Source organism: Belliella aquatica (assembly GCF_014637795.1).
GTDB lineage: Bacteria > Bacteroidota > Bacteroidia > Cytophagales > Cyclobacteriaceae > Belliella > Belliella aquatica.
Genome location: NZ_BMFD01000005.1, coordinates 1 through 57,671, shown reverse-complemented (window position 1 = coordinate 57,671; position 57,671 = coordinate 1). Strand labels below are relative to the sequence as shown.

Genomic DNA, 57,671 nt, shown 5'->3' with positions numbered 1-57,671 from the left:
TAAAAAACTTTACTTTTCAAGATACAGGTGGACAAAAATTCATTGTTGACGGGTCAATATTAACAGAAAGCTACATCAATCCGAGTTTTGACTTGACGCTAAAAGCAAACAGTTTTAGAGCTGTAAACTCCACTCGTGACGATAATGAATTATTCTTTGGAAGTGCAATTTTAGATGCAGATGTGACAGTCAAGGGTGACCTGAACTTGCCGAGAATTAATGCACAGGTTACTGTAAAAGAGGGAACAGATTTTACTGTTATTATTCCAGAAACGGAATTGGATATAGTAGAAAGGGAAGGTGTGGTTGTTTTTGTAAATAGACAAGATCCTTATGATATTTTGACCAGACAAGGGGAGGAAACTTCAAGTGCATTTTCAGGATATGATATTCGCTCTATTCTTAAGATTGATCCCGCAGCGGTATTCAAAGTTATTGTGGATGAAAGATCGGGAGATAATCTTCAAGTATCAGGAGATGCTGATTTGAATATGGAGATCAATCCAAATGGTAGAATTACTTTAAGTGGAAACTACGAAATCAACAAAGGACATTATGAAATGTCACTTTACAATTTGGTCAGCAGAAGGTTTGAAATTGCGTCAGGAAGTAGGATAACTTGGAACGGTGATCCTATGGATGCGGACTTGAATATTTCTGCAATTTATACAGTTAGGACAGCATCATCGGAATTGATGGCTTCGCAGCTTTCAAGTTCTAATACTGAAAACAGGACCCAATACTTACAGGAGTTGCCGTTTTCAGTGTATTTGAATGTTGATGGAGAATTACTAAAACCAGCAATTTCCTTTAGATTAGATATGCCAGAAGAGCAAAGAGGAGCTTTGGGGGGAAATGTTTACAGCAGAGTTTTGCAAGTCAATGAACAGGAAGATGAACTCAACAAACAGGTGTTTTCACTTTTGGTTCTGAATAGATTTTTCCCATCAACTGGTAGTGATGTTTCTGGTGGTGGTACTTCTGCAATCGCAAGAAACAGTGTTAGTCAAGTGCTTTCTGGTCAGCTCAATGCGCTTTCTAGCAGTGTGTTTGGGAATTCCGGTCTTGAGTTAGATTTTGATCTGGATAGTTTTACGGACTATCAAGGAGGAAGTGCACAAGACCGAACGCAACTCAATGTAAGTGCAAGGAAGCGTTTGTTGGATGATAGATTAATTGTCCAAGTAGGAAGTCAGGTAGATATTGAGGGGAGTTCTCAGAATCCTGAACAAACAAATGCCATTTTGGGGAATGTAAGTTTGGAATATATGCTCACTGAAAATGGTCGCTATAGGTTGAGGGCTTTTAGAAAAAATCAATTTGAAAGCATCATTGATGGTCAATTGATCATCACTGGAATAGGTTTGATATTCAATAGAGAATTCAATCAGTTCACTGAGCTTTGGAAAGGAGTAGATTTGAACAAAAAAGAGGAAAATCCCATAGATAAGCTACAACAAAAGAGTAGTGAAAAGGAAACTGAAAAAGAAAAAAAGTCTTCTGAAGGAAAGTCAGAAGGAGTAAAAGAGGAGGAAAATGAAGACTAAATCCTTATATATATTGTGTTTTGGTTTTTTACTTGCTTTTAGTGAAGCCTGTAGTGTGAAGAAATTCATCCCCGAGGGAGAACGGCTTTACACGGGTGCTAACCTCAGTTTGGAATCAGAGGAGTCTTTGAAAGACTTTAAAGAAGTCAAATCTGAGTTGGAGGGATTGGTTAGACCTGAAGCAAACACCAAGATTTTAGGAATGTATTTTGGGCTTTGGGCGCATTACAAGGGGAGTAAAGAAAAACCAGGATTTATCAATAGATTTTTGAAGAAGAAATTAGGCGAAGAGCCTGTTTACTTTAGTAAAGTTGATCCCAATAAGACAGAGCAATTAATTATCAATAGACTAGAGAATAAAGGTTTTTTCTATTCTAATGCAACATCAGAAGTGAATCGAACTGAAAAGTTTGCCTCTGTCGATTACCAAGTAAGTGTAACCAAGGCTTATAAACTTAGAAACTTCAAGATTGATCGGGATTCATTAGAAATAGATAGGGAGATAAAGGTTTTAATGGAAGAAACTGAGCTTAAAAAAGGAGCACGCTTTGATCTTTCTTTACTTAAAAGCGAAAGAGAAAGACTCGATGAAGCTTTAAAAAATCTCGGTTACTACAATTTTAATTCCAATTACCTCATTTTTGAAGCAGATACAAATGTGAGTGATCAGAGAGAATTTGATTTGTTTTTAAGATTAAAATCAAATACACCAAGCAATGGCTTGATACCTTACGTGGTGAATAATATTAGGATTTTTCCTAATTATTCCGTCAAGGAAGAAGAAGAAAAGATCGATACGGTTTCTATTGATGGAAAAGACTTTATTCAAGGAGTGGAAGTTTTCAAACCCGAGCTATTGGAACAATATGTTTTATTGGAAAAAGGAGCTCTTTATTCTCCACAAAAATCAAGGTTGACAAGTAATAGACTAAGTTCTATTGGTACTTATCGGTTTGTAAACTTACGATATGATGAATTGGAGGATAGCCTTACCAAAGGGAATTTGGATGCCAATATCTATCTATCACCACTGAACAAACGATCAATTAGAGTTGAGTTACAAGGTGTGTCAAAATCAAATAATTTTGCTGGACCTGCATTAAATGTGATTTACAGAAATAGAAATTTGTTTCATGGAGGTGAGACACTCAATCTTACAGCTAAATTTGCTTATGAAAATCAACTTTCTGGCGGGCAGCTTTCTGGTTTGAACTCAATCGAGTTAGGTTTGAAAGCCGATTTGATTTTTCCTAGAGTAGTATTTTTTATCCCAATAAAAGAACGATTCAGCTATTCAGTTCCGAAAACAAAAATGAGTTTGGGAACGGAATATCAGAGTAGGGGTGGGCTGTATAGATTGAATACCTTCTCAGCTAATTATGGTTACTATTGGAATGCTAACAGATTTGTCTATCACGAAATCAATCCGATTAGCCTGAACTTAGTCAATCTTACTAGAACCTCACCTGAATTTGAGCAGATTTTGGATAATAATCCTTTTCTAAGAAGAAGTTTCGAGCAGCAGTTTATTGCAGGGATCAATTATACATTCAATTATAACAAGTTATCCGACAGGTTTCGAACGCATGGTATCTTCTTTGGTGCGGGTCTAGATTTGGCGGGAAATGGATTCAACTTAGCCAATACGGTTTTGGGGACTGAGCAGGGTACTTTCTTGGGATTGAATTATGCACAATATGCTAGAGGTGATCTGGATTTGAGGTATTATTGGAGACCAAATGAAAAGCATACTGTAGCCACTAGACTTTTTGGGGGCTTGGGTTTGCCTTATGGGAATTCAGAATCCTTACCATTTGTGAAGCAGTTTTTTGCAGGAGGGCCGAATAGTATTCGAGCATTTAGAATCCGAGGTTTAGGACCTGGTACTTATAGACCTGAAGAAGCAGGTTTAGGTTCTTTCTTTGATCAGGCAGGTGATGTTCGTATTGAAGGAAATATTGAATACAGATTCCCACTGATATCTGTTTTGAAGGGTGCATTGTTTGTTGATGCTGGAAACGTTTGGTTAGTCAATGAAAACGAAGCGCTACCCGGAGGGAAATTTACCTCAAATTGGTGGAATGAAATGGCTGTTGGTGCTGGATTTGGTGCGAGAATCGATATTGAGTTCTTCGTGATCCGATTTGATCTTGCTACACCATTACGTGTGCCCTACCTTCCAGAAAACGAAAGGTGGGGAAATAACTTTGACTTCAAAAGCAGATCTTGGAGAAGGGATAACCTTATTTTTAATTTTGCCATAGGTTATCCATTCTAAGCAGGCTCTTCAGGTCTAAATCGAATTTCTTTCGGATATGGAAAGGCATGGAGTAGTTCCCCTTTACGAATTCTGTTCTGAATTTCATTCCAATGATCTGGATTAAATAGGTCTTTGTGATAGTCAAAAAAATGTTGCTTTACATCTGCCCTTCCAATCATAAACCTTTTAAAATCCTCAGGAAAGACATCATTTTTAGCGATATCATACCAAGGGGTAGCAGCATATATTTGTTCGTAATTTTCTGCTTTGGGTTTCCATCTGAAATTCATATCAGTCAAAAATTCTATTTCATCATAATCATAAAATATCACTCTTTTCTGACGAGTCACACCAAAGTTTTTGGTCATCATATCTCCGGGAAAAATATTAGCTTGTGCAAGTTGTAAAATACTATTCCCATATTCTTCTACTGCATACTTAGCATCCTCATGGTCACAGTTGTCAAGATATATGTTTAAAGGAATCATTTTCCTTTCAGTATATAAATGTTTGATTATGAGAAATTCATCATTGATGATTAAAAGTGAATTAACGGTGTTTTTGAGTTCTTGCAGCAATTCTGGACTAACTCGATCAATAGGAATAGAAAAATACTCAAACTCGTGGGTATCAGCCATTCTTCCAACCCTGTCATGCTGAGAGACGAGTTTATATTTCTCTTTTACCTCTTGCCTTGTCATGTTTTTAGGAGGCTCAAAGTGATCCTTGATCATTTTGAAAACAATATTGTAACTGGGTAAAGTAAATACCGTCATAACCATTCCTTTAATTCCTTCTGCTAGGACAAATTGATCCTTACTTTGATCTAAATGATTGAGGAAATCTCTGTAAAATTCAGTTTTTCCATGTTTATTAAATCCGATAGCATTATAGAGTTCATGGATCTGTTTGTGGCTGATGACAGCATTGAGAAAGGAAACCATTTGAGAAGGGATTTCAGTCTGAACCATAAAGTAGGACCTACTGAAACTGAACATATGTGCCATAATTTTTGGGTCAAAAATCATGGTATCGACATAGATTCCATTTTCGTTGTGAAGGAAAGGAATAATGAAAGGCATCCATTTGCCACCAATCATAGTTCTACCGATAAGGTAAGCAGCTTTATTTCGGTAGAATACACTTTTTAAAACTTGAGTAATCGTGTCTTTAGTAGGTTCGTATCGAGTCAAAATTACTTCTCGAATGGCTTTGACTAATAATTGTATGTCCTCTTCCTTATTAAAGTATTGCGTACCGAAATCAAAATCCTCTATAATTTTCCTAATGATTTTTTGTAGGCCCCAAGAAGAAGGATAACTGTGGTATAGATTTTCATTGGTGTGGAGATCGCAAGTGTCATATCCTTCGTGGACATACATCAGATTCTCGTCAATCCCAGATTCAGGTGATATTTTTCTGAGTACAGAATTGAAGAATGTCTCGGCTAATTCTTTGTCTTTTCTGTTTGAAATTCGATTTGAATATTGTAGTTTAGTATCGTGCCAAAATTCGTAATCTGTTATTTCTGGACTGAGTTCTTTTTCTAAAGCCATTCTACTTTTCTGAATGGAATCTTTATAAAGGCGCAGCCGATTCCTATGATTCTCCTGCATTGATTTCCAATTTCGTTCAGCAAAATGTACAGAGGCAAATCGGGTAAAATTATTGAACTCATCAATATAATTTTTAAAGCCGATTATGATTGTTTCAACTGTAAAATCAATGGCTTTGGAATGCGTCATATTTTGAAGTGATTTTTTGATTCCTCGAATTAAAATTGAATTTAATTAAACTTATCCAATAGGCTCAATTTAATTATTAATTATAAGCTGCTTCATGAAATTTTCTGAGAGATTTTGAATCTACAATTGCTTCGATGTGAGGGTTAATATCTTTTTTTATTAACCGAATAAAATTTTCGCAATCGATTGTTTGGACAATAAAAAAACATTTTCTACCTTTCCCACGTGTTATTCATACAATGAATATCTACAATAGGTTTAATAGGTTTGAGAGATAGAAAAGGTTCGAGCGATGCTCGAACCTTTTTTTAATTTAAGGGATTTTCTGTTTCTTTAACATTCATTTCAAACCTTCTTGATCACATGGGTTCTAGCGCTATTTACAAATTAATCATTTTTGTTTTTACACTCATATTTATTGGAGCATGTACATCCGAAAAGTTAAGTGAGGAAAATATTGCAGAATCCAACTCTCTCTCAGCTGCTGAAGAGGAAAAGCAACTTTTAGAAATCGGTATACAGCAACTTTCATCATGGTCAACTCATTGGAAAAGCAATGCGCCTGACTTCAATCTGCAAAGTTTCACCTATTCTAGAACAGACTCAATTGAACAAATTGAAAGGCCTGAGGAACTTCATATTGGAAGTGGAAGTCCATTTTTTCCATATTTGAAGAAAAATCCTGATGGAGAAGGGGTGGTTGATATTTATAGTTATAAAGTAGTATTTCCTGAGGAAGGTAATCCTTATTTTAATCCAGATGCAGAAGTGACCTATTTTAGGTCTGATGGCATGCGCGAGCGTTTATTATTTATGGGGCCATCAGGAGTTTTTGAAGACGCAGTTTGGTTGACTTCAGAAGCATTATTGGTAGTTGGCCATTTTGAAGATGAAGCAGGAATCTCGCCAAAAGCATGGATTATTTATCCCGAAACAGCCAAGGTGAGCCAATATGATAATCCACTTCATAGCAAAACATATACTCGCGAGAGTTTTTTGACCAAAAGGTTTAGTAGACTGAAGACACAAGATGGAGTTTGATCAAATTATAAAAAAATTAGAAAAATTACTCAGCTTGCCGCTACCGGGGAAAATGGGACAAATCACAATGGCTCCCAAGCCAATTGATGAAGCACGGTTTGCAGAGTTGAAGCCACACAATCCAAGGAAGGGCGCAGTTTTGATGCTTTTTTATCCTGATGAAAGGGGCACGCTTGTCCCTTTCATAAAAAGACCAGATTATGATGGTACACATGGTGGGCAGGTTGCTTTTCCGGGAGGAAAGTGGGAGGAGTCTGATAAAGATCTGAGCCAAACGGCCTTGCGGGAGACAGAGGAAGAGATAGGTATAGATCAACTTAAAGTCAAACTTCTAGGAAAACTTTCAGATTTATTTATTCCACCAAGTAATTTTTTAGTATCACCCTATATTGGCTTTGTGGAGGAAAAACCAACTTTTATTCCTGATCCTTTTGAAGTTGAAAGAATTATTTCATGTCCTATAGAAATGTTGACCGACAAGGCTATCAGGAAAGAGGGGGAGATATTAATCAGAAAGGAGTACAGACTCCATGCACCATATTTTGATATCGAAGAACAAATGGTGTGGGGAGCTACTGCCATGATGCTAGGGGAGTTTATGTATCTCTGGGAAAATAACTAATGTAGTTTTTTTGTTGATTTCGGGCATTTGGTGTATTTATGTATTTCATTAACCCAAACATAATGGAAGAGCACACTCCCTTACTTACCAATGATGCAGTAGTTTTTGGCATCTTGATGATGATCCTAGCTTTTGTATTTGCAACTTCTAACAGTAAGAATCCTTCTTGGAAAAAGTTTTATCGAGTAGTCCCTTCTATTTTACTTTGTTACTTCATCCCTGCTGTTTTGAATTCATTTGGATTGATTTCCGGCGAATTTTCAAACTTGTATTTTATGGCATCCCGGTATTTGCTACCAGCTTCCTTGGTACTTTTGACATTGAGCATAGATTTCAAAGGAATCGTAAAACTTGGTCCAAAAGCTTTGATTATGTTCTTAGCAGGTTCTTTGGGGATCATCTTGGGTGGCCCAATGGCTTTGTTTGTTATTTCATGGATATACCCAGAGATTCTTGGCGGTGTGGGGCCAGATGAAGTTTGGAGAGGTCTTTCTACGATTGCAGGAAGTTGGATTGGTGGAGGGGCAAATCAGACAGCCATGCTAGAGATTTTTGGAGCAAGCCCGTCTCTTTTTTCTCAGATGATTGCAGTAGATGTGTTGGTAGCCAATGTTTGGATGGCTGTGCTGCTTTATTGGGCTGCCAAACCTGGAGTTATCGATAAATTATTTAAAGCCGATAGCTCGGCTATTCACGAACTTCAAGATAAGGTAGAAAAATATAGAGAAGGGATATTGAAAATTCCGACCATGGCAGATACTATGCAGATTCTCGGAGTAGGATTTGGGGTCACTGCATTGGCCCATTTTATTGCGGATAATGTTGCCCCTTTTATTGGTGAGAATTATCCTCAGTTGAGTCAATACTCCTTGGACTCTACTTTCTTTTGGATTGTTGTAATAGCTACGACGGGAGGTTTGATTCTGTCATTTACTCGTGCAAGAGAAATGGAAGGAGCGGGCGCTTCTCGACTAGGTTCGGTAATGTTATATGTCTTGGTGGCAACTATCGGGATGCAGATGGATTTGATCGCTATTTTTGACAATCCTATTTTGTTCTTAATTGGGATTATCTGGATGTTCTTCCATGTTATAATCATGCTAATTGTAGCATATTTGATAAAAGCCCCATTCTTCTTTGTTGCGGTAGGTTCACAAGCCAATGTCGGTGGTGCAGCCTCAGCACCAATTGTAGCCTCGGCTTTTAATCCAGCTTTGGCACCTGTTGGAGTATTGATGGCAGTATTAGGATATGCAGTTGGTACTTATGGCGCCTTGCTTTGCGGCTATCTACTTCAATGGATTCACAATTTGTAAAATTGTGAATCCATTATTGCCTTTAAGTATTACTTAAGTAGGAAAAAACTAAGCTTCCCTTTTTACTATTTTCACTGCTGTGCCACTGGCTGTCACCATCAGCATTCCTTCGCGGATGGTTTCGTAATCTAGATCAATTCCGACAATAGCATTTCCTCCAAATGCTCTTGCTTGCATTTCCATTTCTGCCATGGCAGTCGTTTTTGCCTCTCTCAATACTCTTTCATAAGCAGATGAACGACCTCCTACGATGTCTGTAATACTTGCGAAGAAGTCTTTAAAAATATTGGCGCCAATTATAGTTTCTCCTGATACTACACCTAGGTAAGCGGTAATTTCATAGCCTTCTAAGGAAGGTGTTGTGGATACAATCATTTTGTTGTGTTGTTTGAGTTGATAAAGTAACTAAAGTACAAATTTGAAATAGTTTTTAGGCATTTTTAATTAAATAATTGATTGAAATTGTTTAATCTATCCATTTTGATCAAGTCAATATTGAGAATAGGAGTGAAGGATTATGTATATTTGATATTGAGCAAAAAAATCAAAGGAATAAGAAAGAAATGAATGTAGATATAAAATTAGCCGTACTTATAGATGCCGATAACGTACCATCGGGTCAAGTCAAAGAGATGATGGAGGAAATAGCCAAATATGGTAATCCGACGATCAAAAGAATCTACGGAGATTGGACAAAGCCACAATTGAGTAAGTGGAAAAATGTTCTGCTGGAAAATGCCATCAATCCCATGCAGCAGTATGGCTATACTACGGGGAAAAACGCAACAGATTCAGCCATGATTATTGACGCGATGGATATACTTTATTCTGAAAAAGTCAATGGATTTTGTTTGGTTTCCAGTGATAGTGATTTCACAAAATTAGCAACAAGGCTCCGAGAAGCTGGAATGACCGTGATTGGATTAGGAGAGAAAAAGACACCTGAACCTTTTATTGTAGCTTGTGATAAATTCATTTATCTGGAGATATTGCGCAAAGAGCCGGGAAATCAGGAAGAGCAAAAAGGAGAAAAGAATGAAAGACCCCAAGTCGATAAAATCAATCCAAAATTAATCAATTTAATTGCTGCTACGATTGGAGATTTGGCAGATGATGAAGGATGGGCATTTATGGGAGATGTTGGGAACTTACTTCAGAAAAAGCAGCCCAATTTTGATTCTCGAAATTATGGATACCAAAAACTAACTCCTTTAATTTCTGCAATAGAAAGATTTGAGGTGGAACAACGCGAAAACCAAAAGGGTAGATTTAAGTTGATATTCGTTAGGGATAAAGTTGGATGAGGATATTCTAGCTCTTATTAACTTTAATAGTAGAAAAAATAGTTAGTGTAAGAAAAAAAAAGAGGCGGTATCGCACCGCTTCGACCACCTACCCTTGCTTCCTTCCGGACCTGGGGGATTCAGCAGGAGCTGGTCGTACCGCCAGAACAAATGTAAGTCAAAAATTCTCCACTGCAAACGCTTCGTGGTGAATTAATCAATGAAAATGCTAATTGGCTAATTGTCAGGTTAAAAAATATTGGCAGTGTATTTGCACTATTTTGTACATTATATAAAAGCAATTTATTATGAAAAAATCACTCGTTTTAATCTTAACAGTTCTGTTATTGGGTTCATGCTCAATTTTTGGTCCAAGAGCAGAATTTTCTAAAGGAATGTCTGAAAGACAATTTCTAAGGCAAAACAAAGATGCTGTAATAAGTAATTTGGAAGGAGATTTCACTACTTATAGAGTCAATAGAGGTGAAACTTTCTTTGTCTTGGCAACTTTTGAAAATGAAAAATTGATCAAATTGGAAGAAAGAGAATTGGTGCCTGCTTGGATGCCTGCTCAACCTACTAATGATGATGGAAATGAAGAATAATTAATTATCCATTCTATTAAAAAAAGGACTGATAGCGTATTGCCGTCAGTCCTTTTTGCATTCTATTTGAACAGGAAAAAATATTTAGGATAGTATTTCAATAATTTACTTCACTCCTTTTAAATAGAGATTAAATTCCATTGCTCCAGCTTCTTCAAATTCGTCTACAGCTAAATCTTCCAATACTTCTTCGTCAAATTCCATTTCGGTTTTTTCGATTTTTCCATCAGGATGAACAATAAGTTCCGTGCCTGTCCAATCAGCAGGATTTACTTTTACAAGGACTTTATAATCTTCAAAAGTCCTTTTGAAATATTTGGATAAGGTAGACATAAGCGTGTTTTAACTTAAAAACTTTAATTTTCACGAAGGTAAATATTATTTTTCAAAATGAATTTTACTGTCTGGAAAAATAGAAATACCAAATAATATAGATTATCTAAACCTTTAAACTCAAAAAATCACCTCTCCTAATAATTTATTTATAATTTTTTCCAATATATGTTTTGTTACAAATTATGCATCTTTATATTTGTCCAAGTAAAATTTATGAAAACGATACAAGCAAAATATTGGTGGTGGCATTTAACTTCTTTTCAAGGGGAAGAACCTAACGCTATTGTCTAAAATGTAACGCTTGTTAAAAGATATTTAGGCTTGCTGGTTTCTCCCAGTAAGCCTTTTTTTGTGCAAAAAAATAACCACGAAAACACTGAAAATGAATAAGATTAAATTGATTACAAAGTATAAAAAGCGACTAGCAGATACGATCACTCCTGTGAGTATATATCTTCAGATTAGAGATCGATTTGCCAATCCAATATTGTTGGAAAGTTCTGATTATCATGGACAGGAAAATAGTTATTCTTACATCTGCTTCAATCCATTGGCTTCTTTTTCTTTCGACGGCAAAGTTGTAAAAGAAGAGCTTCCTTTAGGGAAAAGCAAAAGTTATACTTTAGATCAAGAAAACAAGTTAATTGATGCCTTAAGGTCTTTTTCTGCCCAATTTGAAGAAAAGTCGTTGAATCTAAAGTTTATCACTAATGGGCTGTTTGGCTACATGCAGTATGATACAGTTGCTCGATTTGAAGATATCAAGTTGACAAATACGGAGGAATCCAAAATCCCCATGATGCATTATTCAGTGTATCAAAACGTGATTGTCGTAGATCATTTTAAGAATGAAATGCACTTACTCGAACATCAAGTCGAGGGAGATGAAAAGCCTGAAAATATCTCTCAACTGGAATCTATCCTTAACAATAAAAATATTCCTTCTTATTCGTTCCAACTTGTGGGAGAGGAGGCATCAAACTATACAGATGAAGCTTTTCTTGATATTTTGAAAAAAGGTCAGGAACATTGTTTCCGAGGTGATGTTTTTCAAATTGTTATCTCGAGAAATTTCACCACAAAATTCAAGGGAGATGAATTCAATGTGTATCGCGCTTTGCGTTCTGTAAATCCATCACCTTATTTGTTTTACTTTGATTATGGATCTTATAAAGTCTTTGGTTCATCGCCGGAGGCACAGATTGTAGTCAAAAACAACGTAGCAACTATTTTCCCTATCGCAGGAACTTTCAAGCGAACAGGGAATGATCAAGCTGACGCAGAATTGGCACTCAAACTCTATGATGATCCTAAGGAAAATTCAGAACATGTGATGCTGGTTGATCTAGCACGAAACGATCTCAGCCGATCTTCGGAGAAAGTAAATGTCGATGTATTCAAAGAAATTCAATATTACTCACACGTCATTCACTTGGTTTCGAAAGTGACGGGTCAATTGCCAAAAGATGCAAATCCATTGCAGTTAGTAGCGGATACGTTTCCAGCAGGAACGCTTTCTGGAGCTCCAAAATATAGAGCGATGGAATTGATCGATGAATTGGAAAATACATCAAGAAAATTCTACGGCGGTGCGATTGGTTTCCTAGGATTCAATGGCGATTTTAATCATGCTATTCTTATTCGATCCTTCGTATCAGAAAACAATCAACTCCGATTCCAAGCTGGTGCAGGTGTAGTAGCAAAATCTTCTATAGCATCCGAACTTCAAGAAGTCTCCAACAAACTCGAAGCCCTAAGAGTCGCCCTAAAAGCTGCTGAGGCGATTTAGAGATTAAAAATTATAAGATTATAAGATTGAAGTAGGTTAAAAAGTTAAAATGTTTGAAAGTTGTAAGGTTCTTGAACATCAAAGGCTTTTTATAATAAGCTAAGACTATGTTAAGAATAAGATTTTAAAATGAATTGATATGGCAAAGATTTCGGCATTTGAAGATTTAGAGGTTTGGAAAGAAGCGGTTAGAATTGGAGTGGAAATTTACCGACTTGCAGACTTAAGTCCATTGAAGCATGACTATAAATCAAGAGACCAAATTATAGGTGCTGCAATTTCTATATCAAATAATATTGCTGAAGGCTTTGAATACAACAACAATAAAGTATTTATCAAATATCTGCACTATGCCAAAGGATCGGCTGGTGAAGTTAGAAGCCAATTAGCAATTCTAGTGGCAGCAGGAAGAGTAAATAATGAAGATTACGAAAAACTCAAATCTGATTTATCTGGTCTTTCCAGTAAGATAAAATCATTCATTAATTACCTGAAAGCTTTCAATCAAAAAAAAAAGTAAGTAATTAAAAGACAATACCGATAAGTAACATAAATATTTCGAACTGAAACAAAGAAACTTGAAGCCCAACCTTACAACATTCGAACCTTATAAACTTCCAATATTACAATTCACCCAACCTTATAACATTTGAACCTTATAACTTTCGAACCTTATAATCTTACAATTTTCCAATCCAAACCTCCCAACATTCCAACTATTATACAACCTATGAAAATCCTTGTCCTTGATAATTACGATTCATTTACCTACAATTTGGTGTACATCATCAGACAGTTGGGTTATGAAATGGATATATATCGAAATGATAAAATCAATTTGTCTGATATTGATGTTTATGATAAAATACTGCTATCACCTGGCCCTGGAATTCCATCCGAAGCTGGAGTTATGCCCGAACTACTTAAGGAATATGGAACAACAAAAGACATTCTGGGGATTTGTCTGGGGCACCAAGCCATCGGAGAAGCCTTTGGTGGGGATTTGATAAATTTGTCTGAGGTCGTTCATGGTCTAGCATCAGAAGTAACTGTTGAGGAGGACCTACTATTTCAAGGACTTCCCAAGCAATTTAAAATCGGTAGATATCATTCTTGGGTGATCAATGAACAAACCCTCAGTCCTGATCTGGAAGTGATCGCTCGTACTCCTGATGGTCAGATTATGGGAGTAAGACATAACAAATTGAAAGTTAGAGGCCTTCAATTTCATCCCGAATCAGTCCTCACAGAACACGGTGTTCAGATGATGAAAAACTGGCTAAAGTGATTAACGAGACACTATAGGTAAGATACAAGATTAAAGATTTGGAGTAAAGTGTAAATAATCAAAGTATCTCATATTTAATAAGCAGTCAGTCAACCAACAAGCTGCTAAGACGGACATAATCTTATAATTTTAAAATTTTATAATCTTCCAATTCACATGAAAGAAATACTAAACCACTTGATAGAGCATCGAACTTTGAGTAAGGAGCAAGCCAAAGAAGTTCTTTTGAAAATCACTTCTGGAGAGTATAATCAAAGTCAAATTGCCGCATTTTTGACCGTTTACATGATGCGTTCTGTGACCGTAGACGAACTTGGGGGCTTCAGAGAAGCAATGTTGGATCAGTGTGTACCTGTAGAAATTGAAGAGTATGATGCGATGGATTTATGTGGTACAGGTGGAGATGGAAAAGACACCTTCAATATTTCAACTTTAGCCTCTTTTATCGTAGCTGGAGCGGGTCAAAATGTAGCAAAGCACGGCAATACAGGTGTGTCATCTATCTGTGGTTCATCAAATTTACTCCAGAGCTTTGGATATGAATTCACAAACGACGTGGATAAGATCAAGAAAAATCTTGATGAAGCAGGGATATGTTTTCTTCATGCACCGCTTTTTCACCCCGCGATGAAGCATGTTGGACCGATTAGAAAAGACCTTGGTGTAAAGACTTTCTTCAATATGCTCGGACCAATGGTCAACCCAAGTTTCCCGAAAAAGCAATTGGTTGGCGTATTTAGCCTTGAATTGGCAAGACTTTATGCGTATCTCTATCAAAATCAAGAAGGAAGCTTCAGTATACTTCATGCCTTGGATGGATATGACGAGATATCTCTTACCGGAGATTTTAAGATGATATCGCAGGAAGGAGAAAAACTCTATGGACCTTCGGATATCAATCTCCCTATTCTTGAGGCCACTAGCATTCAAGGAGGAGAAACGATCGCAGATTCGGCTGCCATATTTGATAATATACTTAAGGGAAAAGGAACAGAAGCACAAAATTCGGTCGTAATCGCAAATGCAGCCGCAGCGCTTCATACCGCTGATGGTTCTCTTTCCTTCATAGCAGCTGTAGACAAAGCAAGAGAGTCTCTGCTTTCCGGAGAAGCACTTAAAAAATTCAACGCTTTGGTTAATCCAAAGAAGATCATTTCACTCGCATAAAAGCATAAAATATGAATATTTTAGATAAAATTATAGCATTCAAAAAAACAGAAGTAGCGGAGAAAAGTAGTCTTGTTCCGGTAAAACTACTTGAAAAGAGCATTTACTTCGATTCCGATATTGTATCCATGAAGGATTATATTTCTGATCCAGAGAAAACAGGAATCATTGCCGAATTCAAAAGAAAATCCCCATCAAAAGGGGATATCAATCCAAGTGCGTCTGTGGAAGCGACAAGCATCGGGTACATGCAGGCAGGAGCTTCGGCATTGTCTATTTTGACAGATCAGGAGTTTTTTGGAGGGAAAAATGATGATTTGATTTCTGCTAGGAAATTTAATTTCTGCCCGATTTTAAGAAAAGACTTTATCATCGATGAGTACCAGATCATCGAAGCAAAGTCAATAGGAGCAGATTGCATCCTATTAATAGCCGCAGCTTTGGAGCCAGCGAGATTAAAGGAATTAGCAAAATTCGCCAAATCACTCGGTATGGAGGTATTGATGGAGGTACATGATGAGGAAGAATTAGCCTCTTCAGTCAACGAATTTCTCGATCTTGTAGGTATTAACAACAGAAGTCTCAAAACTTTTGATGTATCTCTACAAACGTCTTATGACTTGGTAGGAAAAATCCCGAATGAATTTGTAAAAATTTCTGAAAGTGGCATATCTAGACCTGATACATTAGTAAGTTTAAAGCAAACAGGATTTGAAGGTTTCTTGATAGGTGAAAATTTCATGAAATCAAGCAGACCACATCAGGCAGCTTACAATTTCATGAATGAATACAGAGACTTGTTGATGGCGGCAGACGGACTAACTCAAGAGAAATGAAACTGAAAGTCTGTGGAATGCGGTCCGAGGAGAATATCAAAGGCTTGATTTCTCAAATCAATCCTCATTGGATGGGTTTGATCTTTTATGCCAAATCTCCAAGGTTCGTTTCAAAAGATTTTGCCGATTCTATAAAAGGTCTAACCATTTCCAAAGTAGGCGTTTTTGTTAATGCCAACCTTGATGAAATTAAGAAGGCTATTTCTTTGTTTGACCTTCATACGATCCAACTCCATGGAGATGAATCGGTGGGTTTTACTAAATCAGTCAAAGAAGAGACAGGATTAGAGATTTTCAAAGTCTTTTCTGTCAAAGAAAATGTGGACTGGAGTGAATTGGAAGGCTACTTACCTTATGTTGATTATTTTCTTTTCGATACTTTTACCAAAGGGTATGGTGGGAGTGGAAAGACCTTTGATTGGCAAATTTTGAGAAGCTATCCTTTTGAGAAGCCTTTTCTACTGAGCGGAGGCTTGAGTTTGGAAAACATAAAGGATATACAAAAGCTTTATTCTGAAATTCCTCAATTGGCAGGTTTGGATATCAATTCAAAGTTTGAAATAGAACCAGGATTCAAAGACATCGATAGGATAGAGGAGTTTTGGGAGAAGGTGAGAGTCTAGAAATGAGAAAGAAGGGCCAAAAAGAATAAAGACAAAGATTAAAATACCGTAGGCATGATCAATGTATTAACGCTGCAATTCATTGCCAGGATATAAGATCAGCCAGGTGGATTCAATCTTAGAAAATTAGAAATAGATCATAAATAACATAGAAATGATTAAAGTTGACGAAAAAGGGTTTTATGGAAAGTTTGGAGGAGCATATATCCCGGAGATGTTGCACCCAAACATTGAGGAGTTGAGAGAAAATTACGAGCAGATTGTGGCTACTGCAGAGTTTCAAGCGGAGTTTCAGTACCTTTTGAGAGATTTTGTCGGCCGTCCTACTCCTTTGTATTTTGCTAAGCGGATGTCAGAGAAGTACGGTGCCAAGATATATTTCAAAAGAGAAGATTTATGTCATACAGGTGCTCACAAAGTCAACAATACTGTTGGACAGATTATACTGGCCAAAAAACTAGGAAAGAAAAGAATTATCGCTGAAACTGGTGCTGGACAACATGGTGTTGCTACGGCCACTGTTTGTGCTTTGATGGGAATGGATTGTACGATCTATATGGGTGCTTTGGATATCCAAAGACAACGACCTAATGTAGAACGAATGAGAATTTTAGGAGCTAAGGTAGTTCCAGCAACATCAGGAAGTCAAACGCTCAAAGATGCCACAAATGAAGCGATGCGTCAATGGATCAATAATCCAGTTGATACGCATTATATCATCGGTTCAGTAGTTGGCCCACATCCTTATCCTGAAATGGTAGCCAGATTTCAATCTGTTATATCTGAAGAAATCAAAAAGCAGCTCTTAGAAAAAGAGGGAACAGAAAATCCAGACATTTTGATCGCTTGTGTAGGTGGTGGAAGTAATGCCGCAGGTACGTTTTATCATTACTACAATGTGCCTCAAGTTAGACTTATCGCAGCTGAAGCGGCAGGTTTGGGGATTAGTTCTGGGAAATCAGCAGCTACAACAGCCTTAGGAACTCCAGGGATTCTTCACGGAAGTAAAACGCTTTTGATGCAAACAGAAGATGGACAAGTTGTAGAGCCGCATTCTATTTCCGCTGGATTGGATTATCCAGGAATTGGGCCTGTGCATGCGCATTTGTTTGATATTGGAAGAGCAGAATTTGTAGCGGTAGAGGATGAAGATGCGATGAAAGCAGGAATTGAGCTAAGTAGGATGGAAGGGATAATTCCAGCTATCGAAACTGCCCATGCTGTCCATGCTTTGAACATGATCGAGTACAAAAAAGATGATGTAATTGTGATCAATCTTTCAGGTAGAGGAGATAAAGATTTGGATACTTATATCAAGTGGGGAGCTTATTAAAGGATGAAGGATGAATTTCGTTCTGGCAGATCAACTGCAGGCCAATTCTTAATTCATAATTCGAAATTTAAAAATGTCGAATATCGAATGTCAAATTTCGAATTATGAAGTGTGAAATTAAAGCCAAGAAGTAAGAACAAATAGGAGATGCGAGATAAAAGACACAGATCTACCAATATTCTAATAACTCAATAATCTTTATTTTGCTTCTGCCAATCTTCCCATTAACTTTCTAACGTCAAAACCTTCCGACATTAGAACAAATCTTACAATTTTCTAATATTAAAATCTTGCAATTCCAATGAACCGAATACATACATTATTTCAAAATAAAAAAGAGCGCGTATTGTCTATCTATTTTACAGCGGGATTTCCAGCTTTAGAGGATACACTACCTACCATGCAAGCCATCGAGGAAGCAGGTGCTGATATCATCGAGATAGGTGTACCTTACTCTGATCCAATTGCTGATGGGCCTACTATCCAAGAAAGTAATCAGACAGCTTTGGAAAATGGGATGAGCTTAAAAAAGCTTTTTGATCAAATCAAAGATATGCGTCAATCGGTCAATATCCCCGTGGTTTTAATGGGCTATTTGAATCCAATTATTCAATTTGGAATGGAAGCATTTTTGCAACAATGCAAAGAAGTAGGAGTAGATGGATTAATTTTACCTGATCTTCCTATGCAGCAATATCAGGACGAATTCAAAAGTTTGTTTGATCAATATGGATTGAGCAATACTTTCTTGATTTCGCCACAAACAAGTGAAGCAAGAATCCGTGAAATCGACGAAAACTCAAATGGATTTATCTACATGGTATCTGCCCATAGCATTACAGGAGCAAAAGCTGGGATTTCAGAAGAGCAAGTAGAATACTTCAAACGTGTTCAAGCGATGAACCTCAAAAACCCAAGATTGATAGGTTTTGGTATTTCTGATTCAGAAACTTTCACAAAAGCTTCTCTTTACGGAAATGGAGCGATTATCGGAAGTGCATTCATTAAAGTAGTAAAAGACAGCAAAAACTTATCTGCTGATATCAAATCATATATTCAGTCAGTAATTCAATAGTTATGATTATACAACTAAAACAAGACATCACCGACGCGCAAAAAGAATCTCTTATTGCAGAAGTCGATCAAATCGGATACAAAATCACGGAAGTAAAAACTCAATTAGGAGATTACTTGGTAGGGATCGGGAAGAAGGATTTTGATATCAGACGAATTGGAAAAAAGGAAGGGATAGAAGATATTCATATTGTATCAGATGAATACAAACTGGTTTCTAAAAAATGGAAAGCAAAGCCTACTTCAATTGATCTGGGCAATGGAATTTTCATCAAAGACGGAGATATGGCCGTTATCGCCGGCCCTTGTTCGATCGAATCAGAAGATCAGATTAGAAAAGTGATTGCGCATTTGAAAGAAAATAACATCAAAATGATGCGTGGCGGTGTTTTCAAACCAAGATCAAGCCCTTATGCATTCAGAGGATTGGGGATCGATGGCTTGAAATTATGGTATGATTTGGCTCAAGAGGCTAATATCAAAATCGTCACCGAAGTAATGCAGGTTTCTCAAATTGAAGAGATGTATCCTTATGTGGATATCTATCAAGTAGGGGCGAGGAATACCCAGAATTTCAACTTGCTTGATGAGCTTGGAAAAGTGGATAAGGCAGTGATGATCAAAAGAGGGATTTCAGGAACCATAGAAGAGTTACTGCAATCAGCAGAGTATGTTTTCTCTGGAGGGAATGAAAAATTGATTCTTTGTGAAAGAGGAATCAGAACATACGAGAAAGCGAGTAGAAACACTTTGGACTTGAATGCCGTACCTATTCTCAAAGCAAAATCACATCTTCCTGTTATCGTAGATCCTTCGCACGGTATTGGAATCAGGGCTTATGTGCCGCAGATGGCTCTATCGGGAGTGATGTCGGGTGCAGATGGGATCATTTATGAAACACATGAAATACCAGAAAAAGCCTATTCAGACGGACAGCAAACATTAGATTTCGCTCAAAGTGCGCTCTTGACAGATCAGATTAGAAAAACGTTCGCATTGAGAAAAACCTTTGCGTTATTATAGTTGTCGGTACGTTATCTGTTTACTGTTGACCGTTGACGAACATTTCTTAGATTTGTATAATTATTGGAGAAATGAAAGCTACTTGTTGTGAGCTTATAAATATCGAAAAAATATAACCCAAATATAATGACTAGTAAACCAAAAGATTGGGTCTTTACAGACCCTAGACTTCAGCAAATGAAACAAGACTACGCGGCTTATACTGCTGAGGATTTCAATGTATGGAAAATCTTGTTTGATAGACAAATTGTCAACCTACCAAAAGCAGCTTCTATCGCATACCTCGAAGGTATCAAAGAGGTGAACTTCACAGCAGATAAGATTGCTGATTTTGAAGATGTGAATAAGAGACTGGCTGAAAGTACAGGTTGGGCGATTCAAGTAGTTCCAGGATTGATCGATGATGATCTCTTCTTTGGACTGATGAACAACAGAAGATTCTGTTCATCTACTTGGCTTCGCAAGATGGAACAGCTAGATTACTTAGAAGAGCCAGATATGTTTCATGATGCATTTGCACACATGCCGATGTTGACGAATCAGCCTTATGTAGATTTCTTGGAAAACTTGAGTGGCTTGGCGCTGAAGCACATTGAAAATAAATGGGCGGTTGAAGTGCTTTCTAGAATCTATTGGTTTACCATAGAATTTGGTTTGATTCGAGAAAATGGAGAACTCAAAATCTATGGAGCAGGTATTCTTAGCTCTGCGGGTGAGACCAAATATAGCCTTTCTGACGAACCTGCACACTATGAGTATGATGTTCGAAAAATCATGAACACACCATACTGGAAAGATAAATTCCAGGACAAATACTTCATCATAGAAAGCTACGAACAACTTTATCAATCACTTCCAGAAATTGAAGCTGTCTTAGAAGAAATGGTTGCAGAAGAAGCGAAGTGAGAATTGTAGAAGTGATGGGCTAGAGAAAAGCCATAAATATAATAGAAATAAATTAGGACCTTTAAGCGCGGGTGATCGTACTTTAAGGTCTTTTTTTGATTAGAAATCAATATCATTATACTTAAATACTTAAAGAGTTTTAAATAGCTTATTTCTCTTTTTTGAAAGTAGAGAGAATATTTCCTATAGTCTTTTATCAACTAGATTATAAGTAAAAATATCAAGCAAGTGTTTACAAATCGAATACGATATACATTTACACGAATTTTTGTGAAAGCTTATTTTATTTCCATATTTGAAATGTGAGAGCAACGCAAATGAATATCCTATTTAAAAACCGAAGTTTAATATTTTTTAATTATGTGATTATTTTTTATTTCATTATGCTTTGGTGGATTAATCTAAAAGAGATTGATATAGTAATAATAGGTGTATTTAGAGAAATCTCGACAATACCTTTTCTAATTGCTCAATTTGTTTTTATCACAATGAGTATTAAGTACATAATGAAAAATCGAAAAGCATATTTTCTACTCATCAGCTTAATCTTTTTATTAATTTGCACTGTTGTTACCATAGGGAGTTTCTTTTAATCAAACCACCCCAAACCATTATACCATGAAAAAAATGAGGATACTTTTCACAGGAGGATCAGGAAAGGCAGGGAAACATGCCATTGCTTACTTGCTAGATCAAGGGCATCGCGTGATGAATGTAGACTTGAAGCCGCTCGATCATCCTGGAGTGGATAATCTCATTGCAGATATCACCGATTCTGGGCAGATGTTCAACGCTATGAGTTCTTATGCAGGTTTAGATGAACTAGAAGAAGGGGAGGGGATTCCAAAATTTGATGCGGTAGTACATTTTGCAGCAGTTCCTCGAATCTTAATCAATCCTGATAATGAGACATTTCGTGTAAATACTGTCGGAACCTACAATGTGATTGAAGCCGCTGTAAAACTTGGGATCAAAAAAATCGTCATCGCTTCGTCTGAAACAACTTATGGGATTTGTTTTTCTGATGGTATGACAGATCCAAAGTCTTTGCCATTGGAAGAAGACTATGATGTAGATCCGATGGATTCTTATGGCCTTTCTAAGGTGGTAAATGAGCATACAGCACGGAGTTTCCAACGCCGATCGGGATATGATATTTATGCGCTGCGAATTGGGAATGTGATAGAGCCTCACGAGTATGCAGAACTTTTCCCTAATTATTTCAAAAATCCAGAAGTGAGACGTAGAAATGCTTTTTGTTATATTGATGCAAGAGACTTAGGGCAAATAGTAGATTTATGTTTACAGAAAGATGGACTTGGTTTCCAGATTTTCAATGCAGGAAATGATCACAATGGTGCAATTATCCCTAGTAAAGAGCTAGCAGAAAGATTTTTTCCTGGTGTTCCTATTACGAGAGAGTTGGGTGATCACGAAGCTCTATTTTCCAATCGTAAAATCCGCGAAGTTCTAGGTTTCAAAGAGGAACATAATTGGAGAAAATATGTAAAAGAGGAAGAGTGAAAATGAATATAATTTACAAACCCCAGCTTCATTAGTGAAGCTGGGGTTTTGCTAAAAAAACTACTCTTTTATGTAAACTTTAAAAGTGGATCCTTTACCGAGAGCACTCTCTACTTCTATTTTTCCGCCACTGTCTTCTACCATTGATTTGACGATAAACAAACCTACTCCCGTACCTTCTACTTCATCGCTTATTCGAGCATAGCGATCAAAGACAGTGTCATGTTTATCTTCAGCAATTCCAATTCCGTTGTCTTGAACTGTCAAAACGATAAACTCGTTTACTTTTTCTGTTTTGATACAAATGGTTGGGATTTCCTCAGAAGTCGCATACTTGATGGCGTTGCTTACTAGGTTGTAGAGTATACTCCTGATTTTTCTCCTAACATACTTAATATCAGGAATATCAAAATCGGTTTTAATCACAGCGTTTGATTTGGAGATTTTGTCCTTCAAAGAGAGTCTTACTTCATGAATGATTTGCTGCAAATGTACTTTACCCAAACCTTTTTCAGGACTTTTACTGTCCATTACATCACTCTTGTCTGTCAAATCTGAAATGGTTTGTTTGAGGTTTGTCACTGACTCTACTAGTGAATCTAAAATTTCCTTAGAATCCTCAGATTTTATGTCATCAACATCCTCCAATAGTTTGATTAAAGATTCGATATTCCCAACAGGCCCTCTCAAGTCGTGAGAAACGGTGTAAAAAATATTCTCAAAATTCCGATTAAGCTTTTCAAAGGCTTTTAAGGTTTCTATGCGATCAGTGATGTCCACAAAAGTTATAATTACCCCGTTCGACCGGCCTTCTTTGCGAACGATATAGGGTAAAATATTCATTTGATACCAATTCATATCGGTAGTTTGAATCTCCTTTTCAAAATCCTCTTGAGATTCAATCACCTCTTTGATATTTTCCATAAAGGTTGGATAGCGAATATTATCCGAAATATCATCAAGATGCTTTCCTAAGTCTCGATTGCTCAAATTAAAAAGTTTCATAGCCGGCGGGGTAAATTTCCGGAGGATAAAATTGGCGTCAATAAATAATTGAGGAATGACTGTATTCCTAAAGTAATTTTCTAATTCTTCATTTAACTCTTTGAGGTCCTTCATTTACTAATCTTTTTTGGGTGGTTTAGTATGTGCAAACGAATTCTGAGATGTTTAGAGTTCATGGTTTCATAGCGTCATAAATGTTGTTTGAATATACTTTTCTAACAAAACACTGTCTAATCGTTGTAATCGACATGAGAGGGTGGGATTTATGTAAAAATCAATTTTATAGGTATAAATAATAAAAACTCTTCGTAGGGAAAAACAAAGAAAATTGAGCCTTTAGTCAATAAAAATTCAATTGAAGTTTAGTCGCTGTCTCTTGAACACAAAATATTTAATTATTCGAAATGATACGATATTGTGGGAATCGTAATTGGGTTTTAATCGAACAGTTATCATTTCATCAATTGATTTAGCCCCCATCATTTTGTTTAGCTAATTGTGTAAAAACAGATATAATTATGGAATAAAGGCTTAATCTATAAGTCAAAAAGCTAGAAAAGCATTTAATGATTGGAATTTTGAATAAGAAATCAATTTTAGGGTGAAACAGCAGAGATAATTTCTAAATTTGCATTCTGAAAATGAACGATATCAAAGACGAGTTCTGGGATTTCGAAGTGTCTTATCTTACCTTAATTCTAATACTCCAATTTAAAATTTATCAATGCAAGTAGCAGTTATCAAATATAATGCAGGCAATGTGCAGTCAGTTCTCTACGCACTCGAGAGATTGGGTGTTGAAGCGGTTTTGACTGATGACTTGGAGATTATTTCTAAGGCTGATCGGGTGATTTTCCCAGGACAAGGAGAAGCAAGTACTGCGATGCGTTATTTGAAAGAAAAGCAATTGGATCAATTGATCCCCAACCTCAAACAACCTTTCTTCGGTGTTTGCCTCGGACAGCAATTACTTTGCGAGTATTCAGAAGAAAATGATACTGCTTGTTTGGGTGTTTTTCCAGTGAAAGTCAAAAAATTCATTCCCGAAAATTCATTTGATTTTAAGGTTCCCCATGTAGGTTGGAATAACTTGACGGAACTCAAAACACCTTTATTGAAGGGTCTATCAGATGAATCATTTGTGTATTATGTTCATAGCTTTTACTGTGAACTGAGTGACTATACCATTGCAACGACAAATTATGTTTTGGATTTTGCAGGCTTGATGCACAAAGATAATTTCTACGCCATGCAAGCCCATCCAGAGAAAAGCGGGTTAGTAGGAGAGCGAATCTTGAGAAATTTCTTGAGCCTGTAAACTGTACAAAGTACAAAGTATAAAGTATAATGTAAAAAAAACGAGAAACAAGACAGGTAGGCAAGAGACGAGATGCGAGAAACAAGAAGCAAGAGTCAAGACAGGATGGTAAGAGACATAAGTGTATCTGCGACTACGTTACCTCGATCCCGAAAGAATCGGGAGAAGCCTGTCCCCCAGAATTGCAGGGTGGACTCGTTCCGATTATGGTCAATGAAATAGAAAAATGAAATATATATATAAATTTCAGTTCGAGATTTCTCTCCACGTTCGAAATGACCATCAGGTCACCTCGATCCCGAAAGCATTCGGGAGAAGCCTGTCCTGCAGAATTGTGAGGTGGACTCGCAACCTTAAAGCTTTCTAACCTTCCAACAATCTTATAATTTTGAAATTTTCCATCCCGATAGCGATCGGAACCAATCCACCAATCTAAAATTAAAATGTATATCATACCCGCAATAGACATCATCGACGGAAAATGTGTTCGGCTTACCCAAGGCGACTACAATCAGAAGAAAGAATACCATGACAGCCCATTGGAGATGGCCAAGCGTTTCGAGGATGCTGGAATCAAGAGGTTACATTTAGTGGATTTGGATGGTGCTAAAGCCAAAAAAATCATCAATAGTGAGGTTTTGAAATCAGTAACCTCAGGGACTTCACTGCAAGTAGACTTCGGTGGTGGGGTGCAGTCGGATGAAGATATTGCTTTGGCTTTCGAATTAGGTGCCCATCAATTAACAGGAGGAAGTATTGCAGTAAAAAATCCTAGTCTCTTTGAATCTTGGATTGCCAAATATGGTGGAGAAAAGATCATTCTAGGAGCAGATGCAAAAGACAGGAAAATTGCTATCTCAGGTTGGGAAGAAACTACATCCATGGATTTGATAGACTTCATCAAGGATTATCATGCCAAGGGAATCAGCTATGTGATCTGTACAGATGTCGCCAAAGACGGATTACTCCAAGGTCCATCAGTGGATTTGTACAAAGAAATCATGCAAGAGATACCAAATATTAAATTGATTGCTAGCGGAGGCGTATCCAATGTCAAAGACCTCGAAGAACTCCAGAAAACTGGTGTCTATGGAGCCATTGTTGGAAAAGCATACTACGAAGGGAGAATCAGTCTCGAGGAGCTAGCGGCTTTTTGAGAAAATTGATATGAGACGACTTGTCCGCCGCGGCGGATGAGATATGAGACGTGAGACACAAGACGTAAGATGCTTGACTTTATAACATTAAAACCTTTCAACTTTCCAACAATCTTCCAATCTTTAAATTCCTTAATTCTCCCATGCTAACTAAAAGAATCATCCCTTGTCTAGATATTAAAGATGGCAGAACTGTCAAAGGTGTCAATTTTGTGCAGCTGCGTGATGCCGGTGACCCGGTGGAATTGGCGAAGATTTATTCAGATGAAGGCGCAGATGAATTGGTATTTCTGGATATCACTGCTACAGTAGATAAGCGAAAGACACTCGCTGAACTTGTAACTAAAGTTGCAAAAGCGATTAATATTCCTTTTACCGTAGGTGGAGGAATCTCAACGGTAGAAGATGTAAAAGTGCTTCTAAATGCAGGAGCCGATAAGATTTCTATCAATTCCGCCGCGGTCAAAAATCCATCGATCATCAATGAAATGGCTCTGGAGTTTGGAAGTCAGTGCATTGTGGTAGCTATCGATACGAGGAATGTTGATGGAATTGATTTTGTGCACACGCATGGAGGAAGGAAACCAACTTTGCTGAGAACGCAAGCCTGGGCACAGGAAGTTTGTGAGCGTGGAGCAGGGGAAATCCTCTTAACTTCCATGGATCACGACGGTACAAAAGCAGGTTTTGCCAATGAAATTACCGCTGAAATATCCAGCATGCTTTCCATCCCAGTTATTGCATCTGGTGGCGCGGGAAATATGGAACATTTCAAAGATGTGTTTACCTTTGGGAAAGCAGACGCCGCTTTAGCAGCAAGCATCTTTCACTTCAAAGAAATTCCAATTCCAGAATTGAAAGGCTATCTTGGTGAAGTGGATATCGCGATTAGAAAATGAGATTTGAGATTTGAAACGACTTGTCCGCCGCGGCGGATGAGATATAAGATGCAAGACTCAAGACAGAGAGAGGCGAGAAGCTAGAAACGAGAAGTGAAGAATCAAGAGGAAATAGACTGTACGAAGTACTATGTAAAAAGTACAAAGAATATGGGTTGATATAAAATTTTAGAGATAGACGATTGAATTCGGGACATTTAGTTGACAGGGGCGAACATAAAATAAAAATGAACAAACTGAACATAGATTTTAAAAAGGTGAATGACCTCGTGCCAGCCATCATTCAAGATGCAGAATCAAATGTGGTACTGATGCTAGGCTATATGAATCAGGAAGCCTTGGACATTACTTTGGAAACAAAGAGAGTCACATTTTTCTCAAGAACCAAAAACAGACTTTGGACCAAAGGAGAAACTTCTGGGAATTTTCTCAATGTGGTTTCTTTGACTGTTGACTGTGATAATGATACCATCTTGATCAAAGCCAAGCCTGTTGGACCAGTTTGTCATACAGGTGATGATACTTGTTTCGCAGAGGAAAATAAGAGTAAAACTCTTTTTATCGATCAGTTGAGAGCGATCATCAAGGATAGAAAAAACAACCCAACAGACAAGTCATACACCGCTTCACTTTTTGCCAAAGGCATCAATAAAATAGCTCAGAAAGTAGGAGAGGAAGCTGTAGAGATTGTGATTGAAGCCAAGGATGACAACAAAGACCTTTTTATGGGAGAGGCAGCGGATTTACTTTTCCACTACCTTATTCTATTGGAGGCCAAAGGCTATGAATTGGACGAAGTGATGGAAGTGCTGATTGATAGACATGATAAGAAATAATTGTGATTATCCGGGAATGGTGATTTAAATAAGTATCTAAACTTTACGAGGTCTTTTCTTTACCTTGATCCCGAATGGGATCATATGTTTATAGCAACATTCGCGACGATGAATGGTGCGACCCCATGGGGGTCGAATGGATCCTGGGTGGATCTTTTTCTATAAACATGTGACCTCTTCGAGGTCGGAATATCGTTGGTCATTTATCGATTTTTATAGATATGTGACCCCTTCGAGGTCTTTTCTATATTTTGATCCCGAATGGGATCATATGTTTATAGCAACATTCGGACGATACGCGATGCGACCCCGTAGGGGTCGAATGGATGGTGGATGAATATGCTTTTTGTTATAAACATGTGACCTCTTTGAGGTCAAAATATCGTTGGTCATTTATCCATTTCTATAAACATGTGACCTCTTCGAGGTCGGGGTGTCGTTGATCATTTATTCATTTTTATAGATATGTGACCTATTTTAGGAAATGGTTTTTCATGCTTTGAATATCAAATATTGTCCCCTTCGAGGTCTTTTCTATACCTTGATCCCGAATGGGATCACATGTTTATAGCAACATTCGTGACGATGATTGTTGCGACCCCATGGGGGTCGAATTCATTTCCAATATGATTTCGATAGATCTCAATTAATCCTTCATTTTGTTTTTTGCATAAAACAAAATAGAAAAGTGTTTTTTATAGAAAGCATATAAGAAGTAAATTTTAGGAAGATAAAATTTGGATTTGAAAAATGAATTAAATCTTTTTAGTTTTCAAATATTATAAACAATTAGATTTCAGTTATTTTCTAATCAAACTTATTTTCTCCGAGCCAAAATTTGTCTAAACATCAAATCTAAAACGCCCCTTCTTGATTCGTTTGAAAAGTTTTTGGTTTAAATTATCTAACCCTAACTCATCACCCATTTGGTTTATCAAGGATTCCATCTCCTCCGTTTGAGTTTGAATATATGATTCCATTAGTTTGGGAATATCATTATTATCTTTAATGTTGTTACATTCCAAATCTCCATATAAAGAAATCAAATAAGAAAGAATATTATCTAGCATAGATTTAGAAAAATAAATAGACTTAATGCCGATTGTTTTTTGAATTTCTTCAATTTCATTATCAACTACATAAGAGAGTGCATTTAATTCGTTTTTTTCAGACTCTGAAAGATTATTCATGTCCATACTTAGAAGCTTTTCATGATTGCTTCTAAGTAGGCTGAGAAGTTTTAAAAATTCAGATATTGTATACTCATAAGCATCTAACTTTTTTAAATACAATTAATTCTGCAGGTCAATGTTACGGCCTCGAAAAAAAGCTAGTAAGGAAATAACCAAGGCGATTAATGAAAGTATTAATGTTCCTAGTTCGTTTAATTGATTTAAAATTATATTCATTGATAATTTTTAAAAGATGATATTTTTCTAGTTTAAATATTTTTCTAATCCTTTTATTACTCCAATTCCCAGCTTTTTGAAAAATATGATGTATAAGGTAATGTAAGATTTCGTTTTTTACATCAAAAGGGGATTCATTTATTATCAAAGCTATTTAAAATGGAATAATAAAATCTCCCGAAAACCTTGATCCTTTTGGTCTACTGTGATTTAAAAGCATATAATTTAAAATATACTTTAATAAATATTCAGCTTCATTTTTGGCATCAGTATTAAATGCTTCTTCTTCATCACGTGGAAAATGATTTTCTTTATTTTGAATATGAACTCTATTTCGTAATTTTTTAAGGTTAGCTAATCTGTGACAAAAATCTTTAGTTTCATTTCCAAATAAATTGTGTTTTTTAGCTTGGTCTATATAAAAACCAAATTGATCATTAGGTTTCTCTTGAAAAATTGATATTAAACTATCTGGAATTTTAACACTTTTCTCCCTTGTATGTCCTCTAACTCTTGACCGCCAATCAGACAAGATAGCTTCAATTATAAAGGCAACTGAGATAATTATAGGTTTTAACAATAAAGACCTATTCTCTTTACTTTCTGTTTCATAATATGAATAAAATAAACGTAGTGTTTCAAGATTTCTTTGAATGTTGTCACCTGTTTTGAAGGAGCCAATAAAATCACCTGGTATAACGGTTGTCTTCATGTATTAAAAGTTAGGAGTTGAAAATTAAAGATAGGGTTAAACATCCAATTAAAACTTAACTTTTTTGTTTCGTTTGAAAAACTTAAGGTTCAGTTTTTGGTTGAATCATAGCTTCGCATTTGGTTCTGTTTACAACTTTAGCCCTCAAGTCTGATTTGCTTTTGAAATGCCTAGATATAGCATAGGTTTTCTTTTCAAAATCGTCACCTGCATTCCACTTGTGATAAAATAGTTTTATTGAAATACAATTTTCATTTTCAAAGACTGTATTTAGCAAAGTACGATCAGATAAACCGCATGAATGACCATAAATATGAACTTGAAATGGTTTACTGTTGATGAATTCTAATAGGTCTCTGTAGTGATTGAAGTGTAAATATTTAAAAGACTTGATGTTTTCAAATAATGAATCATTATTCATGTTTTCAAACTTTAAATAATCATCATCAAGCTCGTCTCCGTAACCAAATACTAAACCTTGAGTAGACATGTCATCTCCTTTTAATTCTCCGTGTATTGGAATTTGGTTAGTAGGTATATTTTTTATCTGTTTTATATACTCAAGTGGCAAGGAGGTGTAATTGAAATTTAAAAAACAGATTGATTTTGGATATAAATTTTTTTTAAGAGTGTTTGGGCTCGTTTCTTCTTTAGATATTTTTTGAATAAACTGTTTTAGTAAATTACTTGATGTTTTAACTGATGTGTTTTTGACTTGTTCTAGCAAGTAGTTTTTTAAAATTATCTTTAATGAGTTAAGGTCCTCATTTATTTTTATTATTCTTTTTTCATTAGACTTCATACTCGCCTCCTTTAGGATGTGAAAAAAGTCTAATTCAATATCTACCCAAGATTTATCTTTTATTGACTTTAATATTCTTTCTAAAAGTTCAGAATTTTTATGAATGATTATTTGATCTCTTTTTAGAATATCCTCAAATAATTCTAAAATCTTAATATCATCCAGTGAACTAAAGCTTCTATTTAAATCTGAATAGATAACTATGGATTGTAAAGAAATAAGTTCGTCTTTGTGGGAAAGATTATTTTTAATATTGTTCAGTATCTGAACCAAATAATCTTTGATAAAATCTTTAAAACTAGTCTTTAGGCCGTGGGCTAAATCAAAACCATTTCCAATGATTATTAGTCGATTAACCTCCGAATATTCATCAAATATATCTGGATTAACCTTGATGTTTTGTATCATTTTTGGCTGAATTAAATTTGAAAAATCCATATTCATATTTTAATTCTCAAAAACTTCCCTCAAACAACTCTTCATCCATTGTTCTTGGCTGGTTTGATGGGTTTCTATTTCTTTTTTTAGTTTATCGCATAAAGTCATTAAGGTATTGACTTTATCTACAATGACTTTTTGTTCTTCTAGGGGTGGAAGTGTCACAATTGCATCTCTTATAGTTCCCATTGACAAACTAGGTTGGGCAGTTGCTTTACTTGATTTAAAGATTTGTTTCTGACCTTCTGGAGACATTAAATAATAGAGTAAATAATTCGGGCTAATTTTTTCTTCATAATAATTGAATGGTTCTAACTTAGCAACATTCGGAGCAAGGTGCCATCTTTGAGGTTTGTTAAACAAAGCAACATCTCCAATTCCTGCACCGATAAATGTCATTAATAAGCACGGTTTAGTTAAAGCACAACGATAAAGTAATTCAGATGTATCCTTGTCAATGTATTTTAGATTTCGCTCATCTAACCTATTCATTTTTACGTTTTGTGCTCTAATTACTGGTATTTCCCCTGAATCCTCAAGCTTTATATATTTTGTATATTCGAATCCCGCTAATTTTGTAACAAAACACAAATCCACAATTTTGGCGATTTGCCATGATTTAGGAGATGTATTTTCAAATTCGTCTGGCATTATTTCTCCAGATTGTTGAGGTTTCTGAAAGACTTTATCTTTTATAAGTTTGGACTTCTCCGCCTTGATTTTTTCAAGTAGGGTAGATGCGTGTTCGATTGGTATTCCTTGTGTTTGTCGAATGGCACGCCAATCTCGTGTCAACTTCCCCTGAACAGCCAATTGCAAAACACCTTCTCGGAGTTTTTTGATGTTTTCTTTTTCAGTAAAGAAGGTGCCGAAATGTTGCTGTAAAAATTCCCATTGACTAGCGGTGTCCTGTTCTGCAGCCTGAGTCAACTGATTCAAGGCGGAAGTCACAAAGTCAGCCTTCAGCTGAATCCGCTCTTTTGCCATAGCTTCCAATTGCTCTACTTCTGCAAACAGTTGATTGACTATTGCTACAATGGCTTTTTGTTCTTCGAGGGGAGGGATTGGAATTAGAAAATCTTTTATCTTCCTTAATACCAAGTTTTTATTTCCTACGCCTTCAGTCCCATCCTTTGATTGTTGTTTAATAAAAGGAGAATTGATACAATGCTCAATAAAGTAAGGGAAGAGATTTTGTTTTGCGATTTTTAATAATGCTACGCTTACAAAAATGCTAAAATCAGTTTTGATGTCTATTACTTTAGCAATTCCTGTGGTTCCAATTTTGGTTAACAATACATCTTCGTATTCTGGATTACATCGTTTAATTAGATCTTTATGCTCCTCTAAGGAAATAAACTTAGTGTCTGAAAAATCAATGCCTCCTTGGCTTAAATTTTTGACTGATAAAAATGGAATACCATTATCAAGATATTTTGGCGTATGGTGTGTACCATCAGTAATTAGGTGACAAATATTTAGCATTCGACTCCATTCCCAAGAAATAGGTAAATCAAAAGGTTCCTCTTCTTTTGTTATAGATAGCTGTACTTTTTCCTTTCTTCTTTTTGTTTCTTTGATAAACTCATCCTTCTCCACCTCAATCTTTTCCAATAAAACCGAAGCCGGCTCCACATCTGAATTCACCATTCGCCACTGCTTCGTCAATTTGCCTTGCACTGCCAATTGCAAAATCAATCCTTTGAGCTCTTCCGCATTTTTGGGATGCAGGGTCAGTTCTTTAAAATGTTCTAATAACTGCATGGCTTAACGTAAGGCTTCTGTTAGGACTTTGATAATCTCGTCTTGAATGTCTGAGATCTTATTTTCAGTGGCTTGATATTTTTTCAGCAGGACTTCGGGACTTTCCAAGTCATCGGCTACCTGATGTGGGTTTTTGATGTCCAGGTTGTAGCCTCGGGTTTGGATTTCCTCGGCAGAAACCTTCCAGGCATATTGGCTATAGGCTTCATTTTCCCGATCATTCCACCAAGCTTTTTCCAAATCAAATTCCTTGATATGGATTGGTTTACCCTTGTTGTAGCTCTTCACTCCATCAGGATAAGGATGCTCAAAGTACCAGATGTCTTTGGTCTGTTGCCCTTTTTCGAAGAAGAGCAAATTGGTCTTGATGCCTGTGTAGGGATTGAAGACGCCATTAGGAAGGCGAACGATGGTGTGCAGGTTGCAGCGCTCCATCAGTTCTTCTTTGATGCGGGTTTTGACACCTTCACCAAAGAGCGTCCCATCAGGTAAGACCACGGCGCATCGGCCGCCATCTTTTAGCAAGCGGATAATCAGGGCCAAGAATAGATCGGCTGTTTCCTTGGTTCGGAACTTCTGTGGGAAATTCGTTTCCGTCCCATCTTCTTCCACCCCACCAAAAGGAGGGTTGGTCAATATGATATCTACCTTGTCACTTGCTCCCCAGTCTGCATAGGGTTTGCTCAAGAGATTATCTCTACGCACCGCAGGCACATCAAAGCCATGCAGCATCAGGTTGGTCGTGCAGAGCAAATGGGGTAGGGGCTTCTTTTCTATCCCACGAATGGTGGCTTGCAGGTCACGCTCGCCTTGGTCATTTTGGACTAATTTCTTCTTATGGTCTATGGTACAAGTAAGGAATCCTCCCGTACCGGAAGCCGGATCGAGAACGGTTTCCTTGAGTTGGGGATCGATGATATCCACCATAAACTGTGTCACCGCCCGAGGGGTGTAATACTCCCCCGAAGAACCTGCGGATTGCAGTTCTTTTAGAATCGTTTCGTAGAGGTCATTGAACAAATGACGGTCTTTGGAACTGTTGAAATCGATGCGGTTGATTTGATTGATCACCTGACGGAAGAGAGTTCCGTTTTTCATATAGTTGTAGGTGTCCTCAAATACAGATCGGATGATCTTGGCCTGAGGACTGATGCTGAAATCCAGTTCTTTCAAGGCTGGAAACAACTCATTGTTGACAAAGTCCATCAATGCATCACCGGTCAGGCCTTCTTCCTTATCTGCAAAAATCTTCATAAAGAGCATCCAGACCATTTGCGAGATGCGCTGTGCATCCCCATCTACTCCTGTGTCTTTCCGCATGATGTCGCGGATGCCTTTGATATTGGTGGTAATTGTGGTCATTTTTGATTTTAATTTTTTTGTTTTTACCCTAAGGGAATTTTAAATGTATCTTTTGTGAAAATGTCTTTAACATTTCGATCTTGATCCCGAATGTGATCATATGTTTATAGCAACATTCCGACGATACGTGATTCGACCCCGCAGGGCATATGCGTTAACTTAGTGATAGATTATTTGCATATCTATTTGAAAATGAGTTCTTTTTAGTCTTTTGTCGTAGGAGCAATATTTTGCCAGATTGTTGATATGAAAAAGGCGTCCCTTTGATTTATCCTGCAACTCGTTCAATATTAATATTATCTTTTTTACATTCCTTACCAGATAGTGTATCACTTTTATTAGGCTCAGGTCTTTGTTTAAGCTAGATTTAATCAATATTCTACAGGGGGTATAAATAAACTGTGTGCATATAACCACCATTATAAATCGTGTCCATAGTATTACCCAAAGCTGGATTTTGGATACATTATGTATCCTGTCAAAAGCCATGTTGCTTTTCCAGGATTTGAATATTATTTCAATTCTCCACCTTAATTTGTACAGAGCGAAAATCTTTTCTTTATCGGCTGTTTCTTTAGGCACTGTTGTTAGGAAAATTGACCAGCCCAGAAGTTCCATATAACCTGCTAGTGGCATTCCTTTTAGCTCTTTTTTGGCTTTTCTACGCCTCTCCTCTGCAATCTTATAACTGACGGGCGTGGCCAACAGCCTTATTGTGATTTTGGCTTTGTTGTTCAGTTTTACCATCATATCGATATTCTTTTTCTTTTTAAGTAAAGCCAAAAGATTGATGACCTTTCCAGTTTTAGTACTAAGAAGTGTCAGTTTGTACTTGTGACGGTAAATACAGTCAGCTCCTTGATCTATGTGTCGCTGGATTTCATCTGCGATCAGGTATCCACGATCCCTTAAAGTTAGGTCTCCTTTCTGGAGAACAAGTTCGGGCGCTGCTTCATAATCTACTTTACTGTAACTGTCCACGGAGAAAAACAAGAATTTTTCGGCTACTAAATCATAGACACCCTGGATACGGGAGTTGCAGACTTTTGAATGTCCGTTGGCCACGCCCGAATATTCCTGGAAGAGCCTCTTTGGTAGCCTGATTATAGTACTGTCCTGCACTATAATCCTATTGAAAAGAGGTGTTTCCGGGCTATCGGGATTCTGTAAGAATTTGTTATGTATCACCAGTTGAAAAACTTTTTCCAAAAAGACCCGACACTGTTCGTTTATCTTTTTCCATACCGCAACCTTACTAACCGCAATTCCTGATGCGGATTCAGTTTTGGAGGCAAGATCATTGTGACTGACAGTGCCCTGCAATGATTCGATGCAAAGAGCGTGGAGTAGATCGGTTGGATCAATAGATCGCCTACGTTTAATCAGCTGGGCTTCAAATGCAAGGTCGAAGAGAATATCATTACTTATATTGAGTTCATGAAAAAGGTTAAAAAAATCTATATTTTCGGTCAAAGGATTAGGTCTCAGGGAGTTTATTATTTAAATTTATAATAGTAAATATACTATTATTATATCAAAAAAGCAATGGGTTATAAAGTTAAAATTCAACGAGTTGAACGAGGAAAAACAAGCTCCTATTACATCAATTTTCCGGCAGCTATAGCGGAGTCTTGCGATTTGGAAAAAGCGGAAGAAATGGAGTGGGAAATAGAGGATAGGAATACTTTTGTCCTAAAAAGAGTGATCAAAAAAGAATCTTTTCTAAAAAAGAAAAGTACAATTCCGAAAACAGACAAAAAATCACCTGAAATTTAAGCATATACACTTAAGTTAACGCGTATGCCCGCAGGGGTCGAATGGATGGTGGATGAATGCTTTTTGTTATAAACATGTGACCTCTTCGAGGTCGGGTTGCGTACTATATTATTTGTTTATGGATAAATTTTTAATTTTCGTTCATTCCCGATCCCGAATGGGATCATATGTTTATAGCAAGATTCCCAGCGATGATTAATGGTACGACCCCTTAGGGGTCGAATGGATCATGGGAGGCACTTTTTCTATAAACATGTGACCTCTTCGAGGTCAAAATATCGTTGGTCATTAATTCATTTTTATAAACATGTAACCTCTTCGAGGTCTTTTCTTTATCTTGATCCCGAATGGGATCAAATGTTTATAGCACTTAATTCGTCTAGGGTTAGGTTCGACCCCAAAGGGGTCGAATGTAGCTAGGCACGTTGATTTTAGCTATAAACATGTGACCTCTTCGAGGTCAAAATATCGTTGGTCATTTATTCATTTTTATAAACATCTGACCTCTTCGAGGTCGGGATATCGATTATCATTAATTCATTTTTATAGACATGCGACCTCTTCAAGGTCTGTTTTTTACCTTGATCCCGAATGGGATCATATGTTTCTAGCAACATTCCGACAATACGCGATGCGACCCCTTAGGGGGCGAATGGATGGTGGATGAATGCTTTTTGTTATAAACATGTGACCTCTTCGAGGTCGGGTTGCGTACTATATTATTTGTTTATGGATAAATTTTTAATTTTCGTTCATTCCCGATCCCGAATGGGATCATATGTTTATAGCAAGATTCACAGCGATGATTAATGGTACGACCCCTTAGGGGTCGAATGGATCATGGGAGGCACTTTTTCTATAAACATGTGACCTCTTCGAGGTCGGGATATCAATTATCATTTTTACATTTTTATAAACATGTGACCTTTTCAAGGTCAAATCTTTCTAATCCTCTTCCTCTATCCATTTAAATAAATACGCTGAATTATAATCAACCTCAAATTTTTTCAAGAAATCAATGTATTCTTCTTTGAATGTTTTTTTCTTATGATGTTCTTTTTGATTTTGAATATATGTAATCACATGATTCAATGCAGATTGAGAATAGGAGAAAGCACCAAAGCCTTCTTGCCATTCAAATTTTGATCTGATAAATTTCTTTTCATTTACAAATGCATTCGACGCCTTTTTTACTTCTCGAATCAAATCTGATAAGCAACACGACGGTTTCATACCTATTAAAATATGAACATGGTCCGGCATACCGTTAATTGCAATTAATTTTTGTCCCATATTTGTGATTATTCCTGTGATGTATTTATACAATTCTTCCTCCCAAATATTCGAAATCAAACTATACCGTCCTTTAACGGCTATTACTATTTGAATATAAATCTGTGAATATGTGCTCATCTTCCTAGCTAAATATTTAAGGACTTCATTAAGCTATCTGATAAATTTCCTTTTCCAATTCCTTGATTGCATTTTCAAAATCCTTCCCTTTCCCAAAAGCTCTGACCAGTTCAACAGGTGAGCCTAATTTATTGATTGGCTGAACTTTGAGGATAGAGCCTTGTTCGATAGTAGTGATCCCCTCTTGTTCATATTTATCCAAAAGGGCATTTAGCACCGATTGCGCTTTTGCGCTATATTTTTCAAAGTAGTTTCTTTTGCGCACTTGTTCAGCTCTTTCCTTTCGCGTCAAAGCAGGTTGATCAAAAGCAATGTGACAAATCAGGTCAAAATCATCCATTTCTTTGCCGATTTCCTCTCGAAGTGCCTCCAATAAAATCCCTTGTTCAGCTAATTCAGCAAGTAAAACTTCTTTTTTATCTGCTGCGGTCCAGCGCTGAATGAATACATCCAGAGAGCTGAAATTTTGATCTATGTTTTTGCGGGTATAATCTTTCAAAGATTCTGTTATCAACCTACCATCTGCTCCAAAATATTGAATACGTTGATTGATGACAGACACCTCTACATCGTTGACATAGTATTTTCTTGGTTCGGCATCTGGGTCGCCCTCATGAATTTGAATACCTGGTGGAGTTTCAAATTCTAGAGCTTCAGGTTGTCCAAACTGATTGTCAGCATCTAGATCTTCTTCCTCATTTTCTGGATACATCGGAGGTACTGGTGAATCATCAATTCCAGGTTCGTAAATCTGAACGGGATCTCCATCGAATTCTGGATCAGCAAATAGATTGGTGGCTTTTCTGAAATCCATAATTGTAAAATAGAGCTTTCCTTCGGCTTCTCTGATTCTTGTACCTCGGCCCACGATCTGTTTGAATTCTGTCATGGAAGCAATATTTGCTTCAAGTACTATCAGCTTCACCATCTTAGTGTCAATACCAGTGGTTAGCATTTTTGATGTAGTAGCGATTACGGGGAATCGCTCTTCCACATCTGTAAAATTATCCAACTCGCGTTTACCTACTTCATCGTCTCCAGTGATCTTGACAACATAATGCGGGTGTTTTGATACTAGGTCAGCATTGGTGTTTATCAATGCCTGTCGCATGCGTTGTGCATGTTCTATATCTATGCAAAAGACAATTGTTTTGGAAAAACGATCAGTGGCTTTTAAGAATTCTGTGATCTTATTCGCTATTAACTGTGTTCGCTGATCCATGACCATTTTGCGGTCATAGTCTTTCAGATTATATATCCTGTCTTTGATTTCATTGCCAAATTTATCCAACATACCCGCTGAAGGACGCCATCCCTCATCCAAATTGGTTGTTATCCTCACAACTTTATAAGGAGCCAAAAAACCATCCATTATTCCCTGTTTGAGCGAATAGGTATAGACAGGATCTCCATAATAATCCATATTGGAGATGTCTTTGGTTTCTTTTGGCGTAGCAGTCATACCGATCTGAGTTGCGCCTTCGAAATAATCCAAAACTTCCCGCCATGCTGATGCTTCGGAAGCTGATCCTCTATGACATTCGTCAACTACTATCAGATCAAAAAAGTCCTTGCTGAATTCTTTGTAAGCATTTTTCTCTTCCTCATTACTGGTCAATCCTTGATATAATGCGAAGTAGATTTGGTAGGATTTATCAATTTTTCGGTTTTTGATGATATGCATGATATCATTTCCAAAAGGGGAGAAGTCACCATTTTTGGTCTGCGTAAGTAGGGCATTTCTGTCAGCTAAAAAAAGAATTCGCTTTTTGATGCCTGTTTTCCAAAGTCTCCAAATCAGGTTGAAAGCAGTGTATGTTTTCCCTGTTCCAGTAGCCATGACCAAAAGAATTCTATTTTGACCTTTAGCTATAGCCTCAATGGTTCTATTTACTGCATTTGCCTGATAATATCTCAGGTTCATACCAGAATCATCCACATAGTAATCTTGCTCTACTATTTCACGTGCTTTTGGCGTATTGATTTCACTGAATTTTAGATATTTTTCCCAAAGAATAGCAGGTGAGGGAAAATCATCTAAGTGAATTTCTTTTTCTCTTTCGTCAGGATTGGTTTTGTCATGGAAAACAAAAGAGTCTCCATTGGAGGTAAAGACAAAAGGAATCTGGAGGATTTCGGAGTATTCCAAGGCTTGCTGCATACCTGAACCGACTCCTTTGGTATTAGCTTTAGCTTCAATGATGGCAAGGGGGATGTCTTTTTTATAGTATAAAATGTAATCAGCTCGCTTCCTTGTCCCTCGGGTATGAAGAGACCCTTGGACGATGATTCTTCCGTCAGTAAAAAACACTTCTTCACGAATTTGCTTCAAAATATCCCAACCAGCATTTTTGAGTGCAGGTGTAATGTATTTGGTGCAAATGTCTCGTTCACTTAAACTCTTTTTGTGCATTAGAAAAAATTAAAAGTATAAATCGTTTCTTAAAGATATTAGTTTGAAGCGTAAAAGAAAATCAAAATTATAAATGAATCGGTAAAAAGTGTTTCTAATAAAATTTTACTTTGATGTTTTGCGGCTCTGATGGTTTTTTTTTAAGACAAAAAAATATCAAAATAATATGATTTTATTGGCAAAAAAAATTCTCTGCGTCACTGCGTGAAATAAAATTAATCACTACGCGGAAAGTGTTTTTTGGAAAAAAAAATCCACCCTAAATCAAGGGTGGATTTGAACAAACCAATTAACCAATCTAAATCAAATTTTTAAGCACTCCAATCGGCCCAACCACCTGAGTAGTTTTGAATATTATCAAACCCATTGGCAGTTAATACAGAGTAAGCGATAGCTGCTCTTGCACCACTTTGACAGTGAATGATTACAGGCTTGTCCTTGGAGATTTTGTCTAAGTTTTTGTCAAGCTTACCTACGAAGTGATTTTCAGCACCTTCAATATGCCCTTTTTTGAACTCAGCGGCTCCTCTTACATCTACAATCTGCGTGTCTCCTTTTTCTAAAGCTGCTTGAACTACCTCTTTTGAAATTGGCTCAAAAGTAGATAGATTTCCTCTTTCAAATTCTGCCAATTGACTTGGTGTGATATAGCCGATTAAATTGTCTAAACCTATACGCATCAACTTCCTAGTTAAGTCCTCTACCTGTGCATCTTCTGCGATCAACACGAAGTTCTCTTCATAAGTCAAATACCAACCCATCCAAGATGAAAAGGAATTGTTGTTGGTGATGCTGAGTGTTCCTTTGAGGAATCCAGCAGCATAGTCTTGCCATGGTCTGGTATCTATTACTTTTAAACCCTCGGCAGTGATTTTATCAAAATCAGCTTTTCCTAGATTCTTGATCTTTGGAACTTCTGTCAAAAGCTTTCTGTCTACTTTATTGAGCTTTTTCATCATTGCAAAGTACCTTGGTGGCTCAGGTTGATCGGCCAAGAGTTCTTTGCTAAAAGCAACTTTATCATTCAAAAGCTGTAATGCCCAGTTTCTGATTTTTTCGTATCCCACTGTAGTACTTGGTACAGCTCCAAGAGCTTTGCCACAGGCAGAACCTGCACCGTGTCCAGGCCATACTTGGATAAAGTCTCCAAGCTTCGCAAATTCATGTAAGGAATCATACATCTGTGCAGCACCGATGTCTTGAGTACCCTTTATGCCTGCTGCCTGTTCGAGTAAATCCGGTCTTCCAACATCACCAACGAACACAAAATCTCCTGTAAACAACATAACAGGTTCGCTTGATGCAGGCTTGTCAGTCAAAAGGAAACTTACACTTTCTGGTGTGTGACCAGGTGTGTGGATTACTTCGAAATTCAAGTTTCCCAATTTTATATTGTCTCCTCCTTTGATTTTATTATGAGGGAATTCGTACTTCCAGTTTTCATCTCCTTCGTCAGAAAGGTACATTTCTGCACCGGTTAAGGCGGCTAACTCTCTAGCACCACTCAAGAAATCTGCATGAATGTGTGTTTCGAAGATATGGGTGATCTTCATGTTGTTTGCCTTGGCAATTTCAAGATAGGTGTCAACATCTCTTTTTGGATCGATTACAGCAGCTATACCACCTGCCTGGCATCCGATTACATAACTGGCTTGCGCCAAACTCTTATCATAAACTAATTCGAAAAACATATACTTAAATTTTATTCGTTTTTATTTTTTTTTTCAATTTTCAATCAAAAGACAAATACCTGCTTTATCCTTTGACAATACAATTTTAAGGATAAGAAATAAAGATGTTTGTGATAAAGATTACTTTATGGTTTTTTAATCCAATAGATAAAATCAATCAAATCTATCTAACTCTAATTTTTCAATACATTCTCAGAGACATAAAACTTATTATCAAACACAATTGTCATCAATAGCATTGTTGATTTCTCCGATCTATTGATTTCTATGCTTTGATGATTCACACCTATATTTGAACTTTCAAATTTCCCCTGCGCTATAATTTGACCAAGTGAGTTGGTAATGAATTAATTGACCGGAAACAATTCGTTAAGTTAGTATTTTAGATTGATTTCTGATTCTGTTGGATTTGGGAAAATCAATATTTCGAAAGGATTTCGTCCATCAATACTTTGCACACTCGCAATTTCACTTCGAATTAACTTCACTTCAAAAAGTGTTGGGTCTGCACTTGTAGTATTTGTGGCGTTGGTAGAGAACGGATTCTTACTTGGACTGAAAATTCCTCCACATATATACCCAATTATCACTATGTTTTTTCAATTTTCAAGTGAATTTATTTAAGTTATTAAGCATATTTTTTATTTTTCATATTGATCTATGCGTGAAAAATTTTCTGTTTATCCTATATTTGAGCATGAAAAAAATTGTTCAAGTATTTTTGATTTTCATATCAATATTTCTTATTTCATGTGAAAAGGAGCCATTTTTAGAATTAGGCATGGAGTATCAAGGAGGGCGAATTTTCTATTTGGATAAAACTGGAAAACATGGCCTTATTGCGGCTCCGGAAGATTTGCCAACCTATGTTTCATGGGGTTGTGCGAATCAGGTAATTCCTGGGACGAATTTTACTTTTATTGGAGCAGGAATGCGGAATACAAATAGAATTATTGAAGTTTGTCAAGCAGTCACTGCTGCAAGTCTTTGCGCCGATCTGGTAATAGACGGCTACGATGATTGGTACCTCCCTTCAAAGGATGAGCTCCTGCTGATGTATGTGAATAGGGACTTTATCGGAAATTTGCGAAATGGAGTCTGGGAGCCTTATTGGTCCTCCTCACAATACGAGCCTGAGCTTCGTGCAATTGTACATAATTTTGGAACAGGACTCACCACAAACGAAAATAAAGCAAATGAATACTGGGTAAGAGCAATTAGGAGTTTTTAAATAATGTGAATAAAAGAAGGAGCGGCAATCACCGCTCCTTCTTTTATTTTAAAAATCAAAATCACAACTCATATCTTCAGTACCAATTGGCGCCCCATCTGGAACACTGATAGAATTCGGAGTACTCAGTTCCTCTGGAAGTCTCATAAAAGCTGAAATCTTGTCAGCTAGATACATTCGGTGACTTTCTGTTGAACCTTTACCTTTCTTAGATCCTTTACCTGCAAAAAGATTCAATTCTACACTGCTAATATCTTTTAAAATTGCTCTTGCCTCGGCTTTCACGAGTGAACTGGCTCTGGAGTCTTTAGATAGCATAATCAAATTATCGACCATTTTATTTTGAACCATCAAGCTGATCTGATTCTGGTAATCACCTTTTGAATTTACCCCAAAAACACTTTTTCGGATTTTATCCATTACCTCTTTTAAAGAAGGGAGTTGATCATCAAAAGCGTTTTGCTGAGCTATTCTATTGGCTCTTGCTGCATCAAAAAGGAAAGAGAAAGTTAAGTCCACCACATTCTCAGCAGGTGCAATAGGATCGAAGTTTGGCCCTGTGCGAGAAGGGAAAGTCTCTCTATTTCTTCCATAACCCATTGGTCTAGGCGGAATCAAATCAACAATATGACTTGGCAAAGCTAAATTCTCAGGAAGAACTGTTTGCAGCAATTCATCTAATGCTTCCATTTGCGACTTGGCATCCAATCTACTTTGCTTTCGCTGATTGTCACCTTTTACTTTATAAGTATAGTCTACCCCTCCGATAAGTTTGGCAGCTGCTTCCACTTGATATCTATGCATCAAGTATAGTGGTGCCAAAACTTCCTCCATCATGGCCTCTGGAGTGTTTTCTTCGATTGCATTCAAGCCAAAGGAATTGAGCTTAGCTCTTCTGATTTCCATCATTCTAGCAAGTTCCTCTGGTGCAGAAGTTCCATTATCCCACAAGTGGGCCGTTGGATGACTTCCACTGGAATTTCTTGAATCTGAGTCAGAAATAAATGTATGGCCCGCCGCGTAGGTATCTTCCAATAGTTTTTTCAAATAGGCTTTTTCGTCTTGACCTTCAGGAATCACATCATAGCCATAGCGGATCGCCCATTTGTCCCAATCTCCAATTTTATCATCATATGCTTTGGAGAAATCTAAATTCCCATCATTATCTATGCTGATATAAGGATATGGATAATCCATCACAGATGCTCGACTTGTAGGAGAGGAGGCATAAGCATGTGCTAACCCAATGGTATGCCCAATCTCATGTGCTGAAAGCTGTCTTAATCTAGCCAGTGCCATTTCTAACATCTTTGGGTCTTTAGGCTTTCCATCTTCAAATGGCTGTAGCAAGCCTTGAGCAATCAGGTAATCTTGTCTTACTCTCAAAGAACCCAAACTCACATGACCTTTGAGGATTTCTCCAGTTCTTGGATCTCTTATGGAAGAGCCATAAGACCAGCCTCTGGTAGAGCGGTGAACCCATTGGATCACATTGTACCTGACATCCATTGGATCGGCTCCTTCGGGCATCAATTCAACTCTGAAGGCATCTTTGAAACCTGCTGCTTCAAATGCTTGATTCCACCAATTGCCTCCTTCGATCAAAGCAGATCTTACCGGCTCTGGTGTGCCTCTATCTAAATAATAAACAATAGGTTCTACTGCCTCAGAAATAGCAGCAGATGGATCTTTCTTCTCCAAGCGATGTCTTGAGATGAATTTCTTTTCCATGGGTTCACCGATAGGAGAAGTGAAGTCTAGGTAGCTGATATTAAAATAACCCGCTCGTGTGTCAAATTCTCTCTGCTGATACTGATCATCGGGAAGTTCAATAAAAGAATGTCTTTGTCTTACAGTCACTGCCTCAGGAGATGGCGTGACAGAGCGAATATAACTTCCTGATGGTGTTCCGGTGACTGTGATAGTAGCTTCCACTTCGGTGTTTTGAGGAAAGTTTTTGGTCATCGGTTCATAAATCGCACTTCTGGAATTATCAACTTTGTATGAACCTTGTCTGGCTGAACCCAATTTCTCAGCGACTTGATGTACATCTTGCAAATAGAAACTTGTCGCATCTACGATGATTTTATCATCTACATTATTGCTGATTTCAAATCCCCATAGAATCGACTCTGCAAATGCATCTTTGACAGATTTTACTTCTGCTGGATTATCACTGAATGCTCTGAAATCATAGTTTTTATGAACCAACATCAGCTTATTTCCAGCTTTTCGGAATTCTACAACTCGCGTTCTGCCCAATTGACCACGATCCAAACCGATGTCATTCGAACCTACCCCAGCAGGGAGAGAATTGACATAAAGAAATTCATGATCAAGTTTTTCTATTTCTAAATAGATTTTACCTTTCTCATCGTCCAAATAGAAATTGATAAATCCTTCTTTCTTTTCCATCTTTGAGACATCTAGTTTTTGAGAAAAACTGCTTGAAACGGAAATTAAAAGAGTTAAAGTCAGTAAATATATTTTTTTCATAGCGTATGATTTTTCGAAAATGAAGTTACAAAATGAAGTGTAGCGTAGGTTACCGATTATGGAAATTATCGGTTAAATTGATACCTAAGTTGAAAAATAGTTTCAGTTTGTCGATTTCCTTGAATTGATTGTAAGCCTGAACCGATGACTTCCCGATCAGTAAAAATCGTCCTAGAATACCTCGCCCATAAGGTCAACTTTTGACTTACGCGGTATTGTGCTAAAGTGTAGTACCTGAGGCCTTGTCCTTGAAGTGCGGGAATTGAGAATGCCCAAAGTACATTTCGCTCGTAAATGTATTGTCTGTTGTCATAATCATCCGTATCGAAAAGTACAAATCGCGTAGAAACTCTCCATTTTTGAAAGTCTGCGTTCAAATCCTGACTGATTGCAAATCCTTTGGTGATCTGATTGTTGAAATCAAAACGGCTGCCCATCACCCGTGATTTTAAACTCCAATTGTCATTGATTTTGTAGTCCAAATTGACCACATAATTCCATTTTTTTCCTTGAGAAAGCTGGTATGTAGACTGAAAATTTTGGATTTCACTGATATTTCTCGCTTTCGATTCTTCTCTGAACTGAAAAAATAATAGAACAGCTTTGGAAGGACGATAGGTAAACCGGGTCAGCCACTCATAGCCCTCCGAAGGTGAGTAAGTCCTGAATTTTATCCAAGGAAACTTGAACTGATCATAATAAATCGACCAATTGTATTTGATGTTTGGGCGAAAGTTTAATCCGAGATAAATCCCCTCTTCGTTGATTGGACGGGTATTTTCTGAAAATGAATTTCCATAGAAAGTATGGAAGTTTCTATCGAATTTTCTCCAAAGCAGCGATAAATCAACCGTCCTACTCAGACTGCTCATCACGCCCAAAACACTACCCATGCCGCCACTTTTGGAAATGGCTGTTTCTCCAAATAGGAAGTAATTCTGAATATTATAAGAGATGTATCCACTATGTATATGATTTTCCTGACCGGAGAATTCAAATTGATTATATACTTGAGGATTTCGAATGAAAGGCTGATTATATCGAGTGAAAAGTGAATTAATACCGACTTGTAGCATCCTGTTTTCACTGCTATATTGGATGTTTCCTCCGAGATTACTTTCCCTGATTTGGTCTTTATAGGCAATTTCTGTAGGAGTTCGATGTAGTCCCGAAAGCTGTAATGAAGAAATAAATACGTCTTCTTGTTCCAAAGTATCCAAGGCAATTTGCACATTCCCATCTCGTGGAGTATGCGATGCGATCAAGCTGATGTCGATGTTTTTATGCTGATAGGTCAAGCCCAAGCCACGAAAGAATCCAAATTCCATGGCTCCTGTGTAAGGACGTAGTCCGATGCTGCTTCTTCGGATTGTGGTAATTGTTTCAGAACCTTTACCCACCGAGAACCCTGCTCCATAGACCAATCCTTGACCAAATTGAGCTTGAAAATCTCCAACAGTGATTGTCTTCCACTTTTTTTGATTGTAAAGGGTAAAGTGATAAGAGAAGAAATTGAAGCCATACCTTTTGGTATCAGGATCCCAAATAAACTGCTCTCCAGGATCTTTGTCAATCGTAAAGCCCAAACTGAAATCTTTACTGTGCTGAATTCTAAACCTTCCGTAGAGATTATTTGGATCACCAAGGAAACGACTTGTCAGTCGACCATTGCTCAAAGTGTCTGCCGCAGTAAATCCTCGTCTCGTTTCCCAAACTCTATTTTGTCTGAAAATAAAGTAGGCATCCCGTTCATTGACAACTCTTTTCAAAAAAGAGCGACTGCCATATTCAGAACCATCATCCAAGGTTACAAATGGGAGCATTTTATAGATAGTCTGTAAATCAAAACCTGGAACAGCCTGTAATTCATAGATAGAAATAAAATTCCCAAAAGCTGCTTTATACTCAAAAAACGAATTGATTTGGTAAGGATTTAGAATATAAATTGACTTCAATTCTTCCTGTGTAGCTTTATTCAGATGAATTGGGTTTAGGAATACCTGTAATAATCCTTCATACATATTTTCAAAATCCACATCATCTTGCTGCATAGCAAAAAGCTCCTCGATCAATTTTTCTATATTGATTTCATCCTTTCTGTAGGTCTGGGCAGTAAGCGCTGTCCAAAAAAGTAAAAAGAGATATGTAAAAATCCATTTTCTCACTTTTTTTGAATTAGATAGCCAAAGGAAAAATGATGTGTATTGCCCAAATATTGGCTCTGGGTCATTGCGTAATCGATGACAAAATTTCTAGGTCGAAAACCAATTCCAAAAAACAAGTTGCTTGGATAGGTATTGACACCACTTCTTAGCCAAAGCCTGTCCATCAGATTGTATTCAATTCCTAATTTGATCATGGCTGGCAGCAAAATGTCTTTTTCAGCCTCAATATTGACCATCAGTTTTTCAGTTGGTCGATATGAAATACCGGATTTGACTACTGTTGGAATTCTATCTTCTGAGTTGCCCCCGACTTTTGCATTGGTGAGGTTATAAATGTGTGCACCAAAAAACAGGTTAGGACCTAATTCAGCCACTCCTCCAAACTCTATCACAGGTGCTGCAGCTCTTCCAAATCCCTCGATGTTGGTTTGGAGATAGTTTATTTTCAGCCCTAAACTCGCTATTCCCATTTGGTTGGCAATTCCCAATCCAATATTACTCTGGTTGAAGTGCTCTCCACCAAAACTTGATACGCTTAGTCCATATTGAAAACTTTCGGTATGCATGACAGCGCCTGCTGACAACGTAGTAAGTTCATTGAGATTGAATCGGTGGTCATAGCCAACTACAATGGCTGAACTTGTCAATCTGCCTAGAGCGCCAATATTATTGAAAATCGACCAAGAGTCTGCAATCGTTAGGCTTGCATTTCCTAGACCGGTACTCCTGGCACCACGAGGTAGTGCTTCAATGCCTCCCTGCGCGCGTAGACCTAAAATTGGAATTAAAATCAAAAGAATAGAAATCCAAGACCTGCTCATTTGAAAAAAGATAAAATGGAAAAACAAACTTTAAGTTAAATTTTTCCTACAAAAAAGTAAAGCTAGAAACCAAACTTAAACGTTTAAATCATTAGCCTTATTCAGCGCTACTGAGAAAGGAGGAGTTTAGTTAAGCGGGGATTAAAATGGAGCCTTAAAATTGATAAAGAAATTGCCTTCATTTTGATTGTTTCTAGAATATTCAAATCTAAAAACCAAATCATAAAAAATAACTAGATCTAAACCAGGACCATAACCAAATAGATATTTATTGGTTAGACGAAGATTTTCCGGGATATTATTTCTATCGTTGACAAAGCCATGATCAAAGTTGGCACTGAAATATAATTTGACTGGGAAATTTGAAAATCCACTAATGGGTGAAATTCTTGAAATATCATATTCTAAGTCTAATAGATTATACCTCAAGCTATTTTTATGGACTATCGATTGTTGCCCTTCAATGACATTCAATTCGTACCCTCTGATAAAATTAGGATTATATCCAACTCCCCTAACTGATGTAAACGGTTGTCTTCTTCCAACAAAGGCGGTAGCATATAAGCCACTTGCCGCATGGATTTTACTGTTAATAGGAAAGTATCTATTTGCAATTCCAGTAAATTCCCAATCTTTAAAATCATCTGAACCAAACAAACCAAACTTTGTGATTCCTAGATCCAATAATGCACCATTGGTAGGATAAGAGTTATAGTTTCTTCTATCATGCCGAAAGTTATAGCTAGCTAAGAAGTATCGCAAATTGGTATCGTTATGGAGAAAATAGTTTTCGTTTTGGGTAAGTACATCCTCATTAATTTGAATATTGTTATAACCTAATGTAACAAAATGAAAATTATAGAAACTTCCGCGATAGCTGTATCTGCCGAAAAAAGAAAAAAGTCTTCTTAAAACATCTTCGTTCTCATTGGTATAGAAAACTTGCTTGTTTTCCGCTGAACGTACCGAAATAGTCTTATTTGTGAGATAAGAGATTTGAGTTGTTAATCCGTGTTTTTGATTTCTATCAATGTACGGAAAGCTGTATCGCAAATCGAAAGCTTGTGTAAAACCAAACTGTGCACTCAAGCGCATTTTTTCATTTCTACCACCCACATTGTTATGGTAGAAGCGCGCTCCATAATTTACTCTTTTAAGACTTCTATTCTGGTTGGTCCACCATTCTGAAAAATTTCTATCAGCCAATTCAAAAATAATTGAAGGAATAAAATATCTTCTCTCATCTACCGTGATCAATATTTCTATCTGTTCTTCACCTGTAATCAAAGGTGTAAGTTCAACTGAATTAAAAAGTTGAAGATTAAAGATTTTTTTCTGATCAGCAGCAAGTATGGAGACTAATTCTTCCCAATCGTAAGTGATTCCAGCACTAAAATTTAACTCTCTAAGAATGATGTTTTTTCTTGTCTTTTGATTTCCAATGATAAAAATATTGTTGATTGTTACCTTATCTGGGATATCTAAATTTAACTCTTCAAAAAACAAAGAATCAACATCTTGTGCTAAAGCAGAACTATTTGAGATCAATCCTATTCCTAAAAATAGCGAGCTAAAGAAGATAAGGAATTGCTTTTTCAATTTACGGTTGGCTTTATTTTTAATTCAGAAATATAAGTTATCAAATGGATAAAATCGTTTCTTATTCCAATATTTAAAGAATAAAAATTAGCTATCCCAAAAATTGAATCATTTGGAGGCTTTATTATGTTGATTATTAAATTTGGAAATAGGTACCACGCCATTGAAAACACTCATTAGAAAAATAGCCATCTTCCCTGTATTGATTTATCAATATTTGATTTCGCCACTTTTTCCAGCGGCATGCAGATACACACCTACTTGTAGTTCTTACATGAAAGAAGCGATACTCAAACATGGGGTTTTCAAGGGTGGCTGGCTCGGCATCAAGCGAATTGCAAGCTGCCACCCTTGGGGAGGTCATGGACATGACCCAGTTCCATAAATTAATCTTTAATTGGTTTCAACCCTTTCTTGGCTGCTAAAAAGATCAAGATGATTCCGGCTATAACCAATGGAATGCTAAGAGTTTGACCCATATTGAGGGTGAGATTGTCTTCAAAATCTACTTGATTCTCTTTAAAATATTCCCAAACGAAGCGCATTCCAAAAACTGAAATTAAAAACAGCCCCAAGAAAAGCCCATCAGGAAGTCTCGATTTGTATTTGCCCCACAGCAATAACAATACAATGAAAATCACAAGATAAGATAAAGCCTCATAAATTTGAGTTGGATGGCGAGTTTTTCCAAAAGTCTGAACAACAGCTAAATAATGATCTCCTTTGTCTAATAATTGATATGTTAAATCAGTATTTGGATCTTCTGCTAAGTATTTTTGAGAACTTCTGAAGTTCGTAAAAACATACTTTACATCCGTTTCTATTACTTTTTTCAGATCTTCAATATCAAAACCTCCCTTTTCAATCTTAATATCAAAGTTTACAGGTACGATTCCATTTCCAATGAGATCACTGGATCTTTCAGCAGGCTTGTAAGCATTAATTTCAATGATTGGTATCCTTAAAGTCTCCAAGGCTTCTTCAGTATCTCTTGCAAAAACAAATCCACTGTCAGTACCTGTTTCTTTACCACCAATTTCAGAATTCATCAAGTTCCCGAATCGTATCAAAACTGCGGTCATTGCCACGACGATCACAATTCTATCGACCACCCAGAGATAAGATTGTCCTGGAGTTTTTTTGGAATACATATACAAAGCAATTAAAATAGCAATTGCGGCACCATGACTGGCAAGACCACCTTCCCAAACTTTCAGGATGTCAATCGGATTGCTTAGGTATTTTTCTGGCTCGTAAAAAAGGACATGACCAAGTCTTGCTCCAATGATGGTTGCCAAGACCATATAAATAGTCAATTTATCTACCAACTCTTCATTCTGCCCTTCTTTCTTGAAGATGTAAACCATGATTTGTTGAGAAATAATAAAGCCCAGGGCAAAGAATAAACTATACCATCTCAATCTTTCAAATCCTGAAAAAACAGCTGGATCAGGACTCCACACTACATAACTTAATATACCTTCTATCATCTTTGTGTTTTTGCTAATTCAAATATGTCGATAATCATCAAAACTCTTTACAAAAATTGTAATAATTTCAATTGATCATCGGATTTGATGGTTTCGTTTTGCTGATATTTGCTTTCTTACCAAAAGCTGTTTAAGATATCTTATCCACTTTGTTTTAAGCTGCTATAGATTTCGAATTGGTCGTTGACTCTTAGCGACCTTTTGCATCAATCGAATGAAATATCTAAATGTTGCATGAGACGCAAATCATCATCAATAAATTATTCTTCGTCTAATGCTTTTAATTCTTCCTCAAAGCCTCCTGATAAGATAGGAAACCTGCACCAAGATTTTGGATCAACACTAAATTCATCAAGGTGAAAAGCTGGAGCAAGACGCTCTCTTTTCCACTGATTTCTGGACCATAGCTTGAAGAATTTTTTGATGTATCCTTTTAACGTTTCTTTATCGATAGGTAATTCTTCATTTAGAATATAGAAAATGTCTAAAGGAGATCTTCTATCACGAATAGCGAGCCTCTCTATTTCAACAATCACTGAATAAGGCATCAAATCCTGCTCATCAGTTTGGTGATTTTCATTGGGCCTCAACTCGGCTGTTGGTTGAAGTGCATTTACACTTTTCAATCCAGCGTAGCCTAATTCTACTTCTGCCCATTTCAGCCATTGTAACAGGAAATATTTGTCTACAGATGCGATGGGCGAAATACTCCCACTTGTGTCTCCATCCATTGTTGTGTAACCCACGTCTCCTTCACTTCTGTTCGAAGTAGTCAGGAGCAAAGCATTTTCGATGTTGGCCAGCATCCAAATGATAGGAGATCGTGACCTAGCTTGAATATTTTGTAAAGCAAGATCATCTTTTTCCCAGGTAAGCTTTCTTCCTAGGGCTTTTTCAATTTTCTCTGTATATGATTTTACTTCGTCCGAAATCTCCCAATTGTAAAACTTGGCGCCAATACTTTCAGCGAGTGATTTGGCACTTTGAAAAGTAGCGTATGATGAATTATCAGAAGCCTGATAAGCTGTGGTGAAAATTTCTTGAATTATTTCTTTTTCAGGATGAGCTGTTTTTGGAATGTAAACAAGACCTAATTTCTTTAAAAATGGTGCAATCCCCAGTTCTTTTACGCCTCTTCTAACCATTTCTGCGACAAGGATAGCTATAGAGGAAGAATCAGCACCACCACTCAAAGAAAGGACAAAGCCCCGGCTTTTACTTTTCCGCATGTAGTCAAATAATCCCAAAGAAGCAGCTTTGACAAACTCTTCGTTTTTGAAATGCTGACTGTCTACAAGAGGATAATTTTCTTTGTTTTTATCATAATCAAAAATCTGAATTTGATAATCAGCAAAAGATAGGATCTCATTTTTTGAAAGAAGCTCTCCATTTTTCGCAACGAGGATTTCCCCATCAAAAATCATTTTTCCAGTTTCATTACCAAGTAAATTAATATAAAAGTAAGTGGCATTGAGTAGGGTAGAAGAGTTTTTGACCAAATCTTCTCTTTGGATGCTTTTGCCCATAGCAAAATGACTTGCACTAGGGTTGAAAATCACGTCAATATTTTTTTCTTTCAATCGGTAACCTGGCCTGACCTCACCACGCCAAGCGTCTTCGCAGATTTCGAATCCATAGCTTACTTCATTTTTGGAGAAAACGATGTCACCAAGTGGAATTGGCTGTCCAAAGAAGTCAAAATCGATTACTTCGTGGGCATTCCATGGTGTAAACCACCTGAATTCATAATGAACACCATCGATTGCCATAAATTGCTTTGCAGCAAATGCTTTCAATTCAGCATTTTCGATGATGGCCATGCAATTGTAAACCTTTTCTTGAACCCTTACAGGAAGACCAACAGCAACAGTTATTTCCTTACAAAAAGGAATTAATTTTTCTAATTTTTTGAGGGCTTTTTGCGGATACCAATAACTCAAATATAAATCTTCACTTCCATAACCGGTGATGGTTAATTCTGGAAAACAAAGCAAATCAACTTGAGAATTTTGAGCCTCCTCAATTGCATTGGTGATATTCTTAAGGTTTCCCGTCCAATCCAAAGGTGTTTGGTTGACAGTAGCACAGGCAATTTTTAAACTTGACATAGGGTAAACTTGAATCTTAAAAACATCAAATTCAAAGATAGTGTTCTAAATAGGGATATTTAGTTTTTCACAGGCATTTTTGGACGCTTCTTGTTCAGCTTTTTTCTTTGTAGCACCTTTGCCTTCAGCGACTATTTGACCTTGTAGTTTGATTTCTACCAAAAACTCCTTGAACCTTTGATTACCTGAAACAGAGACTAAATTAAAATCAATCTCTTTTGCTTCTTTTTGTGACCACTCGATTAATTTACTTTTGAAATTCGTAGTAGTATTGATGATATCATCTACGTCAAAGTGGATAATGATTCTTTTTAGAATAAATGTCTTGGTAAAAGCATATCCTCTATCCAAATAAATTGCTCCAACCAAAGCTTCTAAAGTATCTCCGTAAATTGATTTGTGGGAACTTACATTTCTACCAGGCATCTCATCATTGATCAGTTTACTAAGTCCAATTTTCATGGCAATCTGATTCAATGCTTCCCTATTTACGATTCGAGAACGGGTTTCAGTAAGAAATCCTTCATCGCGATAGGGGAATTTAATAAATAAAAACTCAGCGACTATCGTTCCCAACACAGCATCACCTAGGAATTCCAAGCGTTCATTAGAGATTTTCAATCCGTTGATTGATTCTTCTGCAACAGACGCGTGCTTGATCGCGAGCTTGTATAGGGATAAGTTAAAAGGCTTGCTACCGACCATATGTTTAATGGCGGCAGCAAGCCTTTTTTCATTTTTATTATAAAGAAGTGCTTGGAATCTGAGTAAACGTGATAGTCTCAATTTACTCCTCGATTTTCTTGAAAATGATAGAACAGTTATGTCCACCAAATCCAAAAGTATTACTTAAAGCAGCTCTAACTTCTCTTTTTTGAGCCTTGTTGAAAGTCAAATTCAATTTGCTATCCAAGTTTTCATCATCCGTAAAATGGTTGATAGTAGGAGGGACAATATTGTTTTTGACAGAAAGGATGGAGGCAATCGCTTCGATAGCTCCCGCCGCTCCCAAAAGATGACCTGTCATAGATTTAGTACTACTTATATTTAGTTTGTAAGCGTGCTCACCAAATACTTTTTGGATCGCTTTCACTTCACTCACATCCCCAAGAGGGGTAGAAGTACCATGTACATTGACATAGTCAATACTTTCTGGGCTTAGGTCAGCATCTTCCAAAGCAAACTTCATCACGTTGGCAGCACCTTCTCCGTCAGGATGTGGAGCTGTGATGTGATAAGCGTCTGCAGTCATTCCGCCACCTACTAACTCAGCATAAATTTTTGCACCACGTGCCTTAGCATGCTCATATTCTTCAAGAATAATTGCACCTGCTCCTTCGCCTAAAACAAACCCATCTCTGTCTTTGTCGAAAGGTCTTGAAGCTGATTGTGGATCATCATTTCTTTGAGACAGCGCTTTCATGGCATTAAAACCACCGATTCCAGCTTCTGTTACCGCAGCTTCGGAGCCACCGGATATAAAAATATCCGCTTTACCAAGTCTGATGTAATTAAATGAATCAATTAAAGCGTTTGTTCCTGAAGCGCAAGCTGATACTGTTACAAAGTTAGGGCCTTTAAATCCATACTTTATGGAAAGAAATCCTGCACTAATATCAGCAATCATCTTTGGGATGAAGAAAGGATTGAATCTTGGCGTTCCGTCACCATTGGCGAAATCGACAACTTCATCTTGGAAGGTTTTAAGCCCACCAATACCTGAACCCCATATTACACCTGCTCTGTGTAAATTGATTGTTTCAAGATTTAATCCTGAATCCTTCATGGCCTCGTCTACCGCAATCATAGCATACTGCGTGAAAGGGTCCATTTTTCGAGCTTCCTTGCGGTCCAAATAATCTTCTACGTTGAAATCTTTTATTTCACACGCAAATTGAGTTTTGAAAAGCGAGGCATCGAATCTAGTAATAGGTCCAGCACCGCTCACACCATTAACTAGATTGTCCCAAAACTCGGGGACAGTCTTACCTATTGGTGTAAGGGCACCTATACCTGTTACTACAACTCTTCTTAAATTCATAAATGAATTTTAAGTGATTATCTTATTTTACGTTTGCTTCCAGGTAGCTTACTGCTTGACCTACTGTACCGATTTGTTCGGCTTGGTCATCTGGAATAGAAATGTTGAATTCTTTTTCGAATTCCATGATGAGCTCTACTGTATCAAGAGAGTCAGCACCTAAATCATTTGTGAAGCTAGCCTCAGGAGTAACTTCAGATTCTTCTACGCCTAACTTATCAACGATAATGGCTTTTACTTTTTGTGCAATTTCAGACATTTTGTGATTAGTTTATATTAAAACACTCCGCAAAGAAATATATTTAAAACCTTATTGCCAAAAAAAACAGGCAACTAAATTTAAGATATTCTGTTTCGACCTTGAGATTGAAGGATTATTTTTAACTTTGTCTTTCAAAATTCTTCCTGAATGAAGAAATCAAAATTACTAGTTGATAACCTTTACGAATTCGAACTTTTAGGCTTTGTGGCACCTATTAAAGACTATAAAATGGCTTGGGTGATCAACAATTGTCTGAATATTAGGCTTGTCAAAACCAAGGATTTTGAGCTTCATTTCCTCGATGATTCTGCTTTGAAAATTTCTCAATTTATTATTGAAAAAGATCATGGATATATTCAACTCCTAAAAAATAGATCTGTAAATGATAGTGGAAATGTTCACTACTTAATCCCCGAACTCAAAATCATGGATTACTTCCTGCTCTTGCAGGATCTTACCTTCGATTTGAATATTTATGCTTATATTGAGCAACTTTCAAAAAGTAATTTTATCCAAAACGTCGTCAAATTAGATGTAGATAAGATAAAATCTAAAGAAAACCTGTTAACCTATTAAAACGAAAATTACCCATGAGTGTACCTATCTTTAATAAAACAAAGATTTTGGCTACAGTAGGCCCAGCCTCTAACAATGAAGAAACACTTCTTAATCTCTCCAAAGCGGGAGCAAACGTGTTTCGATTGAATTTTTCTCACGGAAATCATGAAGGACATGCCAAGGTCATCAGCATGATCCGAAAAATCAACAAAGACAATCAATTATCTATTGGAATCCTTCAAGATCTTCAAGGACCGAAAATTCGGGTTGGTGAAGTCCAAGATAATGGTGTCGAAATCATTCCTGGTGATCCTATCACTATTACCAATGACCCTGTCATTGGTACAGCTTCTTTGGTAAGTACAGTATACCAAAACCTTCCTAATGATGTTCTTCCTGGCGACAGAATACTTATCGACGATGGTAACTTAGAGTTGGTAGTGAATAGCACAGATGGTAAAAATGTCAATTGTACTGTTATCCACGGTGGAATCTTAAAATCTAGAAAAGGGATTAATCTTCCAAACACTAAGGTTTCTGCTCCATCTCTCACAGAAAAAGATCTTGAAGATCTAGAATTTGGACTTGAAAATGAAGTCGATTGGATAGCCTTATCTTTCGTAAGACATGCTGAAGACATTTATGATTTGAGGCGTAGAATCGAGAAGGCTGGAAAGGTTTGTAAAATTGTAGCAAAAATCGAGAAGCCTGAAGCTTTAGAAAATATCGACGAAATCATAGCCGCCACCGATGCAATCATGGTAGCTAGAGGAGATCTTGGAGTAGAAGTTCCCATGCAAATGGTTCCTCTTTGGCAGAAAAAGATGGTAGAAAAGTGTAAACTTGCTTGTAAGCCTGTGATCATAGCGACTCAAATGCTAGAGAGTATGATCGTCAATCCAAGACCAACAAGAGCGGAGACCAATGATGTGGCTACAGCTGTGTTGGATGGAGCAGATGCAGTCATGCTTTCAGCTGAAACTGCCTCTGGAAACTTCCCTGTTTTTGCCGTAAAAGCAATGACATCTATCATTTCTCATATTGAGCAGAATGCAGATGTTTATCACAACCTTTATAAGATCCCCGAAGAGGACGAGACTTTCCTGTCAAACAACCTCATTTTAATGGCTTCTAGGCTCTCTAGGAATGTCAGAGCTAAAGCGATAGTTGGAATAACTTCATCAGGATTTACGGGATTTAGGATTGCTTCGCATAGGCCACTAGCCAATATATTTGTTTTCACCCGAAATATGCCATTGCTTACACAGCTAAGTTTGGTATGGGGCGTTAGAGCATATTACTACGAAAGTAATGTATCTACAGATGCTACTTTCAAGGACATCGAAAGTCAACTAAAAGCAGATGGACATGTTACTGTTGGTGATGTCATCGTAAACACGGCAAGTATGCCACTCAAAAAGAAAGGGAAAACCAATATGCTTAAAGTGCATATAGTGGAATAACTTTTTTTCGATTAAAAAATAAAAAGATCTAATGGTCAAAAATAGTTGGTAAAAACCCTGTAACGTATTGATTTAAAATTATTTACAAAAACCTTATTGAAATCAGTTTCAATAAGGTTTTTTT

Annotated in this window: 51 protein-coding genes (1 of these 51 running past the window's edge); 27 read left to right on the top strand and 24 right to left on the bottom strand. The window is 37.0% G+C overall.

What is annotated here, in order from left to right:
* Nucleotides 1-1,547: the final stretch of a translocation/assembly module TamB domain-containing protein gene (locus IEV57_RS08620; protein ID WP_188441737.1), read on the top strand. 3,472 nt of this gene lie to the left of the window's left edge; the window shows 1,547 of its 5,019 coding nt (coding positions 3,473-5,019); the start codon falls outside the window, past its left edge; the stop codon is at nt 1,545-1,547.
* Complete coding sequence (gene tamL / locus IEV57_RS08615) at nt 1,537-3,825, top strand: translocation and assembly module lipoprotein TamL (protein ID WP_188441735.1); 2,289 nt, start codon at nt 1,537-1,539, stop codon at nt 3,823-3,825. Before IEV57_RS08620 ends, tamL begins: the two co-directional genes overlap by 11 nt.
* Here tamL and aceK read toward each other — a convergent pair.
* Entirely contained in the window at nt 3,822-5,552 is a 1,731-nt protein-coding gene (gene aceK, locus IEV57_RS08610) for a bifunctional isocitrate dehydrogenase kinase/phosphatase (protein ID WP_188441732.1), read from the bottom strand. The two genes, tamL and aceK, sit on opposite strands and share 4 nt — an antisense overlap.
* Nucleotides 5,553-5,915: 363 nt before the next feature.
* Here aceK and IEV57_RS08605 point away from each other — a divergent pair, with 363 nt between their 5' ends.
* The 3 genes from IEV57_RS08605 (at nt 5,916) to IEV57_RS08595 (ending at nt 8,531) form a co-directional block, all read left to right on the top strand.
* Nucleotides 5,916-6,593 (top strand): bifunctional isocitrate dehydrogenase kinase/phosphatase, encoded by a 678-nt coding sequence (locus tag IEV57_RS08605; RefSeq protein WP_188441731.1) that lies wholly within the window; start codon nt 5,916-5,918, stop codon nt 6,591-6,593.
* Nucleotides 6,583-7,215: an NUDIX hydrolase gene (locus IEV57_RS08600; RefSeq protein WP_188441729.1), complete on the top strand. Its 633-nt coding sequence runs from the start codon at nt 6,583-6,585 to the stop codon at nt 7,213-7,215. Before IEV57_RS08605 ends, IEV57_RS08600 begins: the two co-directional genes overlap by 11 nt.
* 62 nt (nt 7,216-7,277) lie before the next feature.
* Complete coding sequence (locus IEV57_RS08595; protein WP_188441727.1) at nt 7,278-8,531, top strand: DUF819 family protein; 1,254 nt, start codon at nt 7,278-7,280, stop codon at nt 8,529-8,531.
* A 48-nt stretch (nt 8,532-8,579) separates the two neighbouring features.
* Here the strand turns inward: IEV57_RS08595 and IEV57_RS08590 are convergent, their stop codons facing one another.
* Nucleotides 8,580-8,906 (bottom strand): YbjQ family protein, encoded by a 327-nt coding sequence (locus IEV57_RS08590; RefSeq protein WP_188441725.1) that lies wholly within the window; start codon nt 8,904-8,906, stop codon nt 8,580-8,582.
* A 188-nt stretch (nt 8,907-9,094) separates the two neighbouring features.
* On the opposite strand from IEV57_RS08590, the gene IEV57_RS08585 reads away from it, so the two are divergent.
* Both IEV57_RS08585 and IEV57_RS08575 read left to right on the top strand, forming a co-directional pair.
* Entirely contained in the window at nt 9,095-9,835 is a 741-nt protein-coding gene (locus IEV57_RS08585; RefSeq protein WP_188441723.1) for an NYN domain-containing protein, read from the top strand.
* 287 nt (nt 9,836-10,122) lie between these two features.
* Nucleotides 10,123-10,419, top strand: coding sequence for a hypothetical protein (locus tag IEV57_RS08575; RefSeq protein ID WP_188441721.1), 297 nt, complete (start codon nt 10,123-10,125; stop codon nt 10,417-10,419).
* 105 nt (nt 10,420-10,524) lie between these two features.
* On the opposite strand, the gene IEV57_RS08570 is transcribed toward IEV57_RS08575, so the two are convergent.
* Nucleotides 10,525-10,752, bottom strand: coding sequence for a hypothetical protein (locus IEV57_RS08570; protein WP_188441719.1), 228 nt, complete (start codon nt 10,750-10,752; stop codon nt 10,525-10,527).
* A 385-nt stretch (nt 10,753-11,137) separates the two neighbouring features.
* On the opposite strand from IEV57_RS08570, the gene IEV57_RS08565 reads away from it, so the two are divergent.
* The 11 genes from IEV57_RS08565 to IEV57_RS08515 all read left to right on the top strand — a co-directional run bounded on the left by IEV57_RS08565 (nt 11,138) and on the right by IEV57_RS08515 (nt 22,318).
* The gene (locus IEV57_RS08565) at nt 11,138-12,544 is read left to right on the top strand and encodes an anthranilate synthase component I family protein (RefSeq protein WP_188441717.1); all 1,407 of its coding nucleotides are present in this window, start codon (nt 11,138-11,140) and stop codon (nt 12,542-12,544) included.
* A 139-nt stretch (nt 12,545-12,683) separates the two neighbouring features.
* Nucleotides 12,684-13,064, top strand: coding sequence for a four helix bundle protein (locus IEV57_RS08560; RefSeq protein ID WP_188441715.1), 381 nt, complete (start codon nt 12,684-12,686; stop codon nt 13,062-13,064).
* Between the two features lie 210 nt (nt 13,065-13,274).
* Nucleotides 13,275-13,832 carry an anthranilate synthase component II gene (locus tag IEV57_RS08555; RefSeq protein ID WP_188441713.1) on the top strand — a complete coding sequence of 186 codons (558 nt, stop codon included), beginning with the start codon at nt 13,275-13,277 and terminating at the stop codon, nt 13,830-13,832.
* A 156-nt stretch (nt 13,833-13,988) separates the two neighbouring features.
* Nucleotides 13,989-14,999, top strand: coding sequence for an anthranilate phosphoribosyltransferase (trpD, locus tag IEV57_RS08550; RefSeq protein WP_188441711.1), 1,011 nt, complete (start codon nt 13,989-13,991; stop codon nt 14,997-14,999).
* Between the two features lie 11 nt (nt 15,000-15,010).
* Entirely contained in the window at nt 15,011-15,835 is an 825-nt protein-coding gene (gene trpC / locus IEV57_RS08545) for an indole-3-glycerol phosphate synthase TrpC (RefSeq protein ID WP_188441710.1), read from the top strand.
* Nucleotides 15,832-16,458, top strand: a complete 627-nt coding sequence (locus IEV57_RS08540) for a phosphoribosylanthranilate isomerase (protein ID WP_188441709.1) — start codon at nt 15,832-15,834, stop codon at nt 16,456-16,458. Before trpC ends, IEV57_RS08540 begins: the two co-directional genes overlap by 4 nt.
* A gap of 154 nt (nt 16,459-16,612) precedes the next feature.
* On the top strand, nt 16,613-17,791 hold the full coding sequence (gene trpB, locus IEV57_RS08535) for a tryptophan synthase subunit beta (RefSeq protein WP_188441708.1): 1,179 nt from the start codon (nt 16,613-16,615) through the stop codon (nt 17,789-17,791).
* Nucleotides 17,792-18,092: 301 nt separating this feature from the next.
* On the top strand, nt 18,093-18,866 hold the full coding sequence (gene trpA, locus IEV57_RS08530) for a tryptophan synthase subunit alpha (RefSeq protein WP_188441707.1): 774 nt from the start codon (nt 18,093-18,095) through the stop codon (nt 18,864-18,866).
* A gap of 2 nt (nt 18,867-18,868) precedes the next feature.
* The gene (aroF, locus tag IEV57_RS08525; RefSeq protein ID WP_188441706.1) at nt 18,869-19,888 is read left to right on the top strand and encodes a 3-deoxy-7-phosphoheptulonate synthase; all 1,020 of its coding nucleotides are present in this window, start codon (nt 18,869-18,871) and stop codon (nt 19,886-19,888) included.
* A gap of 126 nt (nt 19,889-20,014) precedes the next feature.
* Nucleotides 20,015-20,794 carry a phenylalanine 4-monooxygenase gene (locus IEV57_RS08520; RefSeq protein WP_188441704.1) on the top strand — a complete coding sequence of 260 codons (780 nt, stop codon included), beginning with the start codon at nt 20,015-20,017 and terminating at the stop codon, nt 20,792-20,794.
* 618 nt (nt 20,795-21,412) lie between these two features.
* Nucleotides 21,413-22,318 carry an NAD-dependent epimerase/dehydratase family protein gene (locus IEV57_RS08515; protein ID WP_188441702.1) on the top strand — a complete coding sequence of 302 codons (906 nt, stop codon included), beginning with the start codon at nt 21,413-21,415 and terminating at the stop codon, nt 22,316-22,318.
* Between the two features lie 60 nt (nt 22,319-22,378).
* On the opposite strand, the gene IEV57_RS08510 is transcribed toward IEV57_RS08515, so the two are convergent.
* On the bottom strand, nt 22,379-23,437 hold the full coding sequence (locus tag IEV57_RS08510; protein WP_188441700.1) for a sensor histidine kinase: 1,059 nt from the start codon (nt 23,435-23,437) through the stop codon (nt 22,379-22,381).
* A gap of 610 nt (nt 23,438-24,047) precedes the next feature.
* On the opposite strand from IEV57_RS08510, the gene hisH reads away from it, so the two are divergent.
* On the top strand, nt 24,048-24,641 hold the full coding sequence (gene hisH / locus IEV57_RS08505) for an imidazole glycerol phosphate synthase subunit HisH (RefSeq protein ID WP_188441698.1): 594 nt from the start codon (nt 24,048-24,050) through the stop codon (nt 24,639-24,641).
* A gap of 133 nt (nt 24,642-24,774) precedes the next feature.
* Here hisH and IEV57_RS19360 read toward each other — a convergent pair whose 3' ends face one another.
* Nucleotides 24,775-25,095: a hypothetical protein gene (locus tag IEV57_RS19360; protein ID WP_229744275.1), complete on the bottom strand. Its 321-nt coding sequence runs from the start codon at nt 25,093-25,095 to the stop codon at nt 24,775-24,777.
* Between IEV57_RS19360 and hisA the strand changes: the two genes are divergently transcribed.
* The 3 genes from hisA (at nt 25,085) to hisIE (ending at nt 27,533) form a co-directional block, all read left to right on the top strand.
* Nucleotides 25,085-25,798 carry a 1-(5-phosphoribosyl)-5-[(5-phosphoribosylamino)methylideneamino]imidazole-4-carboxamide isomerase gene (gene hisA, locus IEV57_RS08500; protein ID WP_188441696.1) on the top strand — a complete coding sequence of 238 codons (714 nt, stop codon included), beginning with the start codon at nt 25,085-25,087 and terminating at the stop codon, nt 25,796-25,798. The two genes, IEV57_RS19360 and hisA, sit on opposite strands and share 11 nt — an antisense overlap.
* A 143-nt stretch (nt 25,799-25,941) precedes the next feature.
* Nucleotides 25,942-26,697 carry an imidazole glycerol phosphate synthase subunit HisF gene (hisF, locus tag IEV57_RS08495; RefSeq protein ID WP_188441694.1) on the top strand — a complete coding sequence of 252 codons (756 nt, stop codon included), beginning with the start codon at nt 25,942-25,944 and terminating at the stop codon, nt 26,695-26,697.
* A 227-nt stretch (nt 26,698-26,924) separates the two neighbouring features.
* Nucleotides 26,925-27,533, top strand: a complete 609-nt coding sequence (gene hisIE / locus IEV57_RS08490) for a bifunctional phosphoribosyl-AMP cyclohydrolase/phosphoribosyl-ATP diphosphatase HisIE (RefSeq protein WP_188441692.1) — start codon at nt 26,925-26,927, stop codon at nt 27,531-27,533.
* Between the two features lie 842 nt (nt 27,534-28,375).
* Here the strand turns inward: hisIE and IEV57_RS08485 are convergent.
* The 6 genes from IEV57_RS08485 to IEV57_RS08460 all read right to left on the bottom strand — a co-directional run bounded on the left by IEV57_RS08485 (nt 28,376) and on the right by IEV57_RS08460 (nt 35,493).
* Complete coding sequence (locus IEV57_RS08485) at nt 28,376-28,723, bottom strand: hypothetical protein (protein WP_188441685.1); 348 nt, start codon at nt 28,721-28,723, stop codon at nt 28,376-28,378.
* Nucleotides 28,724-29,096: 373 nt separating this feature from the next.
* Nucleotides 29,097-29,654: a hypothetical protein gene (locus IEV57_RS08480; protein WP_188441683.1), complete on the bottom strand. Its 558-nt coding sequence runs from the start codon at nt 29,652-29,654 to the stop codon at nt 29,097-29,099.
* Nucleotides 29,655-29,736: 82 nt separating this feature from the next.
* Entirely contained in the window at nt 29,737-30,894 is a 1,158-nt protein-coding gene (locus IEV57_RS08475) for an AbiH family protein (RefSeq protein ID WP_188441681.1), read from the bottom strand.
* A 9-nt stretch (nt 30,895-30,903) separates the two neighbouring features.
* Nucleotides 30,904-32,658, bottom strand: a complete 1,755-nt coding sequence (locus IEV57_RS08470; protein WP_188441679.1) for a restriction endonuclease subunit S — start codon at nt 32,656-32,658, stop codon at nt 30,904-30,906.
* Nucleotides 32,659-32,661: 3 nt separating this feature from the next.
* Nucleotides 32,662-34,020 carry an HsdM family class I SAM-dependent methyltransferase gene (locus IEV57_RS08465; RefSeq protein WP_188441677.1) on the bottom strand — a complete coding sequence of 453 codons (1,359 nt, stop codon included), beginning with the start codon at nt 34,018-34,020 and terminating at the stop codon, nt 32,662-32,664.
* A gap of 159 nt (nt 34,021-34,179) precedes the next feature.
* Nucleotides 34,180-35,493, bottom strand: a complete 1,314-nt coding sequence (locus IEV57_RS08460; RefSeq protein WP_188441675.1) for an IS4 family transposase — start codon at nt 35,491-35,493, stop codon at nt 34,180-34,182.
* A 72-nt stretch (nt 35,494-35,565) separates the two neighbouring features.
* Here IEV57_RS08460 and IEV57_RS08455 point away from each other — a divergent pair, with 72 nt between their 5' ends.
* A complete protein-coding gene (locus IEV57_RS08455; protein ID WP_188441674.1) occupies nt 35,566-35,796 on the top strand; it encodes a hypothetical protein in 231 nt (76 codons plus the stop codon).
* Nucleotides 35,797-36,741: 945 nt separating this feature from the next.
* Here IEV57_RS08455 and tnpA read toward each other — a convergent pair.
* The 4 genes from tnpA to IEV57_RS08435 all read right to left on the bottom strand — a co-directional run bounded on the left by tnpA (nt 36,742) and on the right by IEV57_RS08435 (nt 41,903).
* Nucleotides 36,742-37,209, bottom strand: coding sequence for an IS200/IS605 family transposase (tnpA, locus tag IEV57_RS08450; RefSeq protein ID WP_188441673.1), 468 nt, complete (start codon nt 37,207-37,209; stop codon nt 36,742-36,744).
* Nucleotides 37,210-37,237: 28 nt separating this feature from the next.
* On the bottom strand, nt 37,238-39,622 hold the full coding sequence (gene hsdR, locus IEV57_RS08445; RefSeq protein ID WP_188441671.1) for an EcoAI/FtnUII family type I restriction enzme subunit R: 2,385 nt from the start codon (nt 39,620-39,622) through the stop codon (nt 37,238-37,240).
* A gap of 311 nt (nt 39,623-39,933) precedes the next feature.
* Nucleotides 39,934-41,313 (bottom strand): MBL fold metallo-hydrolase, encoded by a 1,380-nt coding sequence (locus IEV57_RS08440; protein ID WP_188441669.1) that lies wholly within the window; start codon nt 41,311-41,313, stop codon nt 39,934-39,936.
* A gap of 374 nt (nt 41,314-41,687) precedes the next feature.
* On the bottom strand, nt 41,688-41,903 hold the full coding sequence (locus IEV57_RS08435; RefSeq protein WP_188441667.1) for a hypothetical protein: 216 nt from the start codon (nt 41,901-41,903) through the stop codon (nt 41,688-41,690).
* Nucleotides 41,904-42,010: 107 nt separating this feature from the next.
* Between IEV57_RS08435 and IEV57_RS08430 the strand changes: the two genes are divergently transcribed.
* Nucleotides 42,011-42,544: an Lcl domain-containing protein gene (locus IEV57_RS08430; protein ID WP_188441665.1), complete on the top strand. Its 534-nt coding sequence runs from the start codon at nt 42,011-42,013 to the stop codon at nt 42,542-42,544.
* Nucleotides 42,545-42,592: 48 nt separating this feature from the next.
* Here IEV57_RS08430 and IEV57_RS08425 read toward each other — a convergent pair whose 3' ends face one another.
* The 4 genes from IEV57_RS08425 to IEV57_RS08410 form a co-directional block, all read right to left on the bottom strand.
* Nucleotides 42,593-45,040 carry a zinc-dependent metalloprotease gene (locus IEV57_RS08425; protein WP_188441663.1) on the bottom strand — a complete coding sequence of 816 codons (2,448 nt, stop codon included), beginning with the start codon at nt 45,038-45,040 and terminating at the stop codon, nt 42,593-42,595.
* Between the two features lie 65 nt (nt 45,041-45,105).
* On the bottom strand, nt 45,106-47,205 hold the full coding sequence (locus IEV57_RS08420; RefSeq protein WP_188441661.1) for a ComEA family DNA-binding protein: 2,100 nt from the start codon (nt 47,203-47,205) through the stop codon (nt 45,106-45,108).
* Nucleotides 47,202-48,026, bottom strand: a complete 825-nt coding sequence (locus tag IEV57_RS08415; RefSeq protein ID WP_188441659.1) for a PorV/PorQ family protein — start codon at nt 48,024-48,026, stop codon at nt 47,202-47,204. The genes IEV57_RS08420 and IEV57_RS08415 overlap by 4 nt, the downstream gene beginning before the upstream one ends.
* A 141-nt stretch (nt 48,027-48,167) precedes the next feature.
* A complete protein-coding gene (locus IEV57_RS08410) occupies nt 48,168-49,625 on the bottom strand; it encodes a BamA/TamA family outer membrane protein (RefSeq protein WP_188441656.1) in 1,458 nt (485 codons plus the stop codon).
* Nucleotides 49,626-49,767: 142 nt separating this feature from the next.
* Between IEV57_RS08410 and yidD the strand changes: the two genes are divergently transcribed.
* Entirely contained in the window at nt 49,768-50,010 is a 243-nt protein-coding gene (yidD, locus tag IEV57_RS08405) for a membrane protein insertion efficiency factor YidD (protein WP_373282249.1), read from the top strand.
* Nucleotide 50,011: 1 nt separating this feature from the next.
* Here the strand turns inward: yidD and IEV57_RS08400 are convergent, their stop codons facing one another.
* From IEV57_RS08400 to IEV57_RS08380, 5 genes are all read right to left on the bottom strand, one after another.
* A complete protein-coding gene (locus tag IEV57_RS08400) occupies nt 50,012-51,115 on the bottom strand; it encodes a prolipoprotein diacylglyceryl transferase (protein ID WP_188441653.1) in 1,104 nt (367 codons plus the stop codon).
* Between the two features lie 260 nt (nt 51,116-51,375).
* Nucleotides 51,376-53,223, bottom strand: coding sequence for an NAD(+) synthase (gene nadE, locus IEV57_RS08395; RefSeq protein WP_188441651.1), 1,848 nt, complete (start codon nt 53,221-53,223; stop codon nt 51,376-51,378).
* Nucleotides 53,224-53,268: 45 nt separating this feature from the next.
* Nucleotides 53,269-54,009: a ribonuclease III gene (gene rnc / locus IEV57_RS08390; RefSeq protein WP_188441649.1), complete on the bottom strand. Its 741-nt coding sequence runs from the start codon at nt 54,007-54,009 to the stop codon at nt 53,269-53,271.
* Between the two features lies 1 nt (nt 54,010).
* Nucleotides 54,011-55,264, bottom strand: a complete 1,254-nt coding sequence (gene fabF / locus IEV57_RS08385) for a beta-ketoacyl-ACP synthase II (protein WP_188441647.1) — start codon at nt 55,262-55,264, stop codon at nt 54,011-54,013.
* Nucleotides 55,265-55,286: 22 nt separating this feature from the next.
* A complete protein-coding gene (locus tag IEV57_RS08380; RefSeq protein WP_010855324.1) occupies nt 55,287-55,523 on the bottom strand; it encodes an acyl carrier protein in 237 nt (78 codons plus the stop codon).
* 150 nt (nt 55,524-55,673) lie between these two features.
* Between IEV57_RS08380 and IEV57_RS08375 the strand changes: the two genes are divergently transcribed.
* Nucleotides 55,674-56,102 carry an IPExxxVDY family protein gene (locus IEV57_RS08375; RefSeq protein ID WP_188441645.1) on the top strand — a complete coding sequence of 143 codons (429 nt, stop codon included), beginning with the start codon at nt 55,674-55,676 and terminating at the stop codon, nt 56,100-56,102.
* Between the two features lie 14 nt (nt 56,103-56,116).
* Nucleotides 56,117-57,547, top strand: a complete 1,431-nt coding sequence (pyk, locus tag IEV57_RS08370) for a pyruvate kinase (RefSeq protein WP_188441643.1) — start codon at nt 56,117-56,119, stop codon at nt 57,545-57,547.
* Nucleotides 57,548-57,671: the final 124 nt, after the last annotated feature.

What these genes read in the sequence shown, in the direction of transcription:
- IEV57_RS08575 (WP_188441721.1), top strand. Translation starts at nt 10,123, where the DNA reads ATGAAAAAATCACTCGTTTTAATCTTAACAGTTCTGTTATTGGGTTCA.
- fabF (WP_188441647.1), bottom strand. Translation starts at nt 55,264, where the DNA reads ATGAATTTAAGAAGAGTTGTAGTAACAGGTATAGGTGCCCTTACACCA.
- IEV57_RS19360 (WP_229744275.1), bottom strand. Translation starts at nt 25,095, where the DNA reads ATGATATACATTTTAATTTTAGATTGGTGGATTGGTTCCGATCGCTAT.
- IEV57_RS08570 (WP_188441719.1), bottom strand. Translation starts at nt 10,752, where the DNA reads ATGTCTACCTTATCCAAATATTTCAAAAGGACTTTTGAAGATTATAAA.
- IEV57_RS08510 (WP_188441700.1), bottom strand. Translation starts at nt 23,437, where the DNA reads ATGAAGGACCTCAAAGAGTTAAATGAAGAATTAGAAAATTACTTTAGG.
- IEV57_RS08520 (WP_188441704.1), top strand. Translation starts at nt 20,015, where the DNA reads ATGACTAGTAAACCAAAAGATTGGGTCTTTACAGACCCTAGACTTCAG.
- IEV57_RS08585 (WP_188441723.1), top strand. Translation starts at nt 9,095, where the DNA reads ATGAATGTAGATATAAAATTAGCCGTACTTATAGATGCCGATAACGTA.
- IEV57_RS08480 (WP_188441683.1), bottom strand. Translation starts at nt 29,654, where the DNA reads ATGAAGACAACCGTTATACCAGGTGATTTTATTGGCTCCTTCAAAACA.
- IEV57_RS08590 (WP_188441725.1), bottom strand. Translation starts at nt 8,906, where the DNA reads ATGATTGTATCCACAACACCTTCCTTAGAAGGCTATGAAATTACCGCT.
- IEV57_RS08560 (WP_188441715.1), top strand. Translation starts at nt 12,684, where the DNA reads ATGGCAAAGATTTCGGCATTTGAAGATTTAGAGGTTTGGAAAGAAGCG.
- IEV57_RS08425 (WP_188441663.1), bottom strand. Translation starts at nt 45,040, where the DNA reads ATGAAAAAAATATATTTACTGACTTTAACTCTTTTAATTTCCGTTTCA.
- IEV57_RS08465 (WP_188441677.1), bottom strand. Translation starts at nt 34,020, where the DNA reads ATGACCACAATTACCACCAATATCAAAGGCATCCGCGACATCATGCGG.
- IEV57_RS08475 (WP_188441681.1), bottom strand. Translation starts at nt 30,894, where the DNA reads ATGGATTTTTCAAATTTAATTCAGCCAAAAATGATACAAAACATCAAG.
- trpC (WP_188441710.1), top strand. Translation starts at nt 15,011, where the DNA reads ATGAATATTTTAGATAAAATTATAGCATTCAAAAAAACAGAAGTAGCG.
- IEV57_RS08540 (WP_188441709.1), top strand. Translation starts at nt 15,832, where the DNA reads ATGAAACTGAAAGTCTGTGGAATGCGGTCCGAGGAGAATATCAAAGGC.
- aceK (WP_188441732.1), bottom strand. Translation starts at nt 5,552, where the DNA reads ATGACGCATTCCAAAGCCATTGATTTTACAGTTGAAACAATCATAATC.
- IEV57_RS08400 (WP_188441653.1), bottom strand. Translation starts at nt 51,115, where the DNA reads ATGATAGAAGGTATATTAAGTTATGTAGTGTGGAGTCCTGATCCAGCT.
- trpD (WP_188441711.1), top strand. Translation starts at nt 13,989, where the DNA reads ATGAAAGAAATACTAAACCACTTGATAGAGCATCGAACTTTGAGTAAG.
- hisF (WP_188441694.1), top strand. Translation starts at nt 25,942, where the DNA reads ATGCTAACTAAAAGAATCATCCCTTGTCTAGATATTAAAGATGGCAGA.
- IEV57_RS08595 (WP_188441727.1), top strand. Translation starts at nt 7,278, where the DNA reads ATGGAAGAGCACACTCCCTTACTTACCAATGATGCAGTAGTTTTTGGC.
- aroF (WP_188441706.1), top strand. Translation starts at nt 18,869, where the DNA reads ATGATTATACAACTAAAACAAGACATCACCGACGCGCAAAAAGAATCT.
- nadE (WP_188441651.1), bottom strand. Translation starts at nt 53,223, where the DNA reads ATGTCAAGTTTAAAAATTGCCTGTGCTACTGTCAACCAAACACCTTTG.
- IEV57_RS08555 (WP_188441713.1), top strand. Translation starts at nt 13,275, where the DNA reads ATGAAAATCCTTGTCCTTGATAATTACGATTCATTTACCTACAATTTG.
- IEV57_RS08440 (WP_188441669.1), bottom strand. Translation starts at nt 41,313, where the DNA reads ATGTTTTTCGAATTAGTTTATGATAAGAGTTTGGCGCAAGCCAGTTAT.
- IEV57_RS08430 (WP_188441665.1), top strand. Translation starts at nt 42,011, where the DNA reads ATGAAAAAAATTGTTCAAGTATTTTTGATTTTCATATCAATATTTCTT.
- tamL (WP_188441735.1), top strand. Translation starts at nt 1,537, where the DNA reads ATGAAGACTAAATCCTTATATATATTGTGTTTTGGTTTTTTACTTGCT.
- IEV57_RS08470 (WP_188441679.1), bottom strand. Translation starts at nt 32,658, where the DNA reads ATGCAGTTATTAGAACATTTTAAAGAACTGACCCTGCATCCCAAAAAT.
- hisH (WP_188441698.1), top strand. Translation starts at nt 24,048, where the DNA reads ATGCAAGTAGCAGTTATCAAATATAATGCAGGCAATGTGCAGTCAGTT.
- IEV57_RS08455 (WP_188441674.1), top strand. Translation starts at nt 35,566, where the DNA reads ATGGGTTATAAAGTTAAAATTCAACGAGTTGAACGAGGAAAAACAAGC.
- tnpA (WP_188441673.1), bottom strand. Translation starts at nt 37,209, where the DNA reads ATGAGCACATATTCACAGATTTATATTCAAATAGTAATAGCCGTTAAA.
- hisIE (WP_188441692.1), top strand. Translation starts at nt 26,925, where the DNA reads ATGAACAAACTGAACATAGATTTTAAAAAGGTGAATGACCTCGTGCCA.
- hsdR (WP_188441671.1), bottom strand. Translation starts at nt 39,622, where the DNA reads ATGCACAAAAAGAGTTTAAGTGAACGAGACATTTGCACCAAATACATT.
- IEV57_RS08515 (WP_188441702.1), top strand. Translation starts at nt 21,413, where the DNA reads ATGAAAAAAATGAGGATACTTTTCACAGGAGGATCAGGAAAGGCAGGG.
- IEV57_RS08485 (WP_188441685.1), bottom strand. Translation starts at nt 28,723, where the DNA reads ATGAATAATCTTTCAGAGTCTGAAAAAAACGAATTAAATGCACTCTCT.
- IEV57_RS08375 (WP_188441645.1), top strand. Translation starts at nt 55,674, where the DNA reads ATGAAGAAATCAAAATTACTAGTTGATAACCTTTACGAATTCGAACTT.
- trpB (WP_188441708.1), top strand. Translation starts at nt 16,613, where the DNA reads ATGATTAAAGTTGACGAAAAAGGGTTTTATGGAAAGTTTGGAGGAGCA.
- IEV57_RS08380 (WP_010855324.1), bottom strand. Translation starts at nt 55,523, where the DNA reads ATGTCTGAAATTGCACAAAAAGTAAAAGCCATTATCGTTGATAAGTTA.
- IEV57_RS08605 (WP_188441731.1), top strand. Translation starts at nt 5,916, where the DNA reads ATGGGTTCTAGCGCTATTTACAAATTAATCATTTTTGTTTTTACACTC.
- hisA (WP_188441696.1), top strand. Translation starts at nt 25,085, where the DNA reads ATGTATATCATACCCGCAATAGACATCATCGACGGAAAATGTGTTCGG.
- IEV57_RS08600 (WP_188441729.1), top strand. Translation starts at nt 6,583, where the DNA reads ATGGAGTTTGATCAAATTATAAAAAAATTAGAAAAATTACTCAGCTTG.
- trpA (WP_188441707.1), top strand. Translation starts at nt 18,093, where the DNA reads ATGAACCGAATACATACATTATTTCAAAATAAAAAAGAGCGCGTATTG.
- IEV57_RS08565 (WP_188441717.1), top strand. Translation starts at nt 11,138, where the DNA reads ATGAATAAGATTAAATTGATTACAAAGTATAAAAAGCGACTAGCAGAT.
- IEV57_RS08415 (WP_188441659.1), bottom strand. Translation starts at nt 48,026, where the DNA reads ATGAGCAGGTCTTGGATTTCTATTCTTTTGATTTTAATTCCAATTTTA.
- pyk (WP_188441643.1), top strand. Translation starts at nt 56,117, where the DNA reads ATGAGTGTACCTATCTTTAATAAAACAAAGATTTTGGCTACAGTAGGC.